55 protein-coding genes, 4 pseudogenes, 1 riboswitch and 1 other annotated feature (1 of these 61 only partly in view) are annotated in these 57,671 nt (G+C 32.7%); of the genes and pseudogenes, 34 read left to right on the forward strand and 25 right to left on the reverse strand.

Annotated features, from left to right (window positions below; all coding sequences use genetic code 11):
* Positions 1 to 36 precede the first annotated feature (36 nt).
* Both HMPREF3265_RS11035 and HMPREF3265_RS11040 read left to right on the forward strand, forming a co-directional pair.
* Complete coding sequence (locus HMPREF3265_RS11035; protein ID WP_070861676.1) at positions 37 to 1,251, forward strand: tyrosine-type recombinase/integrase; 1,215 nt, start codon at positions 37 to 39, stop codon at positions 1,249 to 1,251.
* 143 nt (positions 1,252 to 1,394) lie between these two features.
* Positions 1,395 to 2,087, forward strand: a complete 693-nt coding sequence (locus HMPREF3265_RS11040; RefSeq protein ID WP_049426511.1) for an NYN domain-containing protein — start codon at positions 1,395 to 1,397, stop codon at positions 2,085 to 2,087.
* A gap of 108 nt (positions 2,088 to 2,195) precedes the next feature.
* Here the strand turns inward: HMPREF3265_RS11040 and guaA are convergent, their stop codons facing one another.
* The 4 genes from guaA to xpt form a co-directional block, all read right to left on the reverse strand.
* Positions 2,196 to 3,737 (reverse strand): glutamine-hydrolyzing GMP synthase, encoded by a 1,542-nt coding sequence (gene guaA, locus HMPREF3265_RS11045; protein ID WP_037551765.1) that lies wholly within the window; start codon positions 3,735 to 3,737, stop codon positions 2,196 to 2,198.
* Between the two features lie 173 nt (positions 3,738 to 3,910).
* Positions 3,911 to 5,377 (reverse strand): IMP dehydrogenase, encoded by a 1,467-nt coding sequence (guaB, locus tag HMPREF3265_RS11050; protein WP_037551767.1) that lies wholly within the window; start codon positions 5,375 to 5,377, stop codon positions 3,911 to 3,913.
* Positions 5,378 to 5,415: 38 nt separating this feature from the next.
* A complete protein-coding gene (pbuX, locus tag HMPREF3265_RS11055; RefSeq protein WP_070861677.1) occupies positions 5,416 to 6,684 on the reverse strand; it encodes a xanthine permease PbuX in 1,269 nt (422 codons plus the stop codon).
* Positions 6,681 to 7,262 carry a xanthine phosphoribosyltransferase gene (gene xpt, locus HMPREF3265_RS11060; RefSeq protein WP_011276831.1) on the reverse strand — a complete coding sequence of 194 codons (582 nt, stop codon included), beginning with the start codon at positions 7,260 to 7,262 and terminating at the stop codon, positions 6,681 to 6,683. Before xpt ends, pbuX begins: the two co-directional genes overlap by 4 nt.
* Before the next feature lie 257 nt (positions 7,263 to 7,519).
* A riboswitch (purine riboswitch) is annotated at positions 7,520 to 7,622 on the reverse strand.
* 217 nt (positions 7,623 to 7,839) lie between these two features.
* Between xpt and HMPREF3265_RS11065 the strand changes: the two genes are divergently transcribed.
* The 4 genes and pseudogenes from HMPREF3265_RS11065 to HMPREF3265_RS11080 all read left to right on the forward strand — a co-directional run bounded on the left by HMPREF3265_RS11065 (position 7,840) and on the right by HMPREF3265_RS11080 (position 11,509).
* Positions 7,840 to 8,247, forward strand: coding sequence for a general stress protein (locus HMPREF3265_RS11065; RefSeq protein WP_037551769.1), 408 nt, complete (start codon positions 7,840 to 7,842; stop codon positions 8,245 to 8,247).
* Between the two features lie 148 nt (positions 8,248 to 8,395).
* Positions 8,396 to 9,064: a hypothetical protein gene (locus HMPREF3265_RS11070; protein WP_037551771.1), complete on the forward strand. Its 669-nt coding sequence runs from the start codon at positions 8,396 to 8,398 to the stop codon at positions 9,062 to 9,064.
* Between the two features lie 118 nt (positions 9,065 to 9,182).
* Positions 9,183 to 9,681: pseudogene (locus HMPREF3265_RS11075) on the forward strand (DNA-binding protein); the annotation flags it as partial.
* A gap of 439 nt (positions 9,682 to 10,120) precedes the next feature.
* The gene (locus HMPREF3265_RS11080) at positions 10,121 to 11,509 is read left to right on the forward strand and encodes an L-cystine transporter (protein ID WP_070440732.1); all 1,389 of its coding nucleotides are present in this window, start codon (positions 10,121 to 10,123) and stop codon (positions 11,507 to 11,509) included.
* Positions 11,510 to 11,591: 82 nt separating this feature from the next.
* On the opposite strand, the gene nfsA is transcribed toward HMPREF3265_RS11080, so the two are convergent.
* Positions 11,592 to 12,347, reverse strand: coding sequence for an oxygen-insensitive NADPH nitroreductase (nfsA, locus tag HMPREF3265_RS11085; RefSeq protein ID WP_070861678.1), 756 nt, complete (start codon positions 12,345 to 12,347; stop codon positions 11,592 to 11,594).
* 157 nt (positions 12,348 to 12,504) lie between these two features.
* Between nfsA and HMPREF3265_RS11090 the strand changes: the two genes are divergently transcribed.
* The 4 genes from HMPREF3265_RS11090 (at position 12,505) to HMPREF3265_RS11105 (ending at position 17,036) form a co-directional block, all read left to right on the forward strand.
* Positions 12,505 to 13,284: a 2-keto-4-pentenoate hydratase gene (locus HMPREF3265_RS11090; RefSeq protein ID WP_037538528.1), complete on the forward strand. Its 780-nt coding sequence runs from the start codon at positions 12,505 to 12,507 to the stop codon at positions 13,282 to 13,284.
* Positions 13,285 to 13,704: 420 nt separating this feature from the next.
* Positions 13,705 to 14,274, forward strand: coding sequence for an alkyl hydroperoxide reductase subunit C (gene ahpC, locus HMPREF3265_RS11095; protein WP_070861679.1), 570 nt, complete (start codon positions 13,705 to 13,707; stop codon positions 14,272 to 14,274).
* A 14-nt stretch (positions 14,275 to 14,288) separates the two neighbouring features.
* Positions 14,289 to 15,812: an alkyl hydroperoxide reductase subunit F gene (gene ahpF / locus HMPREF3265_RS11100; protein ID WP_016931188.1), complete on the forward strand. Its 1,524-nt coding sequence runs from the start codon at positions 14,289 to 14,291 to the stop codon at positions 15,810 to 15,812.
* A gap of 597 nt (positions 15,813 to 16,409) precedes the next feature.
* The gene (locus HMPREF3265_RS11105) at positions 16,410 to 17,036 is read left to right on the forward strand and encodes an NDxxF motif lipoprotein (protein WP_070861680.1); all 627 of its coding nucleotides are present in this window, start codon (positions 16,410 to 16,412) and stop codon (positions 17,034 to 17,036) included.
* Between the two features lie 99 nt (positions 17,037 to 17,135).
* Here the strand turns inward: HMPREF3265_RS11105 and HMPREF3265_RS11110 are convergent, their stop codons facing one another.
* The gene (locus HMPREF3265_RS11110) at positions 17,136 to 17,714 is read right to left on the reverse strand and encodes a histidine phosphatase family protein (protein WP_070861681.1); all 579 of its coding nucleotides are present in this window, start codon (positions 17,712 to 17,714) and stop codon (positions 17,136 to 17,138) included.
* A 23-nt stretch (positions 17,715 to 17,737) separates the two neighbouring features.
* Positions 17,738 to 18,367 (reverse strand): annotated as a pseudogene (locus HMPREF3265_RS11115) (LysE family translocator).
* A 458-nt stretch (positions 18,368 to 18,825) separates the two neighbouring features.
* Here HMPREF3265_RS11115 and HMPREF3265_RS11120 point away from each other — a divergent pair.
* Positions 18,826 to 19,059, forward strand: a complete 234-nt coding sequence (locus HMPREF3265_RS11120) for a hypothetical protein (RefSeq protein WP_037551789.1) — start codon at positions 18,826 to 18,828, stop codon at positions 19,057 to 19,059.
* Positions 19,060 to 19,116: 57 nt separating this feature from the next.
* Here HMPREF3265_RS11120 and HMPREF3265_RS11125 read toward each other — a convergent pair whose 3' ends face one another.
* A complete protein-coding gene (locus tag HMPREF3265_RS11125; protein WP_011276862.1) occupies positions 19,117 to 19,365 on the reverse strand; it encodes a GlsB/YeaQ/YmgE family stress response membrane protein in 249 nt (82 codons plus the stop codon).
* 177 nt (positions 19,366 to 19,542) lie between these two features.
* Entirely contained in the window at positions 19,543 to 20,292 is a 750-nt protein-coding gene (locus HMPREF3265_RS11130; RefSeq protein ID WP_037551790.1) for an amidohydrolase family protein, read from the reverse strand.
* 215 nt (positions 20,293 to 20,507) lie between these two features.
* On the opposite strand from HMPREF3265_RS11130, the gene HMPREF3265_RS11135 reads away from it, so the two are divergent.
* Positions 20,508 to 20,765 (forward strand): hypothetical protein, encoded by a 258-nt coding sequence (locus HMPREF3265_RS11135; protein WP_011276864.1) that lies wholly within the window; start codon positions 20,508 to 20,510, stop codon positions 20,763 to 20,765.
* Between the two features lie 203 nt (positions 20,766 to 20,968).
* Positions 20,969 to 22,039, forward strand: coding sequence for an Ltp family lipoprotein (locus HMPREF3265_RS11140; RefSeq protein WP_053019361.1), 1,071 nt, complete (start codon positions 20,969 to 20,971; stop codon positions 22,037 to 22,039).
* 218 nt (positions 22,040 to 22,257) lie between these two features.
* On the opposite strand, the gene rpsR is transcribed toward HMPREF3265_RS11140, so the two are convergent.
* From rpsR to rpsF, 3 genes are read right to left on the reverse strand one after another with little or no spacing between them, the layout of a single operon-like run.
* On the reverse strand, positions 22,258 to 22,500 hold the full coding sequence (gene rpsR, locus HMPREF3265_RS11145; protein WP_002447994.1) for a 30S ribosomal protein S18: 243 nt from the start codon (positions 22,498 to 22,500) through the stop codon (positions 22,258 to 22,260).
* Between the two features lie 47 nt (positions 22,501 to 22,547).
* Complete coding sequence (ssb, locus tag HMPREF3265_RS11150) at positions 22,548 to 23,060, reverse strand: single-stranded DNA-binding protein (RefSeq protein WP_011276866.1); 513 nt, start codon at positions 23,058 to 23,060, stop codon at positions 22,548 to 22,550.
* A gap of 21 nt (positions 23,061 to 23,081) precedes the next feature.
* Positions 23,082 to 23,378: a 30S ribosomal protein S6 gene (gene rpsF, locus HMPREF3265_RS11155; RefSeq protein WP_011276867.1), complete on the reverse strand. Its 297-nt coding sequence runs from the start codon at positions 23,376 to 23,378 to the stop codon at positions 23,082 to 23,084.
* Positions 23,379 to 23,668: 290 nt separating this feature from the next.
* Here rpsF and HMPREF3265_RS11160 point away from each other — a divergent pair, with 290 nt between their 5' ends.
* Together HMPREF3265_RS11160 and HMPREF3265_RS11165 are read left to right on the forward strand one after the other, a co-directional pair.
* On the forward strand, positions 23,669 to 24,475 hold the full coding sequence (locus HMPREF3265_RS11160; RefSeq protein ID WP_037551792.1) for a glycoside hydrolase family 25 protein: 807 nt from the start codon (positions 23,669 to 23,671) through the stop codon (positions 24,473 to 24,475).
* A gap of 65 nt (positions 24,476 to 24,540) precedes the next feature.
* Positions 24,541 to 24,732, forward strand: a complete 192-nt coding sequence (locus HMPREF3265_RS11165; RefSeq protein ID WP_070861682.1) for a hypothetical protein — start codon at positions 24,541 to 24,543, stop codon at positions 24,730 to 24,732.
* Positions 24,733 to 24,873: 141 nt separating this feature from the next.
* On the opposite strand, the gene ychF is transcribed toward HMPREF3265_RS11165, so the two are convergent.
* The 4 genes from ychF to HMPREF3265_RS11185 form a co-directional block, all read right to left on the reverse strand.
* A complete protein-coding gene (gene ychF / locus HMPREF3265_RS11170) occupies positions 24,874 to 25,971 on the reverse strand; it encodes a redox-regulated ATPase YchF (RefSeq protein ID WP_053019363.1) in 1,098 nt (365 codons plus the stop codon).
* Between the two features lie 11 nt (positions 25,972 to 25,982).
* Positions 25,983 to 26,186 carry a DUF951 domain-containing protein gene (locus HMPREF3265_RS11175; protein WP_011276871.1) on the reverse strand — a complete coding sequence of 68 codons (204 nt, stop codon included), beginning with the start codon at positions 26,184 to 26,186 and terminating at the stop codon, positions 25,983 to 25,985.
* A gap of 21 nt (positions 26,187 to 26,207) precedes the next feature.
* Positions 26,208 to 27,089 carry a mechanosensitive ion channel family protein gene (locus tag HMPREF3265_RS11180; protein ID WP_070861683.1) on the reverse strand — a complete coding sequence of 294 codons (882 nt, stop codon included), beginning with the start codon at positions 27,087 to 27,089 and terminating at the stop codon, positions 26,208 to 26,210.
* A gap of 180 nt (positions 27,090 to 27,269) precedes the next feature.
* A complete protein-coding gene (locus HMPREF3265_RS11185; protein ID WP_070840014.1) occupies positions 27,270 to 28,100 on the reverse strand; it encodes a ParB/RepB/Spo0J family partition protein in 831 nt (276 codons plus the stop codon).
* Positions 28,101 to 28,431: 331 nt separating this feature from the next.
* Positions 28,432 to 28,839: a binding site (T-box leader), on the forward strand.
* Positions 28,840 to 28,909: 70 nt separating this feature from the next.
* On the opposite strand from HMPREF3265_RS11185, the gene HMPREF3265_RS11190 reads away from it, so the two are divergent.
* The 5 genes from HMPREF3265_RS11190 (at position 28,910) to HMPREF3265_RS11210 (ending at position 36,122) form a co-directional block, all read left to right on the forward strand.
* The gene (locus HMPREF3265_RS11190) at positions 28,910 to 30,013 is read left to right on the forward strand and encodes a PLP-dependent transferase (RefSeq protein WP_070840017.1); all 1,104 of its coding nucleotides are present in this window, start codon (positions 28,910 to 28,912) and stop codon (positions 30,011 to 30,013) included.
* Positions 30,010 to 31,185, forward strand: coding sequence for a cystathionine beta-lyase MetC (gene metC / locus HMPREF3265_RS11195; RefSeq protein WP_070861684.1), 1,176 nt, complete (start codon positions 30,010 to 30,012; stop codon positions 31,183 to 31,185). Before HMPREF3265_RS11190 ends, metC begins: the two co-directional genes overlap by 4 nt.
* Positions 31,139 to 32,977 carry a bifunctional homocysteine S-methyltransferase/methylenetetrahydrofolate reductase gene (locus tag HMPREF3265_RS11200; RefSeq protein WP_070861685.1) on the forward strand — a complete coding sequence of 613 codons (1,839 nt, stop codon included), beginning with the start codon at positions 31,139 to 31,141 and terminating at the stop codon, positions 32,975 to 32,977. The genes metC and HMPREF3265_RS11200 overlap by 47 nt, the downstream gene beginning before the upstream one ends.
* Positions 32,974 to 35,223, forward strand: a complete 2,250-nt coding sequence (gene metE / locus HMPREF3265_RS11205; protein ID WP_070861686.1) for a 5-methyltetrahydropteroyltriglutamate--homocysteine S-methyltransferase — start codon at positions 32,974 to 32,976, stop codon at positions 35,221 to 35,223. Before HMPREF3265_RS11200 ends, metE begins: the two co-directional genes overlap by 4 nt.
* Positions 35,224 to 35,378: 155 nt before the next feature.
* Positions 35,379 to 36,122: a cyclase family protein gene (locus tag HMPREF3265_RS11210; protein ID WP_049426411.1), complete on the forward strand. Its 744-nt coding sequence runs from the start codon at positions 35,379 to 35,381 to the stop codon at positions 36,120 to 36,122.
* Between the two features lie 115 nt (positions 36,123 to 36,237).
* On the opposite strand, the gene HMPREF3265_RS11215 is transcribed toward HMPREF3265_RS11210, so the two are convergent.
* Entirely contained in the window at positions 36,238 to 37,011 is a 774-nt protein-coding gene (locus tag HMPREF3265_RS11215) for an inositol monophosphatase family protein (RefSeq protein ID WP_070861687.1), read from the reverse strand.
* Positions 37,012 to 37,269: 258 nt separating this feature from the next.
* On the opposite strand from HMPREF3265_RS11215, the gene HMPREF3265_RS11220 reads away from it, so the two are divergent.
* Entirely contained in the window at positions 37,270 to 37,737 is a 468-nt protein-coding gene (locus tag HMPREF3265_RS11220; RefSeq protein WP_037551811.1) for a bacillithiol transferase BstA, read from the forward strand.
* Between the two features lie 36 nt (positions 37,738 to 37,773).
* Positions 37,774 to 38,161, forward strand: a pseudogene (locus tag HMPREF3265_RS11225) (VOC family protein).
* Positions 38,162 to 38,225: 64 nt separating this feature from the next.
* Here the strand turns inward: HMPREF3265_RS11225 and HMPREF3265_RS11230 are convergent.
* A pseudogene (locus HMPREF3265_RS11230) lies at positions 38,226 to 38,594 on the reverse strand (GNAT family N-acetyltransferase); the annotation flags it as partial.
* A gap of 139 nt (positions 38,595 to 38,733) precedes the next feature.
* Complete coding sequence (locus HMPREF3265_RS11235) at positions 38,734 to 39,861, reverse strand: hypothetical protein (protein ID WP_053024815.1); 1,128 nt, start codon at positions 39,859 to 39,861, stop codon at positions 38,734 to 38,736.
* Between the two features lie 105 nt (positions 39,862 to 39,966).
* Here HMPREF3265_RS11235 and HMPREF3265_RS11240 point away from each other — a divergent pair, with 105 nt between their 5' ends.
* The 10 genes from HMPREF3265_RS11240 (at position 39,967) to HMPREF3265_RS11285 (ending at position 48,358) form a co-directional block, all read left to right on the forward strand.
* Entirely contained in the window at positions 39,967 to 41,106 is a 1,140-nt protein-coding gene (locus HMPREF3265_RS11240) for a DNA polymerase (protein WP_070861688.1), read from the forward strand.
* A 2-nt stretch (positions 41,107 to 41,108) separates the two neighbouring features.
* On the forward strand, positions 41,109 to 41,579 hold the full coding sequence (locus tag HMPREF3265_RS11245; RefSeq protein ID WP_070861689.1) for a hypothetical protein: 471 nt from the start codon (positions 41,109 to 41,111) through the stop codon (positions 41,577 to 41,579).
* 1 nt (position 41,580) lies between these two features.
* Positions 41,581 to 43,212 carry a DNA primase family protein gene (locus tag HMPREF3265_RS11250; protein ID WP_070861690.1) on the forward strand — a complete coding sequence of 544 codons (1,632 nt, stop codon included), beginning with the start codon at positions 41,581 to 41,583 and terminating at the stop codon, positions 43,210 to 43,212.
* Positions 43,213 to 43,383: 171 nt separating this feature from the next.
* Complete coding sequence (locus HMPREF3265_RS11255) at positions 43,384 to 44,784, forward strand: recombinase family protein (protein ID WP_070861691.1); 1,401 nt, start codon at positions 43,384 to 43,386, stop codon at positions 44,782 to 44,784.
* Complete coding sequence (locus tag HMPREF3265_RS11260; RefSeq protein WP_070861692.1) at positions 44,753 to 45,046, forward strand: hypothetical protein; 294 nt, start codon at positions 44,753 to 44,755, stop codon at positions 45,044 to 45,046. Before HMPREF3265_RS11255 ends, HMPREF3265_RS11260 begins: the two co-directional genes overlap by 32 nt.
* 30 nt (positions 45,047 to 45,076) lie before the next feature.
* Positions 45,077 to 46,720 (forward strand): recombinase family protein, encoded by a 1,644-nt coding sequence (locus tag HMPREF3265_RS11265; RefSeq protein ID WP_070861693.1) that lies wholly within the window; start codon positions 45,077 to 45,079, stop codon positions 46,718 to 46,720.
* A 134-nt stretch (positions 46,721 to 46,854) separates the two neighbouring features.
* Positions 46,855 to 47,202, forward strand: a complete 348-nt coding sequence (locus HMPREF3265_RS11270) for an SAUGI family uracil-DNA glycosylase inhibitor (RefSeq protein ID WP_070861694.1) — start codon at positions 46,855 to 46,857, stop codon at positions 47,200 to 47,202.
* Positions 47,203 to 47,287: 85 nt separating this feature from the next.
* Positions 47,288 to 47,605 (forward strand): DUF960 family protein, encoded by a 318-nt coding sequence (locus HMPREF3265_RS11275; protein ID WP_070861695.1) that lies wholly within the window; start codon positions 47,288 to 47,290, stop codon positions 47,603 to 47,605.
* A gap of 14 nt (positions 47,606 to 47,619) precedes the next feature.
* A complete protein-coding gene (locus HMPREF3265_RS11280) occupies positions 47,620 to 48,123 on the forward strand; it encodes a DUF1643 domain-containing protein (RefSeq protein WP_070861696.1) in 504 nt (167 codons plus the stop codon).
* 13 nt (positions 48,124 to 48,136) lie between these two features.
* Positions 48,137 to 48,358 carry a hypothetical protein gene (locus HMPREF3265_RS11285; RefSeq protein WP_070861697.1) on the forward strand — a complete coding sequence of 74 codons (222 nt, stop codon included), beginning with the start codon at positions 48,137 to 48,139 and terminating at the stop codon, positions 48,356 to 48,358.
* Positions 48,359 to 48,442: 84 nt separating this feature from the next.
* On the opposite strand, the gene HMPREF3265_RS11290 is transcribed toward HMPREF3265_RS11285, so the two are convergent.
* The 6 genes from HMPREF3265_RS11290 to HMPREF3265_RS11315 form a co-directional block, all read right to left on the reverse strand.
* Complete coding sequence (locus HMPREF3265_RS11290) at positions 48,443 to 49,174, reverse strand: HNH endonuclease (protein WP_070861698.1); 732 nt, start codon at positions 49,172 to 49,174, stop codon at positions 48,443 to 48,445.
* Between the two features lie 40 nt (positions 49,175 to 49,214).
* A complete protein-coding gene (locus tag HMPREF3265_RS11295; protein ID WP_070861699.1) occupies positions 49,215 to 49,439 on the reverse strand; it encodes a hypothetical protein in 225 nt (74 codons plus the stop codon).
* Between the two features lie 168 nt (positions 49,440 to 49,607).
* The gene (locus HMPREF3265_RS11300; RefSeq protein WP_070861700.1) at positions 49,608 to 50,840 is read right to left on the reverse strand and encodes a restriction endonuclease subunit S; all 1,233 of its coding nucleotides are present in this window, start codon (positions 50,838 to 50,840) and stop codon (positions 49,608 to 49,610) included.
* On the reverse strand, positions 50,833 to 52,389 hold the full coding sequence (locus HMPREF3265_RS11305) for a type I restriction-modification system subunit M (protein WP_070861701.1): 1,557 nt from the start codon (positions 52,387 to 52,389) through the stop codon (positions 50,833 to 50,835). The genes HMPREF3265_RS11300 and HMPREF3265_RS11305 overlap by 8 nt, the downstream gene beginning before the upstream one ends.
* Positions 52,390 to 52,971, reverse strand: coding sequence for a restriction endonuclease subunit S (locus HMPREF3265_RS11310; RefSeq protein ID WP_070861702.1), 582 nt, complete (start codon positions 52,969 to 52,971; stop codon positions 52,390 to 52,392).
* Between the two features lie 90 nt (positions 52,972 to 53,061).
* Entirely contained in the window at positions 53,062 to 55,854 is a 2,793-nt protein-coding gene (locus HMPREF3265_RS11315) for a type I restriction endonuclease subunit R (protein WP_070861703.1), read from the reverse strand.
* Between the two features lie 245 nt (positions 55,855 to 56,099).
* Between HMPREF3265_RS11315 and HMPREF3265_RS11320 the strand changes: the two genes are divergently transcribed.
* Together HMPREF3265_RS11320 and HMPREF3265_RS11325 are read left to right on the forward strand one after the other, a co-directional pair.
* A complete protein-coding gene (locus HMPREF3265_RS11320; RefSeq protein ID WP_070861704.1) occupies positions 56,100 to 56,708 on the forward strand; it encodes a hypothetical protein in 609 nt (202 codons plus the stop codon).
* A 173-nt stretch (positions 56,709 to 56,881) separates the two neighbouring features.
* Positions 56,882 to 57,671, forward strand: partial view of a hypothetical protein gene (locus HMPREF3265_RS11325; RefSeq protein ID WP_070861705.1) — the 5' portion only. 524 nt of this gene lie beyond the right edge of the window; only the first 790 of its 1,314 coding nucleotides appear in the window; it begins with the start codon at positions 56,882 to 56,884; the stop codon falls past the right edge of the window.

Genomic DNA, 57,671 nt, shown 5'->3' on the forward strand with positions numbered 1-57,671 from the left:
CCCTTATTATTTTTTTACCTTTTTAGGAGGGATAGCATGTGGCATGAGAAATTTACTAATAAACATGGTGAAACTAAATATCGCTATTATGAGAAGTATAAAGATCCACTCACTGCTAAATGGAGACGTGTTAGCGTGGTACTTAATAAGAATGGTAAGCAATCACAGAAAGAGGCTCAAAAGCGTTTAAATGAGCGTATAGAGGCAAAGGTAAATGACAAGACACCTACTACACTCAAGACGCTAACTTTCCATGCTACATGTGATGAGTGGTTTGAACATTACAAAATAATATCTGGATCTAAACAGTCAACTATCACTACTAAAAGCTATAAGGTTGCTCACATCAAAAGAAATATAGACAAAGATATTCTTGTTCAAAATATGAATGCTAAAGTTATACAAGATTTAATTAACTCATCATTAAAAGATGGACTAAGCCATAAAGTAGTTAAAGACGATTTAAGTATCATCAAAAATATACTTCGATATACTCAAAAGAAATATAACATCACTGATATATCATACATAGATGATGTTGTTATGCCTAAAAAAGCGACTACAAGAGAAGAAATTAAAGCTAAACGTGAGAATTATTTAGAAATGACTGAAATTCTGGCTATTGCTGAAGAATTAAAACGCATAGCAAATAAAAAGCGTGCTAGTTATATGAAAAGATCATACTTATTTACTGCTTACATAGTTGAATTTCAAGCATTAAATGGCATGCGTATTGGCGAACTCTTAGCAATTCAACCCGATAATATTGATTTTGAAAATAAGAAACTTCTCATTGATGGCACTATACACTGGCGTAAAGATGGTAACAAAATAGGTTTCAAAGATACTACAAAAACAACATCATCATATCGCACTATATCTTTAACTACTAGAAGTTGCGATATTTTGCGTAAGGTTATGTTGGAAAATAAGAGAGCGACACAATGGGAAAACATGTATGTTGATAGAGGTTTTATATTTACAAGTCATAGAGGTAACCCTCTACCTCTTACATCAATAAACAGAAACATACAAATAGCTACACAAAATATAGGGATAGAAAAACATGTAACAAGCCACAGTTTGCGCCACAGTCATATATCCTTATTATCACAGTTAGGTGTATCACTGCGTGCAATAATGGATCGTGTAGGTCACACAGACCATAAAACAACATTACAGATATATAGTCATGTAACTGAGCAAATGGATAAAGATATGATGAATAAATTAGAAATGGTTGGGAGATAAATCGTTGACTCTTATCATTAAAGGTGCTAATATTTATCTATAAATAAGTTAACTCAACCCATGAGAGTAGACACCCCACCATAAGGGGATGGGCGAAATCATGGGTTTTTTGTATGAATTTTTATTTTAAGGGGAAATTATTGATGAAAATAGCCGTACTAGTCGATGGAGGATACTATCGAAAAAGAAGTCAAAATGTATTCGGAAAAGTTACAGCAAAAGAAAGAGCAGATGAGTTATATAAATACTGTAATCGACATTTAAAAGAAACACATTTTGGAACAGATGTATATGCAGACTTATATAGAATTTTTTACTATGATTGTCCTCCTATTGATAAACAAGTATTCCACCCATTAAAACAAACGACTATCGACTTTACTAAAAGCGAAACAAAGCAATGGACTGAAGATTTTTTTAAAGAGATATCAAAAAAACGTAAAGTAGCATTGAGATTAGGAGAGTTAAACGAGGCTACTGTGCATTATAATCTCAAACATACTAGCACTAAAAAATTAATGAAAGGCAATAAAGAAATAAATGAATTAGACGAGAAGGACTTTGCATTATCATTAGTTCAAAAAGGTGTGGACATGAAAATCGGTTTAGATATTGCCACCTTATCTTATAAAAAGCTAGTAGATAAAATCGTTTTAATCGCAGGAGATAGTGACTTTGTACCTGCTGCAAAGTTAGCGAGAACCGAAGGAATCGACTTCGTACTCGATTCGCTAGGTGCAGACATAAGAGATAGTCTTTCGTTACATATTGATGGGCGTAGGACATGTGACGAAAAATACATAAATAGAAATAGACAATCAAAAAAAGATAAATAATAACTGCTTTTCCTCACACTTCGCCCTTTTTCTGCCCTTTTTATAATTTCAAAACCACAAAAATAACCTCTTAAGCCTATGCCTAAGAGGTTTCTTCATTTTATGTTATTATTCCCACTCTATAGTGCTTGGTGGCTTAGAAGTGATGTCATAGACTACGCGGTTAACGTGGTCTACTTCGTTTACGATACGACTTGAGATTTTTTGTAGGACTTCCCAATCAATGCGGGCGAAGTCACTTGTCATACCGTCAATAGATGTAACTGCACGAATACCTACAGTATGATCATACGTACGATAGTCTCCCATAACACCTACAGATTGAATGCCAGGAAGTACTGTGAAATATTGCCAAATGTCTCTCTCAAGGCCTTCCTCACGCACAACTTCACGTAAAATCGCATCTGATTCTCGTACGATTTCTAATTTATCTTCAGTAATTTCACCTAATACACGGATTCCTAAACCTGGACCTGGGAAAGGCTGTCTCCACACTAAATGTTCAGGAATGCCTAATTCTATACCTAATGCACGCACTTCATCTTTAAATAACGTGTTAATCGGCTCAATAAGTTCAAATTCCATATCTTCAGGTAATCCACCTACGTTATGGTGAGATTTGATAGTTTGTGCAGTTTTAGTACCTGATTCGATGACGTCAGTGTAAAGCGTACCTTGTGCTAAGAAATCAACGTCAGTTAATTTTGCCGCTTCATCATCAAACACATATACAAATTCATTACCAATAATTTTACGTTTTTGTTCTGGATCAGATACACCTTTTAATTTATCCATGAAACGTTCCTGTGCGTTCACACGAATAATATTCATATCGAAACCTTCACCAAATTGTTCCATAACCATGTCACCTTCGCCTTTACGAAGTAAACCATGGTCAACAAAGATACATGTCAATTGATCGCCAATCGCTTTATGTAATAAGACAGCTACAACTGATGAGTCTACGCCCCCGCTCATCGCACATAATACTTTGCGATCTCCAACGCGTTTACGGATTTTTTCAACTTCGATATCGATAAAGTTTTCCATTGTCCATTCGCCTGTGCATTCACACACACGGCGTACGAAGTTTCTTAATAAATCATTACCGTATTCTGTATGACGTACTTCAGGGTGGAATTGAACACCGTAAATTCGGCGTTCTTTGTCTTCAATTGCTGCATAACTTGTACTTGGACTATCCGCAATCACTTCAAATCCGTCTGGAATTTCAATTACTTTATCAGAATGACTCATCCATACAGTTTGTTCAGCTGGTAACCCAAAGAATAACTCATCTGATTTTGCATTAATAATTGCTTTACCATACTCACGTTCATTAGCGCGTTCAACTTTTCCGCCTAAAAGTTTAGTCGTCAACTGCATACCATAACAAATACCTAGTACAGGAATGCCTAAATTATAAATTTCAGGGTCGATAGTGAATGAACCTTCCTCATATACTGAATTCGGACCACCTGAAAGAATAATACCTTTAGGATTCATACGTTTAATTTCATCAACCGTAATTTCGTGATCATGTAATTCACTGTATACGCCCATTTCACGAATACGACGCGTAATCAATTGATTGTACTGACTACCAAAGTCTAAGACAAGAATCAACTCTTGCTCTTGAGCCATTTCCATAATTGTGAATCTCCTTTTAATTGAATTTTATGTAAACAATAGAGAGACACTTCCCACAATGCATTGCTTTTAGATTCTTCTTAAAAGTGAACAACCTCTATGACAATCACATTTAAAATGAAAAGTGCTCCCCATTCTTTCTAACAAATTGACTTCATCACACTTGATTTAAATTAAAATGAATAGTTTGGTGATTCTTTTGTAATTTGTACGTTATGTGGATGGCTTTCTGCTAAACCAGCAGGGCCCATACGTGTGAATTGTGCTTCATCACGTAGTGTTTTTAAATCAGGTGAACCTGTATAACCCATACCAGCTCTTACGCCACCCATAAGTTGATAAATTGTATCTTGTAAAGGACCTTTATATGCAGTACGTCCTTCAATACCTTCAGGGACAAATTTTCTAGGCGTTTTGTCTTCTTGGAAGTAACGGTCGTTTGATCCTTTTTCCATAGCGCCTAAAGAACCCATACCACGGTAAACTTTATATTGTCTGCCTTGGAATACTTCAGTTGCGCCTGGGCTTTCTTCAGTACCAGCTAATAAGCTTCCTAACATTACTGCATGTCCACCAGCAGCTAATGCTTTAATAATGTCACCAGAGAATTTAATACCACCATCCGCTATGATTGCTTTACCAAATTTACGAGCTTCAGTAGCACAATCATAAATCGCAGTAATTTGAGGCACACCTACACCAGCTACGACACGTGTTGTACAAATTGATCCTGGTCCAATACCAACTTTAACGACGTCAGCACCAGCTTCAAACAATGCACGTGTAGCTTCAGCAGTGGCTACGTTACCAGCTACGATTGTAATCTCTGGATATTTTTCTTTCATTTTTTTAACTTCTTGAATAACGCCATTAGAGTGACCATGTGCTGTATCGATAATTAATGCATCTACGCCAGCTTCGACTAATTTTTGAGCACGAATTTCTGTATCTTTAGATGTACCGATAGCTGCAGCAGCTAGTAAACGTCCATGCGCATCTTTTGCTGCGTGAGGGAATTCAAGCACTTTTTCAATATCTTTAATTGTAATTAAACCTTCTAAACGACCATTTTCAACTAAAGGTAGTTTTTCAATTTTGTGTTCTTGAAGAATTGTTTCGGCTTCATCTAATGTAGTGCCTACAGGAGCTGTAATTAAGTTTTCTTTAGTCATAACGTCAGAAATTTTGATTGAAAAGTCTTCAATAAAACGTAAATCACGATTAGTTAGAATACCTACTAGCTCTCTTGATTCTTTATCACTAACAATTGGTACACCTGAAATACGATATTTACCCATTAAAGCTTCTGCTTCATACACACTTTCGTCTGGCGTTAAGTAGAATGGGTTTGTAATTACACCGTTTTCTGAGCGTTTAACTTTTTGAACTTCTTCAGCTTGCTCTTCGATGCCCATATTCTTATGAATGACACCTAGACCACCTTGACGTGCCATTGCGATGGCCATTTTAGACTCGGTTACTGTATCCATACCAGCTGATATAACTGGAATATTTAATTTAATTCGTTCTGATAATTCAACACTAAGATCCGCATCACTAGGTAACACATCTGATGCAGCTGGAATTAATAAAACATCGTCAAACGTTAAAGATTCTTTAGCAAACTTGTTTTCCCACATTGATAATACAGCCTCCATTTTTTATATAGTTATTTCTATTATTTCACATTTTCTTCGCTTTGTTTATACTTTAGACCATTAAAAAAGAAATTAAGAATAATTGCTGAAATAGCACCTAGTACAATGCCATTTTGAGTTAGCCAAGCAAATTGCTCACCTAACGCTTTAAATGCTTGAGGTACTGCACTAATGCCTGTACCTAAACCTACGGATACTGCAATAATTAGTAAATTATTTTGATTTTTAAAATCAATATGTCCTAAAATGCTAACACCATAAGCCATAACCATACCAAACATTGCAATCATTGCACCGCCTAATACAGGTAATGGGATGATATTAGCTAATGCACCTAATTTAGGAATACAACCACATATTAAAAGTAAAATAACCATGCCGTAAATGACATTGTTTTTCTTAGCACCTGATAAAGATACTAGTCCAACATTTTGAGAGTATGCCGTATAAGGAAATGAGTTAAAAATTGATCCTAATACAATAGCAAGACCTTCCGCAGTGTAACCTTTACGAAAATCTTTTCTTTCCAACTTTTTACCAGTAATTTCACTTAGTGCATGATATACACCTGTCGATTCTATTAAACTTACGATGGCTACAATTGTAAATACAAGTATCGCACCTAAATCAAAACCAAAACCAGAAAAACGAAATGGTTGAGGTATTCCTAACCAATAAGCTTCTCCCACTTGCTTAACATCTACTAAGCCAAGCACATTTGCCAATATTGTACCTGCAACTAGTCCGATTAAAATCGCAATGGATTTTAAGAACCCCTTCGTAAATCTTTGTAAAATAAGAATAATGACTAATGTAGCGCCTCCTAAAATTAAATTTTTAGGATTTCCATAGTCTTTAGCACCTTCTCCACCAGCTAAATAATTCATTGCTACTGGCATTAAATTAATTCCTATAATTGTAACCACACTTCCAGTTACGACAGGTGGAAAGAATTTAACTAAATAAGAGAAGAATGGTGCAATAATAACAACTAAAATACCTGATACAAACAATGAACCATATAGCACATCCAAGCCCTTCGTTTGACCGATTAAAATCATAGGTGCTACCGCAGTAAATGTACATCCTAGTACAATGGGTAATCCTGTACCTGTCACTTTGTTAGCTTGTAAAAATGTTGCTACACCACACATAAAAACATCCACTGTGACTAAATACGCAATTTGTTCCGGCGTAAATTTAAGACTGGTACCAACAATAATTGGTACTAATATCGCTCCGGCATACATTGCTAATAAGTGTTGTAAACTTAAAATGAACGTCTTCATTCATTTTCACCTAGTAGTGTCACTTGGTTTCCTTTTAATGAAGCCACTTTACATAATGAAGAAACGTTTAAACCTGCCTCTTCTAATCTTTGTCTACCATCTTGGAAACTCTTTTCAACAACAATACCAATACCAACCGTTTTAGCTTTAGCTTGTTGCGCAATATCATATAACCCAAGTGAAGCATCACCGTTGGCTAAGAAATCATCAATAATTAAAACCGTATCATTCTCATTTAGAAATTCTTCCGAAACAATAACCGTACTTGTTTTATTCTTTGTAAAAGAATGAATATCGGTACTATAAAAGCCATCTTTCAACGTACTTGGTTTAGCCTTTTTAGCAAATAAACAAGGAACATCAAAATGTAAAGATGCCATAATAGCTGGAGCAATGCCTGAAGCCTCGATTGTCAAAATCTTTGTGACACCTTTATCTTTAAATTGCTCATAAAATGTTTTGCCTACTTCATGCATCAATTTTGCATCGATTTGATGATTTAAAAAACCATCCACTTTCAATATTTTTTCGTCAATTACTACGCCATCTTCTTTGACTTTCTGTCTAAGCGATTCCACGTCAAAACCTCCTAAATTTGTATACAAAAAAAGCCTCAAACTTTGCGAAAAAGTTTCAGGATCCATGAGCGTACAGGCAATACATAGTATTTTGAAATTTCAAGAAGCCGTATATTTAAATGTATTCTTCTTCAAACACTTTATAATTTTAAATTTGTTTTACCTCATAGGATGAAGTGGGTGAATATACAACCTCCAAAGCTAAACAACTTTTATATAGTATTCTAGATAGCTATTTAAATAAAACTTGCTCTTTTATGTATTGAGTCTGAACTCATAGTCATGTCGTTTGTGGCAACATGGTAGAAACTTCTAAAGCCATATTCTTTAGATTATATGAGTAATATAAATTATTTAACGATAATAGCAAACTTTTGCTTTATTTTCAATATGATAGAAATTGTTACAAGCCCTTTCATAATAATATTTTCAAGTGTAAGCGTTTAACTAAATATTGTTCATCACTATTTGTAAACCATTCTTAATTAATTATATAATAACTATAGTTGAGTTTTATAAATATTCTTAAGGGTATACTTTTATTAAAAGTAGGACGAAAAGATGGAGGGCGATTAATATGGCAGATTTTACCGTATTAGACAAGCAAGATGAGATTTATAACGTTATTGATAAGAAAAAAGCTGAAGGATACTCAGAAAATGAATTAGTCGTTGTAAGTAAAAGTAAATTACATTTAGATGATTTCCATGATTCTCAAGTTACTTTAATTGCTACAAGTGGTTCTTTTAGTGACCGTATGTCTAAATTATTAACTGGTGAGGATGGCGAAGAAGCCGTTTTAGCTCGTTATGAATTATCTGAAGAGCAAACAGAAAAATACAAAAAAGATATTTTAGATGGTAAATTTTTAGTAATTGCCAACAAAGATAACTCTTCACACGACGAAGTTGAGGAAAATAACTCAGCTTATGAAGAAATTGATATTACACATTATGCAAACGAATCTAAAGGTCCTAAATCATAATCAATATTCATTTTAAACTTTGAGACCGTGAAATGAACGTAGTTTTAAGTTCATTTTACGGTTTTTTTCAATCTCAATATCTTTTTAACAATGACGTCAAAATGTTTAAATATGCTATACTTAAACAAACTATCGTGGGGGTGACATAATGAATTTTCACGTAATTCAATCAATAAAAGATGAATATTATGACAAAGCAATCACTTTTTATAATCAACAATTAGATGTGAATTTCTATGAAGATAGCTATATTATTGAAAGATCCTTAAAAAATAATAAGACCGAAAATGATTACGTATTTCTTGTGGGCATACAAGATGATGAGATTATTAGTTTAGCAACGGCACATTATGAAGCAACAACAAATTCGGCATTTTTAATACATTTAATCGCCAATGATACACCAAATTATGAAGATGTCCTAATTAATACACTTCAAGAAATAGAACATCAATTAAATCAACTTTCTAATAAAGTTCATTCTCGTGATATTAATTTTGTAATGGTGGAAGTTCCTAAGACGAATCATCCATTAAAAGACATCAATCAACAAGCTTTAACTCAACGCCAACAATTATTATTATCAAACGGCTTTGAACGACAAAGTGAAATTGAATATATACATCCTAACTATTCAAAAATTGACTCGCCTTTTAAAGTAGACTTATTCATTAAATCAAATATAGAATTAACAAAAGATATCTATCCAGCAAGTGTTAAATCAAATTACATTTTAAAATATGTGTTTGCTAACGGCATTTCTCGAGATATTATTTATCCTTTATTAGTCAAAATGAATTTACGCCTACCCCATTAGGAACACTTGAAATGAGCGATATAAAGGGTTAAACTAATATTTGAGGTTAGACTGACGTTTCACTGACAGAAGACAAACGTCAGTGTACATAAATCAAAGAACGAAAGGACTTTCAGCTATGTTAACCAAAGAATTCGCTCAGCGTGTCGAACTAAGTGAAAAACAAGTCCGTAAGATAGTCCAACACTTAGAAGAACGTGGCTATCAACTTAGTAAGACAGAATATCGTGGCCGTGAAGCTACTGACTTTAAAGAAGAAGATATCGAACTTTTCCAAGATATCGCTGAAAAAGTAAAACAAACGAATAGTTATGATTTAGCTTTTGAAGAGCTTGAAAAAGAAAAAGACTTCTTACAAGTGATTGTCAAAGAAGATAATGAACAACTACCTGCTGATCAAGGTGCTACACAATTGGTAGAAGAATTACGCACAGAAATTCAAAAAATGCGCGAAGAACGTCAAATGCTCGGTCAAATGATTAGCCAAGTTCACCAACAACAAACGGAATTAAAAGAACTTCAAAATCAAATCACTGAAAAATTAGATACTCACAATCAATCATTATTGGCTATTCAAAATTCACAAGAAGCCATCCAAACAGCTCAAAAAGAGCAATCTGAATACACTAAAAATAGTTTAGTTAAAGAAATTAATGATAATAATCAACAATCTATCGATACATTAAAAGAAGATATTAAAACGCAATCTTCTCTTAATAGAACTAATGATGAGAATAAAGGTTTCTTTGCGAGATTATTTAATTTATAAAGATTTCAATTATTTAATGATTGGTAACAGGACCTATTTGTCGCAATACTAACTCTTTATACAAAGGTGAGACAGAATTCATTTTGAATTCATTGTCTCACCTTTTTTCGTTTCTATATTAATATGATTAACGATTTAAATCTTTAAATTATTTTAATTCAATTAACTATTGTGTGTTTTCAAAAACTTATAATTTATACTTTTTATTTCAAGCTATTGAAATATAAAATAAATAGTATTTTCCTTATTAAGTATGTCGGAATTAGAATATTCAAAGGAGACTAATTATGGGGACTTTTTTTACAGTTATTAATATTGTCGTTATGATATTGTTTTTAATTGGGTTATTCATAATGGCTAGAAAGCACGTCTCATTCCCTAAAAGAGTATTTACCGCATTAGGGTTGGGAATTGTGTTTGGTATAGCGTTACATCTTATTTATGGAGCAAACTCCAAAGTACTTGAAACAACTACTGACTGGTTTAGTATTGTGGGAGACGGGTATGTGGCTTTGTTACAAATGATTGTAATGCCACTTATATTCATTTCAATTGTGTCAGCATTCAGTAAAATACAAATTGGTGATAAATTCGCTAAAATTGGTACTTATATTTTTATGTTTTTAATTGGTACTGTAGCTATTGCTGCTATAGTAGGAATTTTTTATGCCATTGTATTTGGACTTGATGCCTCAAGCATTGATTTAGGTAGTGCAGAAAACTCAAGAGGAAGCGAAATTAGTAGCCAAGCTAAAGATCTGACTGCTAATACGTTACCACAGCAAATTCTTGAATTATTACCTAGCAATCCATTCTTAGATTTCACTGGTCAGAGAACAACTTCTACAATTGCAGTGGTTATCTTTGCAATCTTTGTAGGATTTGCATATTTACGTGTTGCTCGCAAACAACCAGAAAGTGGTAGTTTGTTAAAACGCGGCATCGATGCTATATACGCATTAGTAATGTCTATCGTTACATTCGTTTTAAGACTAACACCATATGGTATCATCGCGATTATGGCATCTACAATCGCTACGAGTGATTTTCAAGCGATATGGACCTTAGGTAAATTTATGATTGCATCTTATGCAGCATTAATCACAATGTACATTATCCATTTAATATTATTAGCAGTAATGGGAATCAATCCAGTGCGTTACGTTAAGAAAACTTTAGAAGTGCTTATATTTGCATTTACTTCTCGCTCAAGCGCTGGTGCATTACCTTTAAACATTCAAACTCAAACACAACGATTAGGTGTACCAGATGGTATCGCTAATTTCTCAGCATCATTCGGCTTATCAATAGGTCAAAATGGTTGTGCGGGAATTTATCCTGCTATGTTAGCCATTATGGTAGCACCAGTTGCAAATGTAGATATTGATTTACCATTTATTCTTACATTAATTGGCGTTGTTATAATCAGTTCATTTGGTGTAGCTGGTGTCGGCGGTGGTGCAACTTTCGCATCTATCTTAGTATTATCAACTTTAAATCTACCAGTTGCACTTGCAGGGGTACTTATTTCAATAGAACCAATTATCGATATGGGACGTACTGCCCTTAACGTTAATGATTCAATATTAGCAGGTACTGGAACTGCAAAACTTACAGGTAATATGGATAAAGATAAATTCAATTCAAATGAATATGGAGATTTATCAACAAATTAATATTTAAAAAAAGCGTAGCTAAAACATTACAATGTTTATTTCGAACAATTGTAACCATTAGCTACGCTTTTTTATTAATAGCTTATTTTTTCATTAACCTAGATTTATTTAGCTCTTCCAACATATCTAAACGTGTTTTACCACTTAAGAACCCAGCAACTTGTTGTGACCATGTTTCTTGACGCTTTCCATTCGTACGTTCTTTATAATACTCACTGATTTTCTCATCATATTTCTGAATAGCTTCTCTTTGTTCTTTAGCATTGCTATTATAAACGTTTTTATGAAATACATGCTCAAACGGTAAACGTGGCTTAGGTGCACCATTTTCATCATCTGCTGGCTCGCCAACAGCCATTCCAAATAATGGAAAAGCATATTCAGGTAAATCTAAAATTTCTTTGACACGCGCAACATCATTTCGTAGTGAACCTAAGTAAACAATACCATAACCCATATCCTCAGCAGCTAAAGCAACATTTTCAGAAACTAATGCTACATCAATAGCTCCTACCAATAATCCTTCTGCCGATTCAAAAGACGTTTGCATATCAAAGTCTACATTTTCATTTATTAAATTATGACGATAATAATCTAAAACAAATACAAATAAATAGCCATTATCGACAACATATGGCTGTCCTGAAACTTCTTTCAATTGTTTTTTAATTTCAGGATCATCTACACCTATAATTGAGTATGTTTGTAAGTAACTTGACGTTGATGCGCTTTGCCCTGCTTCTACTAACTTTTGAACTGTTTCATCACTTAGTGCTTTATCTTTAAATTGTCTCACTGAGTGGTGTTTTTTCATCAAATCGTAAACATAGTCTGACATGGTATCTACTCCTTCAAGTCTATTTATTACATCGTAACAATTTATATTTCATTTTGCTTTTATAAAGGTTTAACTATCTTCCGTAAAACATTTGCATGATAATAATTTTATAGTTATCATAATAGTAACAATTTTCAGATATTTAAGGAGAGATATCATGAGTCAAGCAAACAAAGAAGTATCAAATGCCTTATTTCAAGCATACATTTCAAAAGAACCTATCGAATTTGTAAGCAAAACATATAATCTAACTGAACCAGAAGCTTACAAAACACAAGATGATCTTATCCATCAAATTCAAGCCGAGAAGAATGTACCTATTAAAGGTTATAAAGTTAGTATGACGAGTGCTGCAACTCAAGCAATTGCTAACACTAATGAACCAGCATACGGTACTATTTTATCTCATCAAGTCGTAGAAAACGGTCATGGTGTGTCTCTTACAACGTTATTTGCACCACTATTGGAGCCTGAAATTATTTTCGAATTAACTGCGGATTTACCTGAAGATGCTGATACACAAACGATATTAGAAAGCGTAAAAGTCGCACCAGGCATCGAAATTCCCGATGCACGTTATAAAGATTGGTTCCCAAATTTCACTTTAGGTGATTTAATTTCTGATAATACAGCTACTGGACTTATTGTGGTTGGTGAACGTATCACACCTCTTGATTACGAGGCATTTGCTGATATTAATTTAAAGTTATTCAAGGATGATAACCAAATTGAAACAGGTCACTCTAGTGAAGTGCTTGGCAACCCAATTGAATCAGTAAAATGGTTAAACAAAAAATTACATTCTCATGGTAAATCATTAAAAAGAGGACAATTTATTTCATCTGGAACCTTCATTTCTCCTTTAAATTTAGAAGAAGGTACTTATACTGCTGACTATGATAGAGTAGGATCTGTCACAGTTAAAGTTATTGATTAACTGACTATTTAAGTTATAAAGAACTAACCCATACATTAGCCATTGTTGAACGGGATATGAAACCTTCATCATTAATGTTGATTTCTATTCCGTCTTTTTAATTATTCATATTATTTATTATCAAAAACATATGTTTAGTTGAGAATGGAAAAAGTTAATTGATATTCATAAGCACTTTTAAAATAACATTTTCAAAGTAAACACTAAAACTTAAACACATATTTACTTTCTCAACATATGATTCAAAAAACCTATTTGAACAATGTTAAATCAACATTTCAATAGTTATAAGTGCATTAAGTTGACGAATAAGAAGTAGCATGTAATAATAATATTTAAGAAATTAGAATTATTATAAACAAGCAATAATTATTATGTAGTTCTAATTAATATTCATGATAATCAGGAGGAATTTAAGTTATGTCATTAATCAATAAAGAAATTCTACCATTCACAGCGCAAGCTTATGATCCTAAAAAAGACGAATTCAAAGAAGTAAGCCAAGATGATTTAAAAGGTTCTTGGAGCGTAGTATGTTTCTACCCAGCTGACTTCTCATTCGTATGCCCAACTGAATTAGAAGATTTACAAAACCAATATGATAAATTACAAGACTTAGGTGTAAATGTATTCTCAATATCAACTGATACTCATTTCGTACACAAAGCTTGGCATGATCATTCAGATGCAATCAGTAAAATCCAATATCAAATGATCGGTGACCCTTCTCAAACAATCACTCGTAATTTTGATGTATTAGATGAAGAAGCTGGTTTAGCTCAACGTGGTACTTTCATCATTGATCCAGACGGCGTTGTTCAAGCAGCTGAAATTAATGCAGATGGTATTGGCCGTGACGCAAGCACATTAGTAAATAAAATCAAAGCCGCTCAATATGTACGTCAACATCCAGGTGAAGTATGCCCAGCTAAATGGGAAGAAGGTTCTGAATCATTACAACCAGGATTAGACTTAGTAGGTAAAATTTAAGGAGGCATTAAAGAATGCTTAATGCTGATTTAAAACAACAATTGCAACAACTTTTAGGACTAATGGAAGGCGATGTAGAATTCAGAGCTAGTATCGGTTCTGACGACAAATCTAAAGAACTTAAAGAACTTTTAGATGAAATCGCTGAAATGTCTGAACATATAACAATCGTAGAAAAAGAATTAAAACGTACACCAAGCTTCTCAGTCAGCAAACCTGATGAAGAAGCTGGCGTAACGTTTGCCGGAATTCCATTAGGTCATGAATTTAATTCTCTTGTATTAGCAATTTTACAAGTAAGTGGTCGTGCACCTAAAGAGAAACAATCAATTATTGATCAAATTAAAGGTTTAGAAGGTAAATACAACTTTGAAACCTACGTTAGTTTGACATGTCAAAAATGTCCTGACGTTGTTCAAGCATTAAATCTAATGAGTGTTGTTAACCCTAATATCACTCATACAATGATTGATGGTTCTGTATTCCGTGAAGAATCAGAAGATATCATGGCTGTCCCAGCTGTATTCTTAGATGGTGAAGAATTTGGCAATGGACGTATGACTATTTCAGATATCTTAACTAAATTAGGCAGTACACAAGATGCTTCTGAATTTGAAGGTAAAGATCCATATGATGTTTTAATCATCGGTGGTGGTCCAGCTAGTGGTAGTGCCGCAATTTATACAGCTCGTAAAGGACTACGTACAGGTATTATTGCTGATCGTATTGGTGGTCAAGTTAATGATACTGCTGGCATCGAGAACTTTATCACTGTAAAAGAAACAACAGGTTCTCAATTCTCAGCTAATTTAGCTGCTCATATTGAAGAATATGATATTGATACAATGACAGGCATCCGTGCTACTAATATCGAGAAGACAGACCAAGCTATTCGTGTCACACTTGAAAATAATGCAGTTTTAGAAACTAAAACCGCTATTATTTCAACAGGTGCAAGCTGGCGTAAACTTAACATTCCTGGTGAAGATCGTTTAATCAATAAAGGTGTTGCTTTCTGCCCTCACTGTGATGGTCCTTTATTTGAAAACAAAGACGTTGCAGTTATCGGCGGAGGAAACTCTGGTGTTGAAGCTGCTATCGACTTAGCAGGAATTGTTAAACATGTTACTTTATTTGAATATTCATCAGAACTTAAAGCAGACACTGTATTACAAGATCGTTTACGTTCACTATCAAACGTAGATATCCACACTAATGCACGAACTGCTGAAGTATTAGGTGAAGATCATGTAACTGGTATTAGTTACGAAGATTTAAATTCTGGCGAAATGAAAGAATTAAGTTTAGATGGTATCTTCGTTCAAATCGGACTAGTTCCAAATACAAGTTGGATTGGTGATGCAGTAGAACTAAATAACCGTGGCGAAGTTGTTATTGACCGTAATAACAATACAAACGTTCCAGGTATATTTGCTGCTGGCGACGTTACCGATCAGAAAAATAAACAAATTATTATTTCTATGGGTGCCGGTGCCAATGCGGCATTAAATGCATTTGATTATATCATTAGAAATTAATAATCTTTTTAGGATATGTTAGAAGTTTATTTACTTCACATTTATCCATATTAAACACTTAACCTATCAAATATCTTCATATAAAGCAGAGACGTTTTTTACGAGCGTCTCTGTTTTTTTGTAACTTTCACTTTATCTTTGCTAATCTATGTTTGTACAGTTGGAGGTCACTGTATGTCACGAATCTCTTTCCCTAATTTCAGAAGAACAATTGAGTAATTTGAAGCTACTTGTAAATCCATCATCTCATTACAGTAAAGTCTATACGCTACTTCAATTCGCTTCACAATCCGAAACATTAACACAACTTTACAATGAGATGAGCCAATCTGAAAGAATTTATATTAGTATTTTTTTAAAAATAGTGAATCACTTATACTAATTAATAAGAGAAAATTAAAAAAGTTACCTATAACCCATAAAATCCTAGATAATCTTTTAGCCGATTTACAAACTATGTAACTAGATAAATGCCACAAATTGTTCATAGATGGCTATGAATTTAAGTACTTAACATTCAATTATTTTTCGATAAATGATAATCTATTATTATGTAAAATTATAGTTGCGTTACTAATAAAGGAGATTTATAAACCTATGAAGAAGAATATATTAATAGGTCTCTTTTTATCATTATTACTAACATTAAGCGCTTGTGCACCTGAGGATGATAATGATACAACAGACCATCATAGTAATGGCGTTAATGCACCAAAACACGCTAAAAATTTAACAGAAAGTGATATTTTCACTTCAAATAAAGAGAACCAAAAACTTAGCGAAGATGAAATGAATAAAGCCATTAAAAAATATTTAGATGTTAATAGCGATATTTTAGATAATAAATACGTGATGCAAAGTCAAATTGACCGACAAAGTACAGGACAAACAAGAATCACTGATAAACAAGCTAAAAAGCTCAGCAAATTATCAAACTTAGCTGTTAAAAATGATTTACATTTCAAAAAATTCGTTAAAAACAATACCTTACCTTCTGGGTATAAGGAAAGCACTGAGCGTATTATTAATTATTTCCACGCCTTAAATAGCACAATCGCAGATGTTGATAAGAGCATTGAGCAGCTTAATTATGAACCACAAAATACAATTAACGTTGTCGATGTGCCTACACATTATGCAGGTGATGTAAATGGTAAACAACAAGATAAAATTCAAAAATTCCTAGACGATAAAAATATTAAATCTGACGTTTTAGATAAATAAAATGTTGTGACTGACATACTTTTCTAGGCACATAAAAATCCAAACCGTTAAAATATGCGGTTTGGATTTTTGCGTGTTAATCAATTGTTATTATACATTTTATACTCCTAAAAAGTATGGTTTACAATTTTCGACATTGTAATCTAATGCTTCTTCTTCACCAATTACATTGAAATATGCAAATATACAACGAATAACTACTTGATGTGCTACGATTACAATTGTTTCATCGTCACTCATATTCATTTGTCCAAAGAATTGATGAACTCTATTATATACATCTCTATAACTTTCACCCATAGGCGCTTTTTGAGTGAAACTATGACGAAAATCTTTATATTCAGGATCGTTAAAGTAACGATGATATTGCGCATCTTGCATTAACTTATCTTTATACTCACCTTCAAATACTCCTAAAGAACGTTCTCGAAGCAATGAAGTGATAGTAGAAGGTATGTCATAAGGAAAGATATAACGATAGGTTTCCTGTGTTCGAGTTAAATCAGATATATAAACATGATCAATATGTTTGTCTTTAAAGTAGCTTTCCAAATTTTTTGCGCCTTCAATACCTTTCTTGGTTAATGGCACATCTAATTGGCCACAGAAATAAGCTCGATTATGTTTATTATCATAATTTGATTGTGATTCTCCATGTCTCACTAAATATAATTTCATATACTACAATCCTTTACTGAAATTTATCTACTCTTGCTTAATAATAAATTAATTGATAATCCAATTAAAATAAAACCTACAGTATAATCAAATATAGCTTTTACTTTAGGCTGACTGAATAATAATTTAATATATTGAAATACAAATACACAGAATAAAAACCAAATTAAGATAACCATAATGACTGCTAAAGATAAAATGGCTACTTGTGATTTCACTTCAATGCCGCCAGTTGACAAAAATTGCGGTAAAACACTCACATAATAAAGTAACGCTTTAGGGTTCAAAATTGTGCTTAGAAAGCCTTGTCGATATGAGGTAAAACAACTCACATCATTGACTTTATTACCACCCGTATTAAAGTTCATCGACTGACAAGCTGAACGAATACTTTGTACGCCTAGATAAATCAGATAACAGGCACCTAGAATTTTTATAATCAAAAATACATAATATAAACTTGTAAGAATATATACAATTCCCAATACAGCTAACGATGAATAAATGATATGAGCAGAGGTAATACCTAAAGCTGCCATAGAACCATTTAGTTTGCCCTAATGGATTGTGTTTTTCATGACAATCAAAAAGTCTGGACCAGGCACAATGATAATAAGTAACGTAATAGTAATAAACGTTATTATTCGATCCATATATACACCCTCTTCAATCAAATATTATAAAAATTATGCCATAACTTATATAAATATGTAAGTCTACGCGTAGTCTAAATGTTAATAAGCGACACAATCATTTTAAGTTTAATAAATAACTTAAATATAACTTTTTACAAATATTAGTACTAAACGAAATTTTTTTATATTTTAAGCACTTATTATTGTCATTACAGTAGGTAACATGATAGTATTAGGGTGTAGTTAAATAATAACTACAAAGTCTTTTATATTCATGAACATAATACTCCTGGGTGACGCCTTAACCCGACGTCACCCTCTTTTTATGCCCAATTTTAGCTACTTTTAAAATATACCCCCCTCAAAAAGATAAGTGAAATGATAATCATTAACATTTAAGTAAAATTACTGTCATCATGCATTTTTACATGCTACATTATAACTAAGTAATCACACTTATTGGAGAGGAATCAATAATGGAATTACTAGGTTATAAAATGGTAAACGACGAACTCATGGCAACTGTTAAATCGGATCACGGACATATATTTAGGTATTCATTTAATATTGAAACGCCTGAGTATGAAATTCTGGAAGTATTAGAAGAAGTTAATAAGCACGTTGATAATGGTAGACATCCACTAGGATGTGAGATTATAAAGAACTATGATTTTGAAGATATTCATAACCATCAGGCTTTAATTAATTAAAATTTCATTAAACTAAAAAAGAGAGCTACTATTAAAGTAGCTCTCTTAATATTGCTATTATTTTCTAAGTGCTTTTAAAATTAAAGAAACAACGAAAATAACAATAATTGCACCGATTAGTGCTGGAATGATTGGTACGCCACCCCATACAGGTCCCCAAGTACCTAACAATTTACTACCTACAGCTGAACCGATTAAACCAGCGATGATGTTACCGATGATACCACCTGGGATATCTTTACCCATGATCATACCGGCAACCCAGCCGATTAATCCTCCGACTATTAACATAACAATAAAGCCCATATTCAGAACTCTCCTTACATCTTCTATTTTTATATACTTCTTATATATACCACGCATCAATATGAATAAACATTAGCATATAATTTTATTATATTTTTATTTAAACTTATATCAAATCTCATTATAAAAATTATGGATAATTTATATATTCGTTTTCCACTACTACAAATTCGATTTTCATTCTGAAATTCTGTAAAATTTTAATGCATTTTTATAAAAGATCTTCTCTTGTGTCTCTTCATCAAAATGCTTTTGAATTAACTCAATATCTTGTTCACTAAAAGGGCGCTTTGCTCGCGTGGAAGGTAAATCTGTACCAAACATAATGGCATCAGGATTAATGTCAATCAGTTCCTTAATGACTGCAATAGGCTCAACTTCTATACGTCCAAATCCTGTTGCTTTAACATAAACACCTTGTTTGACTAATGCTTTTAAATCTTCAAAACCCTCTACGGTCAAGCCAAGATGATCGATTGATACTTTAGGTAACGAACTTATAATTTCTTTATAGTCTTTTAATTGTTTGGATTCAATATATATTTCAGAATGCCAGCCAACTAAATCATAGACTCTTTGTGCAAACGTCTTAATAAGCGCTATATCTTCAGACCCACCACGTTTAACATTAAATCGAATACCTCTAACTCCTTCATCATGTAATCGAAGAATTTCATCATCAGATGTAGATGCAGGTAGCTGCGTTATCCCAACAAATTGACCCTGAAGTTGATTTAAAGCTGATATTAAATAATCTTGGTCAAATCCTTGAAATGACCCTGATACAATTGCGCCACCAACAACATTTAATTGCTGAGTATGATTTAAATAGTCATTAACCTTAAATGATGGAGGCATATAGCCGTTATTTTCCTTCACCGGAAAATCATAATCAATGATATGAAAATGCGAATCAAATAGTTTCATTATAAATTTCCCCTACATTTATATTTCTTGAAATAAAGATAACATAATTAATATTTATCAGCTAAAAGACTTGATAATTATTGTGAACAAGACTAGTATAGTTAAATAACTTAGGTTGTATATAAAAGACTCAAATTATTTACTTATAATTAAAGAATTGGAAAGTAAGTAAAAACAATTTAAATTCAAACTTGTTTTTTAGGAGGTTATATTTCATGAGTTCACATACACTTTTTAATTTAAGAACTAAACGAAATCTTGAAATTAACGAATTAACAGAATTAATTAATAAAAAATATGGTACACATTATGAACCCCATCAATTATGGGAATGGGAAAATCATCAACATGAACCTAAGTTTAAAGATGCAATGATTCTCGCAGACTTCTTTGACACACCTTATCAAATGTTAGTCGAAAGTAAATACAAAGAATATCAACAGCAAATTGACGATATCGATATTCGTTTATAATTTCTATTAAATGCCTGTCATACTATATATTTAGTGTATGACAGGCTTTTTTATCATAATTTTCTTTTTAAATAAAATTAATTGCGATATAATGACTTGAATTTAAATTAATGTCACAAAATAAATTTTATAGCTATTGTATGTAAATTTTAATTTATGTATGATTGTAATTAGTGTTAACCAACTACAAGGAGGATATTTTAATGGCATTTAATGAAGAGCCACCAAATAATACCAATTCATCCCAAGAACAATCACAAGAAAACAATATACATAATCAAGATAAAAATGAAAATGTGAGTAATAATGAAAGTACTCAAAACGATGATTCCAATAGTTCTAATAAAGGGAAATATTGGCTTATTGGATGCGGCGCCGGTTGTGGCTGTCTAGTTATTTTAATTATATTAGTACTAGCAGCTTGTGTGATTTTTATGAAAGTCTCAGACTCAATTTCATCAAGTGATAGTGAAAATGCAACACATGAATCCAAACAAGAAGGTAACTCTCGTAAAGCTGGCGGGAATGATAAAGAAGAAGCTTTGCAACGTGCTGAAACTTATGCTAAATCGATGTACATGTCTAAAAAAGGTATCTATAACCAATTGACTTCTAGTAGTGGTGATAAATTTAATTCTAGTACAGCTAAATATGCCGTTAATCATTTAAAAGATGTAGATTATAAGGAAAATGCGTTAAAAACTGCAGAAGAAAGTAGTGATAACTTACATTTTTCGAAAAAAGAACTAACTGATTATCTTAAAAATGATGAAAATTCAGGTCAATTTACTAGTGAACAAGTAGATTATGCGATGAAGCATGCAAAAATTGACTATAAAGAAAATGCGTTAGAAACAGCAAAACATATCAGTGACCAATCTTATTCTTCAAAATCGCAACTTGAAGACGAACTTACGTCTAAAGATGGGCGTCAATTTACGAAAGATGAAGCAGATTACGCAATGAAACATTTGAAGACGGATTTTAAAAAGAATGCATTAAAAAATGCCCAACGATATATGCAAGACTCTATCGAATCAAAAAGTGAACTTTATAATAAGTTAGTAGAATACGACGATTTCACAGAAGATGAAGCAAAATATGCTGCCGATAATGTAAAAGTAGACTACAAAGAGAATGCACTAGAAAGAGCCAAATCTTTATCTAAGAATGGCGATACTTCTAAATCAGATATTAAGGATATGTTGTCTTCTAAAGATGGTTTCAAATTCACTGAAGAAGAAGCACAATATGCCGTTGATCATTTAAAATAATGATTTAATGACCATAAAATATTAGTATTTATAATATTAAATCCCCTTCAAGCTAAATTATCAATTTAGTATTGGTGGGGATTTTTTTGTGTAGTACTACTAAGTGCTTTATGTAAAATTATTATTATATCCCTTTTCTATCCTTTCCCTAAAATTCAAAGCACAAAAAAATAACCCCATAAGCCTTAAGCCTACGGGGTTTAACCAATACCTATATATTAGTTTTCGTCTTTAACATATGGTAATAAAGCCATATGACGAGCACGTTTGATAGCTGTAGTCAACATACGTTGATATTTAGCTGAAGTACCAGTTACACGACGTGGTAAAATTTTACCGCGTTCTGAGATAAAACGTTTTAATAATTCAGTGTCTTTATAGTCAATGTGTGTAATACCATTTGCTGTGAAATAGCATACTTTTTTACGACGACGTCCGCCTCTTCTTGGTCCACCTGCCATGGTTAATTACCTCCTTTGGAATATTTTTTTATACGTTCATTTTGTTATTAGAATGGTAAGTCATCATCACTAATATCAATCGGTCCGTTTGCGTTTGCAAATGGATTATCAGATTGTTTATTGTTTGATGAATTATTGTTATTGTAAGACGTATTTTGTCCTGATTGTTGACCACCAAATCCTTGACCGTAGTCTTGGAAATCATTGTTATTACTTTGATTACGTTGGCCACCTTGAGCATTTTTAGGTTCAAGGAATTGAACACTATCTGCTACAACTTCAGTAACAAAGATACGACGACCTTCTTGATTTTCATAACTGCGTGATTGTATGCGACCATCAACGCCAGCTAGACTACCTTTGAATAAATAATTATTCACATTCTCTGCTTGTCTTCTAAATACAACAACATTGATGAAGTCAGCTTCGCGTTCCCCTTGAGCATTCGTGAAAGTACGATTAACTGCTAGAGTAAATGTCGCTACACTTACGCCTGAGGGAGTGGTTCTGTATTCTGGATCTTTAGTTAAACGACCTACTAATACAACTCTGTTTATCATTAAAACGCCCCCATTAATTTATTACTTATCTTGGTCTTCACGGATAACGATATAACGGATGATATCGTCACTGATTTTAGCTAAACGTTGGAATTCGTCTGTAGCTCTGTTGTTATCAGTTTTAATGCGTACGATGTTATAGAAACCTTCTTTGAAATCTTCAATTTCATAAGCAAGACGGCGTTTACCCCAGTCTTTTTCTTCTAAAACTTCTGATCCTTCTGAAGCTAAGATACCGTTGAAGCGTTCAACAACTGCTTTTTTAGCATCTTCTTCAATGTTTGGACGTACGACATACATAATTTCATATGTTCTCATTTTATACTTGCACCTCCTTGTGGTCTATGCGGCCTATCGAATACTAACGATAAGCAAGGAATAATTTTCATTACTCACAATCAAGGATTATAGCACAGAGTATTACTTTTTACAATATATTTTATTCAGCATCTGTTCCGCTAATTTACATTGTTCATAACCTTATTTTTCTACATATGTATCGTGTCAATTATAAAGTTGAGAATCATTAGTTTTTGTACTAACATCACAACTGCATTTTGCATATTAATATTATTTTAAAAAAATAAAATATCTAAAGGAGAGCTCAAATGTTCAAGAAAACAACATCATCTATTGCATGTTTAACTATTATGGCAACTTCTATAGGTGCGTTAAATGCAAACGCTTCTGAACAGACTGAAGGTAGCCAAAAAGGAACGATGGGGTATGGATATCAAAAATATCTAAAAAATCATCCCAATGAACAAAACAACGCTACTAGTAACCGTTCAACCTTTTCAACAAAATCTAAAGCAATCACAACACAAAATGGTGATCGTGTGTTAGATATTTCAGAATGGCAAGGAAACTTAACGGATGCACAAGTTAAACAACTAAAGCAAGATTATGATTTCATCATTATCAGAGGTCAATATGGTTCAGAATATGTTGATCAATGTTTGGAGAATAATTCAGCTTTATTAGATAAAAATAATATGAAATTCGGCGTCTATTCATATAGCCTGTATGAAAATGCTGATGATGCTCGAAATGAAGCTCAAACGCTTTATAGTCGTGCACCTAAAGCTTCATTCTATGTAAATGATTTTGAACAAAATTCAATCACTTCTGGTGATGCTGACACTGCTACAAAAGCTTGGGCTGATGAAATGAAACAACTTGCAGGGAATAAAAAAGTATTATTTTATTCTTATGAGAACTTTATGACCAACAACGTTCCGAATGCTGTAAGTGCCTATGATGGTTATTGGTTAGCAGCTTATCAAACGCAAGAACCTAATAGAGAGAAAGTTTTATGGCAATACACAGATAGTTACTATGCCCCTGAGCTAAACCAAAACGTTGATGCGAATTACTTAGATGCGAATGTTACTGCTGATTGGTTTACTAGTTAAAAAATTTATACATAGCACTTTATTTTTACGAACACTCGTTCTATAATATAGTCGAGGTGTAAAACATGCAATTAGATTTAGAATGGAATAAAGATTTTCAAGAATTTCAAGAAGTCTTAAATTGCGGTATCAATCCAGAATGGTTATATTGTGCGAAAGCCAATATGATTCTAGAACCTGCTTACACTGGAGAAGGTAAACAGTTTTTTAGCACCAAAGATATTATTGAAGCTAGTAAAGTTATACCGTTCTTTTAAGATATAATGAAATAAACAATATAAAAAAGCAATGTAAGTCTCCTGTCACTCAAGCCAAGCGAAACTTACATTGCTTTTTATTTTTTTATCAAACATTTAATTTTTACTATGCATATCGCTATAAATAATTAGATTTGATTATTAAACGTTAAATCTAAAGTGTACGATATCGCCATCTTGCATAATGTATTCTTTACCTTCTAAACGTTGTTTACCCGCTTCTTTAGCACCTTGTTCGCCACCATGCTCAACATAGTCATCATAACTTGTCACTTCTGCACGGATAAATCCACGTTCAAAGTCAGTGTGAATAATACCTGCACATTGTGGTGCTGTCATACCTTGTCTGAATGTCCAAGCACGCACTTCTTGTACACCTGCAGTAAAGTATGTTGATAAACCCAATAAATCATATGTTGTTCTGATAAGTACGTCTAGTCCTGGTTCCTCAATGCCTAAATCTTCTAAGAACATTTCTCTATCTTCGTCATCTAATGTAGCGATTTCTTCTTCGATTTTTGCACTAATAACGATAACTTCAGAATCTTCTTTCGTTGCATATTCTCGAATTGCTTTTACTTTATCGTTATCTTCATCACCAATCTCGTCTTCTCCAACATTGGCAATATATAACATTTTCTTAGACGTTAGTAATTGTGCTTGGTTAACGTATCTTTGATCTTCTTCATTGAAGTCTAAGCTACGTACAGGATCACCATTTTCAAGTGCTTCTTTGATTCTAGACAGAATTCTCATTTCCATTTCAGCAGTTTTATCTTTTTGACGCGCCATTTTTTCAATTCGAGGCAAACGTTTTTCAACAGATTCTAAGTCTGCTAATACTAATTCCATATTAATAACTTCAATATCATCTAAAGGATTTACACGTCCTGATACGTGCGTTACATTTTCATCATCAAATGCACGTACAACTTGGCAAATTGCATCTACTTCACGAATATGTGATAGGAATTTGTTTCCTAAACCTTCACCTTTAGAAGCACCTTTTACAATACCTGCAATATCAGTAAACTCAAAAGTTGTAGGAATAGTTTTTTTAGGTTCAACCATTTCTGTTAATTTATTTAAACGTGAATCTGGCACCTCTACGATACCTACGTTTGGATCAATTGTTGCGAATGGATAGTTAGCGGCTAACGCTCCCGCTTTAGTTATTGCATTAAATAAGGTAGATTTACCTACGTTCGGTAATCCTACGATTCCTGCTGTTAAAGCCATTAATCATTCTCCTAACCTTCAGTATCTTGATTTGATACTAATATTTTCTTTAATTTTTTATTGAACGTTTGACGTGGAATCATAATACTTCGTTGGCAATTCTCACATTTGATGCGAATATCAGCACCCATACGAATAATTTTAAATCGATTAGTTCCACATGCATGTTGCTTTTTCATCTCTACTATATCATTTATTCCATAATTTGACGTCATGAAATTACCCCTCAATAATAATTAAGATTTTCCTTGTTGATTATTATCTTTAATATAAATTGGTTGTGGTAATTTAATACCTTCTTGAACAAATACTCTTTGAATTTCTTTTCGTAATATTCTTGAGCCGGATGCACCTTCACCTGGAATGGTTTCAGCAGATATTCTAAACGTTACTTTAGTTTCATCCAACGAATCAATACCTTCTACGACTGGATCAGTGATAAATAAGTAATATTTGCTGCGCATTGCAGTAAATAGTTTATTTAGACGCTTTTCTACCTTGTCTAAGTTTTCTTCTACAGATACCGGAATTTCTACTATAGAGAAACCATTGGTAATAGAGAAATTAGTAATTTCTCCCATACTACCATTTGGTAAAATCGTTAATTCACCAGTGATTGTGTTAATTCGCGTTGATCTTAAGCCAATAGATTTTACTGTTCCTTCTGCTACTGTTGTACCACCGCTATTGATTTTAACATAGTCCCCAACATCAAATTGATTTTCAAATATAATAAAGAAACCAGTTATGATATCTTTAACAATCGTTTGAGCACCGAAACCAACCGCTAAACCGACGACACCGGCACTAGCGATGATACCTTCAACACTAATTCCAAATTTACTTAAGATAGTAGTAATCACAATGAACCAAATAATGTAGCTCACTACGTTTTGCACAAGAGAAATAAGCGTTCGAGAACGTTTCTTATTGCCTTTGCTACTGCGATTTTGAATTTTAAATGCTTGTTCAATTACTTTGTTTAATATTGCTATGACGATAAGTGCAACAATAATATATATGATAATTAATGCTATTTTAATAGCTAAATTTTCATATGTTTCTATTTTAGTTAACGGTTCAAATAATGAAGACAATACATTTTTGACCTGATTCATGTAATAGTAACCTCCCTATTCAACTTTTTTATAATTAAATTATTATACTCATTTATTGCGCAATATGTATCCGTCTTAAGCTTTATTTTATTACTTATTTCCTTGGCAAAGCCTAAGATGTAACACATCTTAACTCACTCTTTCATAGAATATCACTCTATCAATACGATTGATTACGTATCATACTTCGTCATTGAGTTTTTGAATGAGTCGTTTAAATTCTTCTTCTGTTTTGAATTCAAATGTTATTTTACCTATATTCTTGCTAGTTGAAATGTCTACTTTAGACCCAAACTTTTCTTTCAGTCGACGTTCTTGCTTTTGAATGAATTTAGGTTTTATTTGCGTTGTTGCTTTGCTTTTTTTAGACTGCCCACCGTCTTGTAATTCATTTACAACCTGTTCAAGATATCTAACACTCCAATTTTCACGTATGGCTTGTTGGCTTATCTTTTTCATCATAGTGACATCTTTAATGCCTAACAACGTGCGTCCATGTGCACTAGATAACGCACCTTCTTTGACTTGATTCGAAATGTCTTTGGGTAAATTTAGCAATCTTAGCATATTTGCGATATATGGTCGTGATTTGCCTAGTCGTTCCGCTACTTTTTGTTGTGTTAATCCTAAATCATTCATGAGGCGCTGGTAACTTTCAGCTTCTTCAATGGCATTGAGATCTTCTCTTTGTAAGTTCTCGATAATTGCTAATTCCATCATGTCAGAATCGGACAATTCTTTAATAATGGCAGGTATCTCGGTTAACCCTGCTAATTGAGATGCTCTAAATCGTCTTTCGCCAACTACTATATAGTAGCCCTGTACAGTCTGACGCAATACAATGGGCTGTAATACACCATGAGTTTGTATTGACGTTGCTAAATCACTCAATCTATCATCGTCAAATGTTTTACGAGGTTGATATGGATTAGCTTTAATTTTAGAAAGATCAATTTTTTGAATTTGTTCATTTTGACTTATCGCCAATCGCTCATCTTGCTTATGACTCACTATTTTCACCTCTCTAAGCCATTATTGATATCGTATTTGAAGCATTATCTAAGAACTAGTCTTTTACAATCACAACAAACTTACTTTTACACTATAAATTCAATGGCGCGCATTTTTTAGTACTTATTTATTTTAAAAAATATAGAATAGGTTTAACAAGTAAATTAAACAAATGTAATGAAAAAATTAAATTTTTTTATATACAATTATCGCTATGCTATCAATACTTAAAGCGTTTTCTGAATTACCTTTATAATTTTAATTTTCAGAAAAGTTGTTGACAAATGTAATTTAGGTCTGTAAGCTATGAATTAACTTAAAAAAACACAAATTACACACTGTAATAAGGAAAGTAGAACTTACACTGCTAATACAGAGAGTCTCCAAAGCTGAGAAGAGACATTGAAAGAAAGTTTGAAAATGGCCTTTGAGTGTTGATGCCAATACGAGGTGTCAACGGGTTCGCCCGTTATAGCGATACAGTATTAACATTTATTGTTTAATGGCGTACTGGAATTCTAGACGTCGCTAATCATCGTTAATACTCATTTACTTATAATCAAGTTAAATGAGTTTTTTAATGTGTCCCTTTCATTCGACTAAAGCGTTACATAACGATTAAATTAGCGTCCACTATCTCAGTACACTTTTATTCATAAAATGGCGTACTGTTTGAGGTTACTTTAGCAATAAAGTAATAAATAAAGGTGGTACCGCGAAACAGGCTTTCGTCCTTTACATCCGATGCATATCGGGTTTAAAGGACGGAAGCTTTTTTTATTAGACAAAAAATGAATGGAGGATTTGACATGAAAGATACTCAATTAGCACAAATATCATTAACTAAAGATATTACTGGCGCAATAGCCAATCCTATCTATTTGTCTACTGCATATCAGCATCCTCACCTTGGTCAGTCAACAGGCTATGACTATACAAGAACAAAGAATCCAACACGTTCTGCATTTGAAGAATCCTTTGCGAAATTAGAAGGAGGCATTGCTTCATTTGCCACTTCAAGTGGCATGGCTGCAGTACAACTCATATGTAACTTGTTTCAACCAGGTGATGAAATATTAGTCGCTTTCGACTTATATGGTGGTACATTTAGATTATTTGACTTTTATGAAAAACAATATGGTATCAAATTTAAATATGTTGATTTCCTAAATTATGAAGAAGTTGTTAACGCTATTACGACCAATACAAAAGCACTTTTCATAGAACCTATTTCGAATCCACAAATGATCGAAATTGACGTTGAACCTTATTACATCTTAAGTCAACAGCATGATCTATTAACAATTATCGACAACACATTTTTAACACCTTATTTATCCACGCCTTTAGAAGACGGTGCAGACATTGTACTCCATTCAGCAACTAAATATATTGGCGGTCACAATGATGTATTGGCTGGGGTTGTATCTGTTAAAGATGAATCATTAGCTGAGCAACTTGGGCAATTGCATAACATGATTGGAGCAACATTGTCTCCTATCGATAGTTATTTATTACAACGTGGCTTAAAAACATTACATTTACGTATTGAACGGTCAGAAGCAAACGCTAAGAAGTTAGCCGAGCGATGTAAAGTTTCTAGTGCTATAGATGAAGTGCTATACAGTGGTAAAACGGGCATGCTGAGTTTACGTCTAAATAAAGACTTTAGTGTTGCTAAATTTTTGGAAAATTTAGAAATCTGTATCTTTGCAGAAAGTCTAGGTGGAACAGAAACATTCATTACTTTCCCATACACACAAACGCATGTCGATATGCCGGATGAAGAAAAAGATAAACGTGGCATAGATGAACACCTTATACGCTTATCTATTGGTATTGAAGATTATAACGACATTGAGTCAGATATTTTACGAGCATTGGAGAATTCTAAAGTAGGAGTGATTTCATGAGCTTATCAAAAGAAACCGAAGTTATTTTTGATGAACACAGAGGTGTAGATTACGATTCAGCTAACCCACCACTTTATGACTCTTCAACATTTCATCAAAAAGTGCTTGGTGGCAATACAAAATTTGATTATGCCAGAAGTGGCAATCCAAACCGCCAACTTCTTGAAGAGAAATTAGCGAAACTTGAAGGAGGACAATATGCATTTGCGTACGCCTCAGGTATCGCAGCAATTTCAGCGGTATTACTAACATTAAAAGCAAATGATCACGTCATTCTTCCTGATGATGTATACGGTGGCACATTCAGACTTACAGAACAAATTTTAAATCGCTTTGATATTCAATTTACGACTGTTAATGCTACACAACCTGAAGAAATTGAGCGTGCGATTCAGTCGAATACCAAACTCATCTACGTAGAAACACCATCCAATCCTTGTTTCAAAATTACAGATATACGTGCAGTAGCAGCGATTGCTAAACGTCATCACTTACTTTTAGCAGTGGATAACACATTTATGACACCGTTGGGTCAATCACCACTTGCACTTGGCGCTGATATTGTGGTTCATTCAGCTACTAAATTTTTAGGTGGCCACAGCGATATTATCGCAGGCGCTGCCATTACAAATCGTAAAGACGTCGCTGATGCATTATATCTTTTACAGAATGGTACGGGCACTGCATTGTCAGCGCATGATAGTTGGACATTAGCCAAACACTTAAAAACATTACCTGTGCGGTTTAAACAATCAACATCAAATGCGGAGAAACTTGTAGCATTTTTAAAAGAAAGAGAAGAAATTGCCGAAGTATATTATCCAGGAAACAGTTCATTACATTTATCACAGGCAAATAGCGGTGGTGCCGTGATTGGATTCCGATTAAAAGATGAAACGAAAGCACAAGACTTTGTAGATGCTTTAACTTTACCCCTAGTTTCAGTAAGTCTTGGGGGTGTAGAAACGATATTATCTCATCCAGCCACAATGTCACATGCTGCTGTTCCTGAAGATGTTCGAAATGAACGTGGCATTACCTTTGGCTTATTCCGATTAAGCGTAGGTCTAGAACAATCTCAAGAATTAATTGCTGACCTCAACTACGCATTAAAGGAGGCTTTCAATGAGTCGATTATTGAATCAATTACAGAACAACGTTTTAGTAGCTGACGGTGCAATGGGAACAATTCTCTATTCAGAGGGTTTAGATACATGTCCAGAAGCTTATAACTTAACACATCCAGAAAAAGTAGAGTCTATACATCGTTCTTATATAGAAGCCGGTGCCGATATTATCCAGACCAACACGTATGGTGCTAACTTTGAAAAGCTAAGACGCTTTGGCTTGGAACATAAAGTAAAGGACATTCATAAGACAGCTGTAGCCATCGCAAAACGTGCCGCACGACCTGATACTTTCATACTTGGCACAGTAGGTGGTTTCAGAAGTTTACAGCAAGAGGAATTGCCTTTGTCCACCATTCAGTATCACGCTGAAAATCAAATCGATACACTCGTTGAAGAAGGTGTTGATGGGTTATTGTTCGAAACTTACTACGACTTAGAAGAACTGACAAATATTGTTACAACAACACGTCGAAAGTACGATATCCCTATCATTGCGCAATTGACCGCTTCAAATACGAATTACTTAGTCGATGGCACTGAAATCAATAAAGCTTTACAGCAACTAGTTGCCTGTGGCGCCAATGTTGTTGGATTAAATTGCCATCACGGTCCACACCATATGCAACGCTCATTTTCACATATTGAGTTACCAGAAACGGCTTACTTATCATGCTATCCAAACGCAAGTTTACTGGATATTGAGAATAGCGAATTTAAGTATAGCGATAATGCACAATATTTCGGAGATGTCGCACAAGAACTTATTAATGAGGGTGTGAGATTAATTGGAGGATGTTGTGGCACAACACCACAACACATTGCATATATCAAATCATCTGTAAAAGATTTAAAGCCTGTTAAAAATAAAAACGTCATTCCGATTAATCGTCAGACAAATCGAGCAGTCACACATACGTATAAACATAATTTAACAACAAAAGTTAAAAACAGACCAACAGTTATTGTCGAACTTGATACACCTAAACATTTAGATACAGATCTCTTCTTTGAGAATATTGGCAAACTTGACGAAGCGAACATTGATGCTGTTACCCTCGCTGACAATTCACTTGCTACTGTTCGTGTTAGCAATATCGCTGCAGCGAGCATCATACGCCAACGTTATAACATTGAACCCCTCGTGCATATTACATGTCGAGATCGTAATTTGATTGGCTTGCAATCACACTTACTTGGCTTATCGCTTATTGGCGTTAATGAAATTTTAGCGATTACAGGTGACCCTTCAAAAGTAGGCCACCTACCCGGTGCCACGAATGTCTACGACGTAAATTCAAAAGGATTAACCGAATTAGCATTAAGATTCAATCAAGGTATTAATACTGATGGTGATGCGCTGAAGAAACATACAAACTTCAACATCGCTGGTGCATTTGACCCTAATGTACGCAAACTTGACGGTGCAGTAAAACGCCTTGAGAAAAAAGTAGATGCCGGTATGAATTACTTCATTACACAACCTGTGTATAGCAAAGAAAAAATTAAAGAAGTATATGAGGCGACGAAACACCTTAATGTCCCTCTATTTATAGGTATCATGCCTATCGCAAGCTATAACAATGCACTTTTCCTACATAACGAAGTGCCTGGTATTAAAATGTCTGAAGACGTATTAAGCCAATTTAAAGCAGTAAAAGATGATAAAGAAAAAACAAAAGCATTAAGTTTGAGACTTTCTAAAGAATTGATTGATACAGTGCATGAGTATTTCAATGGTTTATACATTATCACACCATTCCAACGTATCGATTATTCATTAGAACTCGCAGCATATTCCAAAGCAATTACCCAAAACAAGGAGGCAATATCATGACAACAATTACAACTTCAAATTTAGGATTCCCAAGATTAGGTAGAAAAAGAGAATGGAAAAAAGCCATCGAGAGCTATTGGGCTAAAAAAATCGATAAAGCAGAATTGGATCAAAAGTTAAGTGACCTACATAGAGAAAATTTACTATTACAAAAAAATTATAATTTAGACAGTGTACCTGTTGGTGACTTCTCATTGTATGATCATATTCTCGATACATCATTATTATTCAACATCATCCCTGAACGTTTCCAAGGTCGCGAAGTTAACGATGATTTATTATTCGATATTGCACGCGGTAATAAAGAACATGTCGCGAGTGCACTCATTAAATGGTTCAACACGAATTACCACTATATTGTTCCTGAATGGGATAATGTTGAACCTAAAGTGAACCACAACATTTTATTAGATCGCTTTAACTATGCGAAATCTCTTAACGTTAACGCTCACCCTGTTATTGTAGGTCCTATTACGTTTGTAAAATTATCTAAAGGTGGACATCAATCATTCGAAGAGAAAGTTCAAACACTATTACCTTTATATAAAGAAGTGCTTCAATCATTAATTGACGCTGGTGCAGCTTATATCCAAGTTGATGAACCAGTATTAGTTACTGATGAAAGCGAAACTTATGAAGCTATTACTAGAGAAGCTTATGACTACTTTGATAAAGCAGGTTTAGCTGACAAATTAGTCATTCAAACTTACTTCGAACGTGCCAATGTTAAATTCTTAAGTTCATTACCAGTTGGTGGTTTAGGATTAGACTTTGTACACGACAACGGTTATAACTTAAAACAAATTGAATCAGGTGACTTCGATTCATCTAAAACATTATATGCAGGTATTATTGATGGCCGTAACGTGTGGGCTGCAGATATCGAAACTAAGAAAAAATTAATCGAAACGTTACAAGGACACGCAAAACATATCGTTATCCAACCTTCATCATCTTTATTACATGTTCCAGTATCATTAGATGATGAAACTTTAGAGCAATCTATCGAAGAAGGTTTAAGTTTCGCCACTGAAAAGTTAGACGAATTAGACGCGCTACGTCGACTATTAAATCAGAATGATAGCGCAAAATATGATGAATTGAAAGCACGTTATGAACGTTTCCAAAGTCAATCATTCAAAAATCTAGAATACGACTTCGATAGTGTACCGACAAGCCGTAAGTCACCTTTCCCTGAGCGTAAAAAAGCACAAGACGCACGCTTACACTTACCTGACTTACCAACAACTACAATCGGTTCATTCCCTCAAACACAAGAAGTACGTAAATATCGTGCCGATTGGAAAAACAAACGTATCTCTGATGAAACCTATAATAACTTCTTAGAAAGTGAAATTGCACGTTGGATTAAAATCCAAGAAGATATCGGTTTAGATGTATTAGTGCACGGTGAATTCGAACGTAATGATATGGTTGAATTCTTTGGAGAAAAACTTCAAGGTTTCTTAGTAACAAAATTTGGATGGGTACAATCATATGGTTCACGCGCAGTTAAACCACCGGTAATTTACGGAGATGTAAAATGGACTGAACCACTAACAGTCAAAGAAACTGTATATGCGCAAAGTTTAACTGACAAACCAGTGAAAGGTATGCTTACTGGCCCTGTAACTATCTTAAATTGGTCATTCGAACGCGTAGATGTACCACGTAAAGTCGTTCAAGACCAAATCGCTTTAGCCATTGACGAAGAAGTATTAGCGCTAGAAGAAGCGGGTATAAAAGTAATCCAGGTAGATGAACCAGCTTTACGTGAAGGTTTACCATTACGCTCTGAATACCATGAACAATATCTTGCAGATGCAGTAAATTCATTCAAATTAGCAACATCTTCAGTACAAGATGAAACGCAAATTCATACGCATATGTGTTATTCTCAATTTGGTCAAATCATCCATGCTATCCATGAATTAGATGCTGATGTTATCTCAATTGAAACATCACGTAGCCATGGTGATTTAATCAAAGATTTTGAAGATATTAACTACGATTTAGGTATTGGCTTAGGTGTTTATGATATTCATAGTCCACGTATCCCTACAGAAGATGAAATCGCTACAGCGATTGATCGTTCTTTACAACAAATTGATCGTTCACTATTCTGGGTTAACCCAGACTGTGGCTTAAAAACACGTAAAGAAGATGAAGTAAAAGACGCTCTTACTGTACTTGTAAATACAGTTCGTAAAAAACGTGAATCAAATAATCAAAATAAACCCGCGTAGGGAGGGAGCAGTACAGAAATCACTTGTGATTTCGTAGTACTGTCCCGGCACAGCTGACTAGAACTGAAGCGAGCTTTTCCTAAAGCGATGAGTCAGTTCAGTCAGCCACTGCCAAAATCAACATAGAATAACAATTACAATTGGAGGTATTGAACATGCCAAACTATCCATTATGGGATCAACTAAATCAACTGAAAGAAGCTGAATGGGTTGATTTAACACATACCTTTGACCCTGAAATACCTCGATTTAGTGAATTTGAAAAAGGTGAAGTTTCCACTCTTTTCACAGTCAAAGAGCACGGCTTTTACGTGCAACGTTGGAATATCGTCACTCAATATGGTACACACATCGATGCACCTATTCACTTTGTAGAGAATAAACGTTACTTAGAAGAGCTAGACTTGAAAGAGTTAGTATTGCCCCTTATCGTCTTAGACTTTTCAAAAGAAGCTGCAGAAAATGCTGATTTTATCGTCACACGTGACCATTTAGAGCAATGGGAAGCTAAAAACGGACGTATTGAAGAAGGCACGTTTGTAGCATTACGTACTGACTGGTCGAAACGTTGGCCAGATATTGAACAATTTGAAAATAAAGATTCTGATGGTAATCAACATTTACCGGGTTGGGGCTTAGATGCCTTGAAGTTCTTAGTCGAAGAACGTGGCGTAAAATCAATTGGCCACGAAACATTCGACACAGATGCGTCGGTAGATACCGTTAAAAATGGTGACATCGTTGGAGAACGTTACATTCTTGGACAAGATACGTTCCAGCTTGAATTGTTAACGAATTTAGACCAATTGCCAACGCGTGGTGGGGTCATTTATGCCATTAGTCCGAAACCGAAAGACGCACCTGGGTTCCCAGTACGTGCATTTGCGATTAAACCTTAAATAATGACACTTGAAGGCTTGATAACGAGCGATCAAAGCCAAATCTTTCCTAATATTATATAAAATCCTGTCACATCACCCATTACATTCTAGTATCGGGATGTGGCAGGATATTTTATTGATACGTTTTTATAATATTAATGATGTCTTCGTGAATATCCGGATGCGCGATAATCGCACCTTTAACATGATTTAAATCGATAGAGTTGCCTTGAATATCTGTTACAACTAACCCCAACTCTTTCGCATATAATATTTGTGCACTCATATCCCACAGGTTTGCTCCCATATCAATACTTGCACCGAAATCACCAGTGATTGTACGCAATGCACCAATGCCACCAGCGCCAATAAATCGAAAACCATGCGCATGTGAAATCAACGCTTTGAGTAATTCAGAACTCGCACGTTTAGGATCAATAGAAATCAAAGCATCGTTGAGATGATAATACTTGTCTACATAAAGTGGCACGCCATTAATCGTCACACCTTGACCTTGAACAGCTTTATATAATTTCTGTTGATAAAATTCATATGTATAGGCTAGTAAAGGCTCGCCATCGTAGAATAAACTTACAATTAAACAATAATACTTACCTTGCTTAACAAGATTGGTTGTTCCATCAATAGGATCTATCGCCCAAGCATAACCACGATACATATCTACTTCACTGTTACTTTTTTCCTCACCCATAATCTGGTGTTCTGGATAATTTGCTTTAATAAGTTGAGTGAAATCCGCTTGAACTTCTTTGTCAATATTCGTCACTAAATCTAAGTCATGCTTTTTAGTTTCAACAGCCACATCTTGTAACATCACATCTACTTTTTTAGCAATATGCACTATCCATGTTTCAATACGATGGTCAATATCTTGAATGACATACACGCCCTTCTCACCTCTTACTTTCAGTTTAATAATTGCTTTTTTAATTTTAAAAAATTATCCTTTTTCAACTATACCTAAGATTCGTTAACCTATTAAGTTCTTGTATGAAGTTTATATGTTTTTTCTAATAAAATATCTATTAAATACTCTGCCATTTAATCATTTTCTTTAATAACACTATCTTACCACTAGATTGACAAGAATGTTTAACGGGTAAATATTCAGTAGTTAATTTTTAAAGAATGTGGGGGAGATTAAATGAGTGATAAAACAGTTTATGATGTTATTGATACAGGTGTGAATTATCTATTATCAGTTTATGATAATTGGAACGTTGAGAAAGTATTAGATAAAGAGAATGATGTTTTTCCAAATACTTTACATTGGCAATTTGGACATGTTTTAACTATCTTCGATTCTGCTTTATCAATGGGTTCTCAAAATGCCGTTGATATTGAAACGTATACTAAATTATTTGGTTATGGTTCTAGTCCTGAAAACTGGGAGGAACAAGACATACCATCAATTGAATCGATTAAAGAGGACTTAAAAACAATTCCAGATCGTGCTCGTCAACTTACTGATGAACAACTATCACAAGAACTTGAACAACCGATTGCTGGCTGCAAAACACTTAACGAATTATTAGTGTTAAATGCCATTCACGTCCCATTACATGCAGGCAAAATTGAAGAAATGGCTCGTGTGCTTAAACAGGCCAAGTAATCCAAGTTTCATAATAAATACTTTGAGGGGATAAATATGAATATTATTGCGAATAGTATCTTTGTAGATAATCAAGAAGAAGCTTTACAATTTTTATACAGACATTTTAGGTTTTGAAAAGAAAATAGATGAACCTGTAGGCGAAGGATTTAGATGGCTTACTTTAGTATCTCCGAATCAACCAGATGGTGCTCAATTGGTCTTAGAACCAAATGGCAACCCTATTGCAAGTGATTATCAACAACGTCTATTCGAAGCCAACATACCTATTACGATGTTCGGCGTAGAAAATGTACAACAAACCTATGATGCATTAACGCAAAAAGGTGTTCACTTTACCGTTGAACCGACTACAATGGGTAGTGCTAAAATGGCCATTTTCAACGATACTTGCGGTAATTTAATTCAAATAGTAGAACAATAAAGAATGAAACGCTTAACATAGTTTATTACTACAAACTGTTAAGCGTTTTTTTATAAGCTTCTACTTACCACTCTTCTTTAACATCCCCATATTCTTCTCTTAATAGACTATACACATAACTATCTGAGAACGCTCCACGTAGACGTTCACTATCTCTCAACACGCCCTCTTGCGTAAAACCAAGTCGCTCAGGTATGGCCCTGCTTTTCGGATTGCGCGTCGACATTTGAATTTCCACACGATTTACATCAAATTCTTCGTACACATAGCGAATCAACGCCTTTGTGCATGCTGTCATAATCCCTTTTTTCTGAAAGTGCTCTGCCAAATAGTAACCGATAGACGTTCGTTTGTTAACAAGATCTAAATAATGCAAGCCGATGACTCCTACAAGTTCCTTGTCATACCATATGCCGCAATGAAATCCATCTCCTCATCACTGCGGTTTTCAAGCGACACACTTAAACCCATCTTCTCATATACGATATCTAAAAATTATATTTTAATTTATTTTTTCATCAATACTCTTTATATATATATTTAAAAAAATAAAAAATAATTTAAATTACTAATTATTTAATTACTTCATAAAATTGTTTAATATCTTTGTCTTTAAAATCTTTATCATAACTTCGAAATGGTTTTAACTGCTTATAATATTCTAAGAACAATTTATTTAATCTGTCTTGATCAACTTTGTCAACTTTAACAGGAAATACTATATTAATAACATATTTAAAGTAATAAATTTGCTCAGGGACGTGTTTAAACATTAAAGGTGCCTGCTGTAAAAATTGGATTTTCTCTTTTTTATACTTAATAATCTTTGCTTTCTTTACTATACTTCTCATTATTTGTAAGCTTACAAGTGGCAAGTCAATTCCTATTATGACGTTATTCATAAACTTTTGTATCATTAAATTAACTTGTTGTTTATATTCTTTAGCTGGCATTCGTAACGAACGAGTAGTATTGTAATACTCTCGAATTAAAGTAAATAGTTCACTTAATATTGCTAATTTATATTCTTCCTCTAAACTTATTATACTTTTAATTTGATTTCTATTTGTTTTGTAAAATTTAATCTCTTTATAGAAGTATTCCCAAAGTTTATACAAATCATCGTATTTTATATCTGTCACTATTTCATAAATATATCCTTTTTCAATTAATTTTTTTGCTGAAGCATCAAGATGTCTATTGACGCGTTTGAGGATTCTATTCAAAACAATTAATTCTTCTTCATCAATTGATTGATTATGACACAACTCAGGTATGCCCCATTTAATAGCCATTAATGAATCTAGTTGTTCCTCATTTACTATTGAAATAGCCTTAAAAGGACTGACTTCCATTAATTTCTTTCCTCTTTTCTTACTTTCTGTTAATTGCTTGAGGTTAAAGTGAGTAAAATATCGATTAAATTTATTTAATTCATTATCATCATCAACTGCATCGATATTGAATTCTTTCTTTCTTTTTTCTAGATATTCAAATCGACTCATTTTAGAAACACCGTCTAATTCATCTAATTTATTTAATAACTTATTTATAACTAAGCTATTAAATATATTTTTTGAAATATCATTATATTTCTTAAAAAGTTCCTCTTTTTGTTGTATATCACTTATAAAATCAATTTTCATTATAGAAATTGCTTCATTTAAAACATTTTCATAAGATAGTAAATTTCTATTCACAAAAATCGCCACCTTTTTTTATTCTGTGTATTTAAGTAAATACTACTAATATAAAATTGTGCTAATCAAGCACTAATTAATTTAATAAGGAGATGGAATCAAACAATGAAGATTAACATCCTACATTTACTATTACTACCAAAAAATATTGATTTAAATGTTGTTAAAGTTAATCTAGATTCATTACTCGAAGCTTCATTTGTTTTCAAACAACTTTATGAATTAGAGATAGCAGTAAAACCTATCATTTCAGCTATTGAGACAAATGACATAACTATTGATTCAAAGTGGCTAAACAATGAAATCAAGCGCATAAATCAGCAATTTAATGTGAGTTTAGGCTTAGATGCTTTAATCACTATATTAAATGAAGAAAAGCATCAGGGTAATACCAGAGCTGGAAAAATAAAATTGTATTTATTGTTATGGGTTAAACCATTTGTTAGCGCATCAGTGAACCAAGCTGGTAGTTTCACAATTAAAGGTGAATGGCATCTATATTCTTCATATAGTGGTCGTATGACTGCTAAGAAGATGCCCTTAACTTCTATACCTAAGTCTATGCGAAAGTATGCCATTTCAAGTAGTACTTATAAAGAATTGTGGTCTATAGACCTTAACCAAGCTGAGCTGCGATTTTTGGCCTATTATTCTAACGATCAATTTTTACTAAATCATTTTAGTACTGATCAGGATATGTACAGCTATATTGGTAGATTGATTACTCCTTACAATCGTAATGAACAACCTGAGCGATTGCGTAATATATGTAAAACCTTCTTCCTTGCTTGGCTTTATGGCGCAAGTACTAACACATTGATGAAAAAGTTAAGGAAGAATGATTTTGATATTACTTCAGTGGATGTAAATCACATATTAGAACAATTAGAGCTTACAATACCACAAGCAGTTCATTATTTAGATCTATGCTCAAGTCAAAATGAAGTACAAACCTTCTTTGGAAGAGTTATGCCACTTGTCAAAATGAAAGAGAGTACTAAACGTAATTTCGCACTGCAATCATCAGTCGCGACTGCGATTAAGTTACTTATGTTAGAAGCATACAAACTTAATTTAGATATCGTTAATGTCATTCACGATGAGCTATGGATCGAAGTAAACCCGAGTAATTCAAATTGGCAAAAGCTTTTGCAACAAAACTTTGAAGATACAATCAATCGTTATCACAACGACTTCCCGTTGAATAACATTTTAAAATTTAATCAATTAAAAGGAGTATGTTAACTATGTCTAAGCACAATATAAGTAATTTATCGAATGATGTAGAGGTAGGTCCCGTATCTGTGGAAATCAACAAAGTCCTAGATGATGTTATCCCAACATCTAATGGAGAAGCTAATGTTATTAAGCTAGATGTAACTATAAAAGATAGTAATCATAATTCTAAAAAATTACCTTCTCATCTCATTTTTGTTGATACAAATGCCAACTCAATATACGGGCAATTTATAAAGTCAGTAGCTGAAGCTCTAAGAAAACCTGAATTTGACACTATTGATTTAAAAGGATTAACTGGTACAGCAAATTACTATATTAATAATAAAGGTTACCCTGTCTTAACCAATTGGCAATTCATCATACCGCTTATTCAAAGCAATCAAATGATTCAAGAGCATGTTAACAATCAATCAAATATATCTAACCAACCACAAGTAAACTCTTTTGACCCATGGGCTGATGCAGAGGAGGATGACTAAATTGATTAACGTAAAGTCAACTGAAAATTTAAACATCGTGATTCCTTTTATCAAGCAACAACCAGAGCCAATTACTTTGACAAAAAGATTGGAAGACGCTACTGATGCGTCTTCTCCTCTTTATCCTTTATTAGACCTTAATCGCCAAGATCAGAAAGCGATATTGAAGAATAATTTTAACATGAATTTTTACATGCATCGTATAAAGAAAAATCGCAGCGTACCATCAGTTCCACAGACTGTATTATCGCAAAAAAGACATAAATTTCATCAAAGTCTTCAATATATATTAAAGGAGGTTCTGACTAACAAAACGCAAAGGGGTGGGACACGTATTAAAAAAGGGGTAACAGCTAAATTTATTGATGCTTGCTTTAGTATTGTTTGTACCTCAGATAATCCTGATGAAATAAGACTTTACAATTATGAAAAAGGTGTTTGGGAGACCTCAGAACTTCCCTTGCAAAGATTTATCTATGAACTTTGTTACACATTGGGGGCGAGTTGGTCGAAAAACCTGGAAACAGCTTTAATAGACCAAATTAAACGACGTATTAAAGTTTATGATGCTAAGGAATTCAATCAGATAGCACTCACTTTAGAAAATGGTGCGTTTAATTACAGTACATTTCAAATAGAACCTACATCGCCATTACACCTCTCAACCGTTAAATCATATATAAAATACGACCCATATGCTCAGGCTCCAGTTTTTCATAAATCTTTACATGAATGGTTTGATGATAAAGATGACATTGCGTTTGTTCAAGAGTGGTTTGGCTATGTACTCTCCAATACGTTTAAAGCTAATGCTTTCTTATTAGTATATAGCCAAGGTGGGGAAGGAAAATCAACATTATTTGGTTTATTAGAACAACTTGTTGGAGTCGCTAATACCACGGCTATTCCATTAAGTAACTTTAACAGAGATTTTGGTCTAGAGCCATTACTAAACAAAAAGCTTAATCTAGCTACCGAATCATCAAATACTGAATTCAGTACCGATAAATTAAAAGGCATTACTGCTGGTGAAAAGATAACGATTAATCGCAAAAACTTAAAAGAAATTGAAACTCATGTTCCTGTAAAATTAACGTTTTTAATGAATGAGCTACCTGTAATTAAAGATAAAAGTCATGGTTTACAAAGAAGAATTATTATTTTACCTATGACAAAACCTATTCCTAAAAGCTTTCAGAATAAAAGCTTGTCTCAACAGTTACATCAAGAATTGCCTGGAATACTCAATTGGGCAATATGCGGTTTAAAGCGTTTGAAACAAAATGATTTCAATTTCACTATCTCTAAAAAGATGACAAATATTAAGCAGAAATATTTCAATAAAACTTCACCAATGGCCGAGTTCATTAAGAATTGCTTAGAACCTAACTTTGATAATACTAATTTATCAGGTAATGAATTGATGACAGCTTTTAAAACATGGTCAGAAATAAATAATCGCAATATTATTCATTTACTATCTCCTATTGCATTTTGGCGTGAATTTAACCTTGAAATGCAAAATTTGGAGCTTAATTATACTAAAACTAAATCTTCTGGTAATACAGTAGTTAAAGGTATTAAGTTTAAAAGTGACAGTAGTGACGATGGTGACGCTAAAATAATCAAATAAGACAGGTGATATAAATTGGATGAATTAATAGAAGTATTAGCTGATTTGATTATCGAACATCTTGATAATCAAAAAGAATAAACACCCGCTCTAACTCTTAATGCTGGGAGTTAGAGCATATTAAATCCAAATTTAAATTTATATTATCAAAACAGAAAGGAGATAATATAAATGAGTATAGTTATTGGATATGCGCGTCAATCTGTTGATAAAAAGAAAACAGAGAATTCGGTTCACTCTCAAATTAATGCGATCAAGAAGTATGCGAATACTCATAAAATAAAGGATGTTAAGTTCATTAGTGACGTAAAAAGCGGCCGTTCAACCACACGTGATGGATATCAGTCTATGCTTGATGTAATACGAAAAGGCGAGTGTCATCATATCATTGTTTTTAGAATAAATCGTTTAAACCGTAATTTTAAAGATTTTATGGAGCTACAAACACTTTGCGAAGAACACCATGTTCTCATCACTTCTCTAAGTGATGGTCGGTTTGATTTATCAGATAAAACACAAGCATTTAAAATTCGTTGCTTAGCCATCTTAGGCGAAACTGAAAGCAATATCATTTCAGAAAATGTCCGTTCAGCTAACGCTATTAAAGCAGAAAACAATGAACTGCTAGGGACTAATGCTCCTTTTGGTTATATCTACATGAATAAGTCATTTCATATTGATGAATCAAAGGTTACAACGATTCGATTTATTTTCAACATGTACGTTAATCAAGGTTGGGGTTATAAAAAGATATCTCAAGCGCTCATTAATCATTCTAAACTCTATAATAGAACCCCTAAGCAAGTGATGCGCATCATCACCAATGAAAAATATGCAGGATTAATTCGCAATCATTTCGGTGAATATGAAGGGAACTTTGAACCCATCATCGAAAAAAGTTTATTCCGTAAAGCTGAAACAATAAGAGGCTCTAAAAAAACATTGACACACTACCATCCTATCGTCTTGTTACGAAAGAAAATACGTTGCATCTGTGGCGCAACAATGACGCCAATTCGTATGAATCGAAAGCATATGACATGCCCTATTACGTATTATATATGTCCTTTGAATGATAAATTAGGTTATAAAAAGTGCAGTATGGGGTACTTCGTAGCTTCAAAAATAGATAAGCAAGTTATTAAGATTATTGAAGATAATATTATCAACCAACAAATGATTCAACGTTTAGAAAATACTATTCATTCTAAATTATCTTTAAAAATCAAAAGAAGTCGTCCTAAATATAACCAAGATCAGCTCATTACCAAATTGTCTAAGCAGCAAATCAGCATTGAAGAATACAAAAAACAATTGAACAAGATTAAAGAATGGCATAACAAAATGAATCGTTATAACCAAGTCAATTCAGCTAATCAGTTGAAATGTATTACACAAAATATTTTATCTAATTACACATTATATATTGATCAGTTATCTGAAATGATAACTCAAATAACAGTAAACAAAGATAAAGAAATCACTGGTGTATTTCTAAAAAATACTCCACTCAACTTATTAAAAGAAAAGGATGATAAACATGATGAAAGAAGTACTTTTATTAGCACATGAAAATGAGAATGATGAAAGAGAGTTAATGCCTGATGAAAATATTGATACGTTAAAAGATGCTTGTCAAAATTTAAATCTAACTGTCATTAAAACTTATACTCAAGCAGACGATTTACATTATGATATTGAACATAATATCGTCGCCAATCTACCAGTTATATTATGGAGCGATGCTTGTGATTACCCAGGGCTAAAACAATCTAATCTTGATTGTTACTCACATATAGATATATTACCTCATCTTGAAATGATAGGAGCTTAAATAGAAAATTTAAAATAAGGATTTGATACCATGGATACAACTTCTCCTACTATTACAGTAGCACCGTATGTTAGGACCAGCTCAATCAAGCAGATTGACAACAATTCAATTCCGGCCCAGCTTGCTGAAATTGAGAAATATTGTAAGTTAAATGACTATGAAATGCTACCACCTTATATTGATAACGGAATTAGTGGTGCGAAAATGGAAAATCGACCTGGCTTACAACAAATGCTTAATGATTTGAAAAATAATAAGTTAGATAAGATAGTTGTGTGGAAGCTTACAAGGCTAGGTCGTAGCATGAAAGATATTTTACAAATCATCGAAGAATGTGAAAAAAATAATGTATCTTTTTATTCAGTCAGTGAACACCTCGGCATTGATACAGATATGAACAAATTAATGCTAAATATTATGGGATCACTAGGTGAATATGAAAGAACAATATTAAAGGATAATATTCGTATTGGTGCCTCAAACAAGGCCAGTGAAGGTAAATCAGTTGGTGGTCAACCACCTTATGGCTATGACCGTATTGATGGCCTTTTAATTGTAAACCAACATGAAAGTCGAATTGTAAAGGAAATATATCAAATGTATAGTCAGGGTATGAACTTCACTGCAATAGCAAAAGTACTTAACGATAGACATGAGGTAACAAAATTAGGAAAACCACATTCTAAAGACTCCGTATCTTATATCCTTAAAAATAAAGTATATCGAGGTTTAGTTGTTTATAATCAATATGTTGATTGGAAGAAAAAAGGTCGCAAAGGATATAATGATAACCCTATCATTACTGAAGGTGAACACGAAGCTATCATTTCTCAAGAACTATGGAATAAAGTTCAAACACAGCTTAAAGCAAGAAAACGTCATAAACGCGGTAATAACAAAACAGACAACCTCTTAACAGGACTATTAAAATGTAAATGTTGCAATGCGAACTACGTTATTTCAAACACTATAAATACACTGAAGGATGGAAGTAAGCGGCACTTTCGATACTACGTCTGCCGAACACGTAAACAAAGAAGCAAAGACTGTAAAGCAGCACCAAATATTCGTGCTGATTTCATAGAAAACTATATATTTCAAAATATCAAAAATTTAATTCAAAAACCTGAGTTAATTAAAAAAGTGGTAGAAGCTGTTAACCATAAAAGAACACCCAATACTGATGAAATCAATCACGAAATCGCAAATAAACAATTTCAAATTGACGATTTAAAATCTAGGTATAATAATTTAATTCAAGTTATAACTACTGATACAAGTTTAACTGAATCTATTAAACCAACATTGCTTAAATATAGTGAGCAAATTAATGAATTGAACACAAGCATCAAGCAATTAGAAAGTAATAAAAATGTGAATCATCCTAAAATAGAAGCAGATACTGTTATTAATATTTTTCATATTTTATTTAAGAACTTAGAAAATAGTAAGAATTCTTCTTTAAAAGCAGTTTATCATTTAGTGATTGAACATATCTACATTAAAGCAGACAGTAATAATAAAAAGCAGTTTTATATAACCTTTAAATTTAACCAAGATATTGTAGAAACATTATTAAATAATATTAACCCAGACGAACAATTACTCAATTGTTCGTCTTCTTTATTGGCTAACATTCCTTCTGAAATAATTTTCCTCTCTTTCGAAATATAATCCAAGTCATTTACTGTCACTATTGTCACTATCGCCACTTTTCTACTAAATGTAACAAATTATAAATCAAGCATATATTATATGAATGATGTAGCTTATGACCTACATCTACTCAAATAAATAGGAGGCTATATATGAAAACTCAAATAAATGAACTCAAATCTTATATTACTAATCTATTTCAACTAACCAGCCAAGAAAACTGGGAATGTGAGGCCCTCAATGAATCTGCAGATAACATCTTACCTGAACGCTTTTTGAATGATTCTCCTCTATCAAATCGTATCCTCGAAACCTACACATACTATAACAATGAACTTCATGAACTCAGTATTTATCCATTTCTTATGTATTATCAAAACCAACTCATCAGCATCGGATATCTCAATCACTATGACATGGACTTTCTATATCTTAATGATACACAAACGACAATCATAGACGAACGTCACTTATTGAAAGGAGAAAACAAATATGAATAACTGGATCAGAGCAGCCCAACTAACTGTAACCATTATTACAGAAGTCATCGTAATCATGAAAGAAGTCCAAGACGGAGGTAAATAAATGGAAATTAATCGTTATATCACACGCGGTATTAATGACATGATCCCATTAGAAATTCAAATTATGATGTGGGAGATGGTTCGTTTAAGAGATAAAAATTATGAAGATAAGAGAGATTATTTTCATATTTTTAGATTAAGTCAAGACCAAACAGCACTAACCATCATTCATGAACAAGAACAACCCCATTACAAATTAGAAAATCACTTTGTAAATTATGGAAAAAATCAAAAGCTATTACCTAAGAAAGTCTATGTCATTCGAGAAGATGATGTAGACACTTTTTATTATGTGATGCTTTTACCAGAAGAATACTAAAAGGAATGACGAGTATGAATTCAATTACAAGTATTATAGAAACTAAAGCTATCTTCAGTGACGATGAAAAACATCGTTATTTACTTAAAAAAACATGGGATAGAAAATTGCCAACTTGTACAGTGATAACGATGTATCCTCATTTAGATGGAATATTATCTCTTGATTTAACGACCGTCCTAATCCTAAATCAATTATCATCTGAAAACTATTATGGTTCAGTTTATCTTGTTAATTTATTTTCGAACATTAAAACACCTGAAAATCTTAAGCATATAAAAGAACCCTATGATAAACATACAGATATTCATATTATGAAAGCAGTATCTGAAAGTGAAAAAATCATCTTAGCATATGGTGCTTATGCTAAACGTCCTGGTGTCGAAAAACGTGTTGAACAAGTGATGGAAATGTTAAAACCTCATAAAAAGAAAGTAAAAAAGCTTATAAATCCAGTAACGAACGAAATCATGCATCCACTCAACCCTAAAGCCCGTCAAAAATGGACATTAAAATAAAGGAGAATTATCTATGAACCAAGATTCAATTCAATCATATTGGCAAACAGTTGCTAAGTGCTTAGCGTCACAAAACTATATTTCAACTGTGAAAGGTTTAGTTCATCATTTTACAGCAATAGAAGATGAAGAAATTCTTGATAAGATATTTCAAGATTTTATGAATGATGACCGCATAACGACAGTTTTAAATACTGATTTACAAGACATCATTAATCATTACTTACCTAAATGAAATTATATATTACTTTTAATAAGATAAGAGCCTCCTTCACTTAGTAGTGAAGGAGGCTCTTTAGCTTTTTTTCTTTTCACTATTTTATTGATAATATGCTTCTAAACCTTCCAATGTAATATCTAAACCGACATTGCTTAATGCAGTTTTTCTTTCATTATACAGTTTTTCAAGAATAGGTTTTTTATCTTCGAATTTACCATAATGAAGTAAATTATGACAATGACTACAAAGTGAAACGATGTTCTCCATTGTATCTAAACTACAATTTTTATAATCAAAATCTTTATATTTACTAATCGGTATTAAATGATGTGGCTCTGTATAACCCTTACCAGATTTTCTTTTAAAGATTCTATCGTTTATATTATATTCACACTTGTAATCAGCACGTGCTAAAGCATCGGCTGCAATTTTAAAGTTTCGCTTAGGTCTTTCTTTTTGTAGAGAAGATACTGTCATCATCTCTTGAGGCTTTTGATGACCATTCCATGTAGGTTTGGATTCTTCTTGATTTTCAATTAAATCATCAATCATTTCTTTTTCTGATGAATCATAATCACCAACTTTTTCCTCTTCAATCTCTACCAATGTATCTTTTAGGATTTGGATTGTAGATGTATTTTGATTAGACTCAATTGCTGCTTTCAATAAATAAATAGCATGGTTAGTGTCAATTGAACACATGTATTGTTGTTTTCCTGTTCCCTTTATTGTAAAAGCACTATCAGACTTATGATTTGAAGCTAACCAAGATTTATGTTGAGATTTTGTAATTTCAACCGGCTCTTCTAATTCATAATAATCAGTATCCACTCTATATCCCTCATCATTCCAAGCAGTACCTTTATTACGTTTATATGATGGCTTTTTTAGCTTCGAAACAGTTCGTCTGTGCAATGCTTATAGCCATCATTTTCCCCTCAAAATTATGAAGAATAAAATCGCCTTTTTTTATGAAAGTCATCGTTGTATATCCATTGTTTCTACGTCCATTTTCATTCAATTTCGGAGACCATACAAATCCTCCATCTCGCTCATCATAATAAGTGTCTCCTTGAAACACATAAAATATTCCCATCTTTTTTACTCCTTCCAACCCTTATGTCTCTAATGATTGAAGTTTAATATTTTCACTTTAGTTATTTTGTTATCATTTTCATTTTTCTTGATAAAGTATTCAATAGCAAAAACTTTTTCCATTATACTTCTCTCCTTTGTTACTTTACATAATAGGTCGTTATCAGCACTACACAAACATTTTCTGTAAAAAGGCTTGCTTACGTTTTTTTAATGCCTCAATTTTTCGATCTTGCATATCAATTAATATATCTATTTTACTTAAAAAATCACTAATTTTCTTCTGTTCAGCTAATATTGGAACATTAAGTAATAATTTTTCAAAAATTCCTTTATTAACAATTTGAGTAGCTGTTTTACCTGCAATACTTTTCATTAACTTAGATACTTCTTCGAAAGCGTAATATAAGTAATCAACATCATAATTGTCGTTAGGTATAACAGCATTAATCTGTTGATTACAAGCCCCCTCTATTCTTAAAATAGCATTTTTCCCAATACTTGCTATACAAGTGATTAATAAAGTATTTTTAGGTAATTTCCTAGCCTTCTCAAATCCTTTTTGGCTTAAATGATAGGCTGAAGTTGAAATGTTTTTTTTATTAGAAATATCAGTTGGTGTCACCCAAACATATTGATTGGAGTTCCAATACTCATTCTCTTTTTTACTAGGAGTATTGCCCGTAACGACTTTGCCAATATCCGATATTAATTTTTCTTCCCACTCAGGATAATTATTTCCCTTATCATCTTTAAAACGAAGTTCTTGTGAAAAAATTTGTTGCATATAGCCTTTCTTTTGTTGCTCTAAAAGTTCAAGTTTTTCTTCTTCTAGCTCAATTTGGCGGTCGAGTTTGCTAAAGAAATCACCTATTTTTTTTTGTTCATTATATTCAGGTAATCCTAGATTAAAATTCGATAAATTTTTCTTAGAAATTCCTAAAACTGAAATTCCTGTCCCTTGTTTTTTTATGAATTTGTAGTATGCTAAAGTTTTTGTGTAATTAATTAAAAATTCTGATACAACTTGATTATTCACTCTAAAAGCATGAGTGTGTAATCCTGCAATAACATTTTCACCATTGATATCAAACAATACAGCTTTACCTAAATCTTTGTAATCTTCAGATGCATCAGCAAAGACAATATCACCTTTTTGTAGAAAATTGAAGTCTCTATTTTCGGTAATGGTTGGGAGTAAATTTATTTTATCAATTTTTGAAGGTAATTTGGAATGAATATCTCCATAATGAATATGATGAATATAGCCTTCTCCTTCTATTGCTCTTGAAAATGAATAACTTTTATTATACTCTCCTAAATCAATTAATTTTTTGATTTTCCAAGCATCTTCAAATTCAGGAAACCTTAACTCGGGCTCATTTTTTACTTCATTAGTCATGTTTCAACACTCCTAATTCTTTGAGGTAGTTGTTAATCTCTAATTCAACATCTGCAATTTCTTTATCAATGTCTGTGAGTTGTTGTTGGACTACATCTAAGTCAATCGGTTCTTCTTCTTCAAATGTATCGACATATCTTGGTATATTTAAGTTATAGTCATTGTCTTTGATTTCATCTAACGATGCTACATAGCTAAATTTATCAATGGTTTCTCGATTACGATAGGTTTCTACAATTTTATTAACGTCTTTATCAGTCAAATGATTTTGGTTTTTACCTTTTTCAAATGATTGAGAAGCATCAATGAATAATACATTATCACTATCCTCACGACATTTTTTGAATACTAATATACTAGTTGGAATACTTGTTCCAAAGAAAAGGTTTGCTGGTAATCCAATGACCGCATCTAGATAATTTTTTTCTTCAATTAAATATTTACGAATCGTTCCTTCAGCTGCACCACGGAATAATACACCATGAGGTAAAACGACAGCCATTGTGCCATTATCATCTAAATAATGAATCATGTGTTGAATAAAGGCGAAGTCGGCTTTTGATTTAGGCGCCAATTTACCATAGCCACTAAAGCGTTCATCATCTAAGAACGAAGGATCGGCACTCCATTTCGCACTATAAGGAGGATTAGCTACTACTGCATCAAATTTTTCTCCTCTAAAAGCAGGATTTTCTAAGGTATCATCATTATCAATTTTAAAACGTGTATAGTTCACATCATGAAGTAACATATTCATTCGTGCTAAGTTGAATGTAGTATTGTTATATTCTTGACCGTAATAGAAGCGAACATCGGCTTCACGTCCAACACGTAACAATAATGAACCAGAACCACATGTTGGGTCATAAACATTTTTTAAGTTCGGTTTATTCGTTGTGACAATCTTAGCTAAAATTTTAGACACTTGTTGTGGCGTATAGAATTCTCCCGCTTTTTTACCTGCGTTAGCCGCAAATTGTCCAATTAGATATTCGTAAGCATCTCCTAACATATCGATTTCAATATCACTATGCACAAACGGAAGTGTAGCTAAATTAACCATGACTTTAGAAATAAGTTTCGTACGAGCAGCATTCGTATTACCTAAACGTGTCGAGTTTAAATCCATATCTGCGAATAAGTGATCAAAATCTTCTTCACTATCTTCACCACGTGTTGATTCTTCGATTTTATTAATCGCTTTATGCAAATCTTCAATTTCAAATGTTTGAGTTTCAATTTTCTGAATTAAGTGACTAAATAAATCTTGAGGTTCAATCACAAAACCAATTAAATTAATTAATTCTTGTTGTAACGCTTCACGATATTCTTCATCTTTCCAGGCTTCTGCATATGAAATATTGTCTTCTTTTAATAACTCAGCTACTTCTTCTTCTGTTTTTTCTGATAAGAATCGATAAAAGATAAGTCCTAAAATATAATTTCTAAACTCGCTTGCATCCATGTTTCCACGTAAATCATTCGCAATACTCCATAATTTCTTTTGTAATTCGGCTTGCTGTTGTCTTTGTTTTTCCGTTGTTGACATCTAAATGCCCTCCTTAAATAAATATTCTGATAAAAATTGGTCCATCAAGTAAGTTCGTTTCGCTTGTAAATACTTTAAGTGTCTACGTCGTTCATCAAGTTTTCCTATACGCTGTTGTTGTTCTAATGGAGGTAGCGTCATCTTAAGTTGTTTAAGTTGATTTAATGTTAATTTTTTAACTAATGAACCTCCTTGCTTAAATTGATTTAACTGACTCTTCGCTTGAGATGAAGCATTCATCCAATAGACAAAATAATTAGCATCGATGTGTGCTGTGTCAATTTCAATATGCGTATAATTATAAGGAAGAATACTTTCATGATGTTGTTGACTCACAATGACACACTCACTTGTCATCATATTAATCACGATATCACCTGTATGAACTATCTTGGCTTGATGTGTTGTGCTTAATGTTACCTGCTTAGGTTGATATGTTGTCGGTTGAAACTCTCCACTATCGAACTCCATCATACGTTGATCGTAGATAGGTAATGTTATGCCTTGAGAAGCTTCTACGGTCTCAAGTCGATTGATTAAAGAACCATTATGAAACGTAAATAATTGAGATATTTGACCCACCTTCTTTTTTGTATTTTTTTATTACTACAAATTGAGTATATAACGAAAAATCCTTGTAGTAAAGAAAAAATACAAGGATTTTCATAAAATTTATTCGACCATACCATACTTTTCTACTGTATCTTCAATAAATTGTATAATTTGATCTGTTTTTCGCTTACGTTTCATAAAAGGCTCTGAAATATTTTGACCGATAGATTTACGATCAATATTACCACTATATTCATACTCATTAACAGCTTCGTTAAGTAACATAGCAGAAAAGGCTTTTTGTTCTGCAAATGCATCAATTTCTTTTGTTTTTTCTTTGTCTTCAAATTCATAATAGGCTTCATTAATATCGGAATCTTCTTTTAGTGACGGCACAACTTTATCTAAGAAGCTACGAATCAAATCAGCCTTCAAACGTAATTGTTGATCATCAGCTTTATCTAATAACTTATGAATTTGATGACGTTTTTCATCACGTGCTTTTGTATCAGATAGATTAATTTGACCAATGAGATCCATAATATACTTCACATTAATTAAATCATTACGCATTAATTCAACTTGGAAATCAATATCATCTAAAACGGAAACAGCCTCTTCACCATTCACTTTTTTACCACGCATGACTTCTTCATAAATATTTAAGTATTTTCCTTTATAATCTTCATACGTTTGTTCTGCAATGCCAAGTTCATTTTCTGTAAATTGAAATTCATCAAAGGTTTTTAATTTGATTAAAGTATTCGATAAATCACGGAACGAAATGACAAATTCTTTTTTTAAATCCTCAGCCTCTAATTTATCGACATCTAAAGGCGTTGGCGCTAGTTGAAAAACGTTTTGCAAGATATCTCTGAAATTATCTAAATATTCTTCGTAAGACAGACTTAATACTGTATCTGTATTATCTGTTTGTGAGAAAATTTCAATGGCTTCATCCGTTTGTTTTTTTAAATCACGATAACATACAATATTACCGTAAGGTTTACGTTCTTTTTCAACGCGATTCGTTCTTGAATAGGCTTGAATTAAATCATGATGTCTCAAGTTTTTATCAACGTAAAGGGTATTCAGTTTCTTACTATCAAAACCAGTCAAAAACATATTAACTACAATAAGAATATCAATCTTGTCATCACGAACCACTTCTTTCATACGCTTAGATACGTCAGAAAAGTAGCCCTCGAAATTATCCGTATTATAGTTCGTTTTAAATGTTTGATTATAATCATTCATAATGCGATCGAGCACTTCTCTTGAATGAACATGATTGTCATCCTCTTGTGCATCTTCATTAGCCTGATACGTAAAAATAGTTGCAACATTTAAACCATGACCACCTTCGTTTTTTAGTCTTTGGAATGTGTCATAATATTTAATCGCCATTGGAATACTTTGAACGGCAAACATTGACGTATAATTTCCGTTATCTGTTTTCTTGTGATAATTTGAAATTAAATGTCGGCAAACAGCTTCAATACGTTCATCTGCCATCCAAATTTCCGACGTATTAATTTTTGATATATACTCTTCATCCAAATCTTCATGTGAATTAAACGTTTGATTATATTCAACAGAAAATCCAAGTACATTATGGTCTCTAATAGCATCTTTAATGAGATAGTGATGTAAACATGTATCAAAAATGTCCGCTGTAGCTCGGCCATCTTGACTCTTGTTTTCTTCAAAACGTGGTGTACCCGTGAATCCAAAGTATTGTGCATTTTCAAAATGTTGCTTAATTAAACGATGCATATCTCCAAATTGCGTACGATGACATTCATCAATAATAAAAATCACTTTATCTTGTTTATATGATTCCATTACTGAGTGATTGGACTTTACTGCATTCGCCATTTTTTGAATCGTTGTCACAATTAAAGGTAAAGTTGGATCGGCTAACTGTCTCAATAATTTACGCGTATTATCCGTAAAATCAACCGAGTCTTCTTGGAATTTATTAAATTCAGCTAACGTTTGATTATCTAAGTCCTTACGGTCGACCAAGAAAATCACTTTTTTAATATTTTCTTCTTGCGATAATAATTGACTCGCTTTAAAAGAGGTCAGTGTTTTACCACTACCTGTGGTATGCCAAATGTAACCATTGTTATTTGTTTCTAACGCACGATTTAAAATGGCCTCAACCGCATAGACTTGATAAGGACGTAATGCCATTAGAATTTTATCTGTTTCATTGACGATCATATAACGACTAATCATCTTAGCAATATGACATGGTTCTAAGAAATCTTCAATAAAGTCTTTAAGATAATTAATACGCTCATTTTGTTCATTACTCCAATAAAACATTTGTCCCTTAAAGATTTCACGATCACTATTCGCATAGTAGCGTGTTTCCATTTTGTTACTAACGACAAATAATTGTATGTATCGGAATAAACCCGTATAGTTTTGACGACGATAACGCTCAATTTGATTAAATGCTTCCGTAATCGCTACCCCACTACGTTTCAATTCTATTTGTACTAATGGTAGACCATTAATCAAAATCGTTACATCATAACGACTTTTATATTTATCTTTCACACTGATTTGATTAGTTACTTGGAATTTATTCTGACACCATTGTTTTAAGTTCATGAAATCTATATAAAGATCTGTATCATCATCTCTCTTTAGTACATAGCGATCGCGTAATTGCATTGCACTATCAAATACAGATTTACCGTTAATTCCCGTCATTAAACGTTCAAATTCACGATCTGTTAAGGGTTTTCCATTTAATTTGTCCTTATGACGTTCATTAATTATAGTACGAAAATTATCATGTAATTGTTCAACGTTATGTATGTTTACTCGTTCATATCCTAAATCTTCAAGTTGTTGAAGCACCTCATTTTCTAATGCATATTCACTCTGATAAGCCATTCATTCATCCACCCTAAACTTAATCTTTCTTTAAATATATCAAAATTTAGTAATAATTAATATTGAATACCATATTCTTTAGAAGATAAGTTAATTAAAATAATGACTAAACACGAAAACTCTATTTGAATATAACATCCAAAAAATTAACTCTATAAATTTTTATCTAAAATATCTATTTTTATCTATTGTTTTATCTAAAAATATTTGATAAAATAATAGATAAATTAAAGGAGGGTTTTGCAATGAAGGACCAAAAATATTATGCATTACTTGGAAAAATAAACGAATTAGAACAAAGAGTCTCTCAATTAGAAGATGACATCTTTAAGTCAAATGAAAAAGAGGAAGCTAACATGCCTAAACTAAATAAAAATCAATTGGTTCAGCAGGTTAAAAGTGTAATTGAATCTAAATTGCTAGATGATACTTATGAAGTAAAGAAAGCTATACCTAAAAACGGCGAAGGATCAGGTTTATTCTTAAATAATAAAAATAACCCTGATAATAGTAAAAAAGTTATGCTAAAGCAAAGTAAAGATTATTCTAAACAATACAATTTCATTGATGAATATAAATATTCAGGATGGTTTGTCGTTTCTAATGATGAAATTAATATGTATGATGCCTTCATATTTGTAGTGTTTGATACTCATAATAATTCACATTATTTTATTTTTGACCATGAAGAAATGCTAGATGTACTAAAAAGTAAAAATTTAGATAATAATGGTAGGTATCATTTTTACCTCGCTGAAGATCATAACAGTCAATATTTTGATCATCGCGAAGGCGGCTTACTATTACCACATCATGTAAACCAATGGTCATATATTTTAAATTTAATGTCTTAAATTTCTTAAAATAGATAGTAAAGGAAGAACTTCCTATAAAAATGTTTATTTTTATTTATTTGAGTTATAAGTTCATTTTTCATACTTACTAAGCATTTATTAAATATAGTAATTATTTTGATAAATGCTTTAATGTATTGATTTTTTCAATTTAAATAATGGGAGAGAGACTTATGGATAGTATTGAAAATTTATATGAAAACATTGACAATGAAAAAACTAAAGAATATTTTAAAGAAATATTAATTTCTTATCAAACTGAAAGTTATCGTTCTGCAATAGTAATGTTATATTCAGTAGTTATTTGTGACATTATATTTAAATTAAATTATATGAAAGCACTATATAATAATCAGAAAGCAATAGACATCTTAAATGAAATAGATAAAGTACAGGAGGACAATGCTACTAACCCTATTTGGGAAAAGAAATTAGTTGATCATGTAGCTAAAACAAATCTAATTGACAAAGCTACAGAAACAAATATTAATCATCTAAGAGAATTGAGACATTTGTCAGCTCATCCAGTTATTAATGAAAATAAAGGTGAACTGTATTCCCCTACACGTGAAGAAGTGATTTCTTATATGAAAAATATGCTAAAAGACTTATTAATAAAACCTCCAATTTTCATTAATAAAATATTTGATGATTTATTAGAAGACTTATCTCTTAATAAGTCGTATTTAATCAATGATAAGCAATTAGAAAAATATTTAGACAACAAATATTTAAAGCACTTTGATAATGATGACATTTTAATAACAAAGACTTTCAAGTCTCTTTGGAAGATTACTTTTTATCTTGACAATAAAGATTGTAATCAAAACAGAGATATTAACTTTAGAACTTTAAATATTCTTTATAACAAATATAAAAACAAAATAAATCTTATACTAGAAGATGAACATTTTCAGAAATTTTTACCAAGTGAACTTCAATCTGAAAGGTTTAATCTTTTAA

The sequence above is a fragment of the Staphylococcus sp. HMSC62B09 genome, from assembly GCF_001839115.1.
Lineage (GTDB): Bacteria > Bacillota > Bacilli > Staphylococcales > Staphylococcaceae > Staphylococcus > Staphylococcus haemolyticus.

Excerpts from the sequence above, each read along its gene's own strand:
- HMPREF3265_RS11035 (WP_070861676.1), top strand. The coding sequence starts at position 37 with ATGTGGCATGAGAAATTTACTAATAAACATGGTGAAACTAAATATCGC.
- HMPREF3265_RS11040 (WP_049426511.1), top strand. The coding sequence starts at position 1,395 with ATGAAAATAGCCGTACTAGTCGATGGAGGATACTATCGAAAAAGAAGT.
- guaA (WP_037551765.1), bottom strand. The coding sequence starts at position 3,737 with ATGGAAATGGCTCAAGAGCAAGAGTTGATTCTTGTCTTAGACTTTGGT.
- guaB (WP_037551767.1), bottom strand. The coding sequence starts at position 5,377 with ATGTGGGAAAACAAGTTTGCTAAAGAATCTTTAACGTTTGACGATGTT.
- pbuX (WP_070861677.1), bottom strand. The coding sequence starts at position 6,684 with ATGAAGACGTTCATTTTAAGTTTACAACACTTATTAGCAATGTATGCC.
- HMPREF3265_RS11065 (WP_037551769.1), top strand. The coding sequence starts at position 7,840 with ATGGCAGATTTTACCGTATTAGACAAGCAAGATGAGATTTATAACGTT.
- HMPREF3265_RS11070 (WP_037551771.1), top strand. The coding sequence starts at position 8,396 with ATGAATTTTCACGTAATTCAATCAATAAAAGATGAATATTATGACAAA.
- HMPREF3265_RS11080 (WP_070440732.1), top strand. The coding sequence starts at position 10,121 with ATGGGGACTTTTTTTACAGTTATTAATATTGTCGTTATGATATTGTTT.
- nfsA (WP_070861678.1), bottom strand. The coding sequence starts at position 12,347 with ATGTCAGACTATGTTTACGATTTGATGAAAAAACACCACTCAGTGAGA.
- HMPREF3265_RS11090 (WP_037538528.1), top strand. The coding sequence starts at position 12,505 with ATGAGTCAAGCAAACAAAGAAGTATCAAATGCCTTATTTCAAGCATAC.
- ahpC (WP_070861679.1), top strand. The coding sequence starts at position 13,705 with ATGTCATTAATCAATAAAGAAATTCTACCATTCACAGCGCAAGCTTAT.
- ahpF (WP_016931188.1), top strand. The coding sequence starts at position 14,289 with ATGCTTAATGCTGATTTAAAACAACAATTGCAACAACTTTTAGGACTA.
- HMPREF3265_RS11105 (WP_070861680.1), top strand. The coding sequence starts at position 16,410 with ATGAAGAAGAATATATTAATAGGTCTCTTTTTATCATTATTACTAACA.
- HMPREF3265_RS11110 (WP_070861681.1), bottom strand. The coding sequence starts at position 17,714 with ATGAAATTATATTTAGTGAGACATGGAGAATCACAATCAAATTATGAT.
- HMPREF3265_RS11120 (WP_037551789.1), top strand. The coding sequence starts at position 18,826 with ATGGAATTACTAGGTTATAAAATGGTAAACGACGAACTCATGGCAACT.
- HMPREF3265_RS11125 (WP_011276862.1), bottom strand. The coding sequence starts at position 19,365 with ATGGGCTTTATTGTTATGTTAATAGTCGGAGGATTAATCGGCTGGGTT.
- HMPREF3265_RS11130 (WP_037551790.1), bottom strand. The coding sequence starts at position 20,292 with ATGAAACTATTTGATTCGCATTTTCATATCATTGATTATGATTTTCCG.
- HMPREF3265_RS11135 (WP_011276864.1), top strand. The coding sequence starts at position 20,508 with ATGAGTTCACATACACTTTTTAATTTAAGAACTAAACGAAATCTTGAA.
- HMPREF3265_RS11140 (WP_053019361.1), top strand. The coding sequence starts at position 20,969 with ATGGCATTTAATGAAGAGCCACCAAATAATACCAATTCATCCCAAGAA.
- rpsR (WP_002447994.1), bottom strand. The coding sequence starts at position 22,500 with ATGGCAGGTGGACCAAGAAGAGGCGGACGTCGTCGTAAAAAAGTATGC.
- ssb (WP_011276866.1), bottom strand. The coding sequence starts at position 23,060 with ATGATAAACAGAGTTGTATTAGTAGGTCGTTTAACTAAAGATCCAGAA.
- rpsF (WP_011276867.1), bottom strand. The coding sequence starts at position 23,378 with ATGAGAACATATGAAATTATGTATGTCGTACGTCCAAACATTGAAGAA.
- HMPREF3265_RS11160 (WP_037551792.1), top strand. The coding sequence starts at position 23,669 with ATGTTCAAGAAAACAACATCATCTATTGCATGTTTAACTATTATGGCA.
- HMPREF3265_RS11165 (WP_070861682.1), top strand. The coding sequence starts at position 24,541 with ATGCAATTAGATTTAGAATGGAATAAAGATTTTCAAGAATTTCAAGAA.
- ychF (WP_053019363.1), bottom strand. The coding sequence starts at position 25,971 with ATGGCTTTAACAGCAGGAATCGTAGGATTACCGAACGTAGGTAAATCT.
- HMPREF3265_RS11175 (WP_011276871.1), bottom strand. The coding sequence starts at position 26,186 with ATGACGTCAAATTATGGAATAAATGATATAGTAGAGATGAAAAAGCAA.
- HMPREF3265_RS11180 (WP_070861683.1), bottom strand. The coding sequence starts at position 27,089 with ATGAATCAGGTCAAAAATGTATTGTCTTCATTATTTGAACCGTTAACT.
- HMPREF3265_RS11190 (WP_070840017.1), top strand. The coding sequence starts at position 28,910 with ATGAAAGATACTCAATTAGCACAAATATCATTAACTAAAGATATTACT.
- metC (WP_070861684.1), top strand. The coding sequence starts at position 30,010 with ATGAGCTTATCAAAAGAAACCGAAGTTATTTTTGATGAACACAGAGGT.
- HMPREF3265_RS11200 (WP_070861685.1), top strand. The coding sequence starts at position 31,139 with ATGAGTCGATTATTGAATCAATTACAGAACAACGTTTTAGTAGCTGAC.
- metE (WP_070861686.1), top strand. The coding sequence starts at position 32,974 with ATGACAACAATTACAACTTCAAATTTAGGATTCCCAAGATTAGGTAGA.
- HMPREF3265_RS11210 (WP_049426411.1), top strand. The coding sequence starts at position 35,379 with ATGCCAAACTATCCATTATGGGATCAACTAAATCAACTGAAAGAAGCT.
- HMPREF3265_RS11220 (WP_037551811.1), top strand. The coding sequence starts at position 37,270 with ATGAGTGATAAAACAGTTTATGATGTTATTGATACAGGTGTGAATTAT.
- HMPREF3265_RS11240 (WP_070861688.1), top strand. The coding sequence starts at position 39,967 with ATGAAGATTAACATCCTACATTTACTATTACTACCAAAAAATATTGAT.
- HMPREF3265_RS11245 (WP_070861689.1), top strand. The coding sequence starts at position 41,109 with ATGTCTAAGCACAATATAAGTAATTTATCGAATGATGTAGAGGTAGGT.
- HMPREF3265_RS11255 (WP_070861691.1), top strand. The coding sequence starts at position 43,384 with ATGAGTATAGTTATTGGATATGCGCGTCAATCTGTTGATAAAAAGAAA.
- HMPREF3265_RS11260 (WP_070861692.1), top strand. The coding sequence starts at position 44,753 with ATGATGAAAGAAGTACTTTTATTAGCACATGAAAATGAGAATGATGAA.
- HMPREF3265_RS11265 (WP_070861693.1), top strand. The coding sequence starts at position 45,077 with ATGGATACAACTTCTCCTACTATTACAGTAGCACCGTATGTTAGGACC.
- HMPREF3265_RS11270 (WP_070861694.1), top strand. The coding sequence starts at position 46,855 with ATGAAAACTCAAATAAATGAACTCAAATCTTATATTACTAATCTATTT.
- HMPREF3265_RS11275 (WP_070861695.1), top strand. The coding sequence starts at position 47,288 with ATGGAAATTAATCGTTATATCACACGCGGTATTAATGACATGATCCCA.
- HMPREF3265_RS11280 (WP_070861696.1), top strand. The coding sequence starts at position 47,620 with ATGAATTCAATTACAAGTATTATAGAAACTAAAGCTATCTTCAGTGAC.
- HMPREF3265_RS11285 (WP_070861697.1), top strand. The coding sequence starts at position 48,137 with ATGAACCAAGATTCAATTCAATCATATTGGCAAACAGTTGCTAAGTGC.
- HMPREF3265_RS11295 (WP_070861699.1), bottom strand. The coding sequence starts at position 49,439 with ATGGGAATATTTTATGTGTTTCAAGGAGACACTTATTATGATGAGCGA.
- HMPREF3265_RS11300 (WP_070861700.1), bottom strand. The coding sequence starts at position 50,840 with ATGACTAATGAAGTAAAAAATGAGCCCGAGTTAAGGTTTCCTGAATTT.
- HMPREF3265_RS11305 (WP_070861701.1), bottom strand. The coding sequence starts at position 52,389 with ATGTCAACAACGGAAAAACAAAGACAACAGCAAGCCGAATTACAAAAG.
- HMPREF3265_RS11315 (WP_070861703.1), bottom strand. The coding sequence starts at position 55,854 with ATGGCTTATCAGAGTGAATATGCATTAGAAAATGAGGTGCTTCAACAA.
- HMPREF3265_RS11320 (WP_070861704.1), top strand. The coding sequence starts at position 56,100 with ATGAAGGACCAAAAATATTATGCATTACTTGGAAAAATAAACGAATTA.